Source organism: Actinomycetospora sp., assembly GCF_036497245.1.
In the GTDB taxonomy this organism is placed as follows: domain Bacteria; phylum Actinomycetota; class Actinomycetes; order Mycobacteriales; family Pseudonocardiaceae; genus Actinomycetospora.
In genome coordinates, this window is record NZ_DASXJS010000015.1 from 1 (window position 1) to 55,342 (window position 55,342).

Here is a 55,342-nt window from a genome sequence, read left to right on the forward strand (position 1 = left end):
AGTGCGCACCATCCGCACCGCCGCGGCCTTCTCCTGCTCGCTATAACGGCGCGTGGTCGGCTTGCCCGCCGACTGCTCCTGGGGCATGGCTCCATCCTCGTTTCCAAGCTCAGGAGCCTCCACCGCACCCAGGGCGGTTCAGAGATCGACCAGGTCTGTCTTCCTTGGCGCACCTCCACCTTGCGCCCCAGACCGAGCGCCCACCGAGACTGGAAAGGGACGAGATGCCGCATCGAGCACCCGCCGCGGCCCCCTTACCTTCTTGATCAAGCCCGAGTAGGGCTTGCAGGCCGCCGGCCACGGCATGACTGACTGCCCCTGTTGTCCATGATCTGGGGGATGTTGTCACCGTGGCCGGAGGGCGCCAACGACCGCTGATAGAGACCTGACCCGCTTGCGCGGTCTGCTCGCAGGCGTGGCTGCCCGCTGTCAGGAGGCCTGGCTCAACCGTTCACAAGCCTCTGACCTGCGTGGGCGCGGCAGGATTCGAACCTGCGACCGACGGCTTGTAAGCACAATCGGGCTCGCAGCTGTGCTCACCAGCGAAAAGGCAGGTCACGGCAAGCGCCGCGCACTGTTATCCAGTCACTGAACGCTCACTTCCGACCATGCTCGAAGCCCCGAGCCGCTCAGAGCGATGCTGGGCACCTTCGGAACCTCGCACCGCGAGTCTAGGACCCCGTCCGACGAGCTCGACTGTCTCGACCGCCGGGGTACGGTCGAGCCATGTCACGGCTCGGCCGGATCACCACCGACCCCGAGGTCTGCCACGGGCAGCCCACAGTACGCGGCCTGCGCTACCCGGTCGCCATGCTGCTCGAGCTGCTCGCGTCCGGGATGACGGTCGACGAAGTGCTCGCGGACTATCCCGACCTCGAGCGCGACGACCTGTTCGCAGCCCTGGAGTACGGCGCGCTCACCGCGGGCCGCAGCAGGACGGTTCCGCTCGGCGCGGCGTGAAGTTCCTTGTTGACGCCCAGCTACCGGCCAAACTGGCCGGCGCCCTGGCTGCTGCCGGCCACGACGCCCTGCACACCACCGAGCTGCCCGGCGGCAACCGAACCACCGACGCGCAGATCGCTTCACATGCTGACGCCGAGGGCCGCGTCGTCGTCACCAAGGACGCCGACTTTCGCGACGGCCACCACATCACCGGCTCACCCCGACGTCTCCTGGTCGTCGCCACCGGCAACATCAGCAACACCGCACTACTCGCGCTGTTCGAACGGCACCTTGACAACGTCGTTGCGGCACTGACCGACGCGGACTTCGTCGAGCTTCGCTCCGCCGAGCTGGTCGTCCACCGACGGCCTGACGATTGACAGGCCACCGTCCTCCTGCAAGCGGCCGTCGGCTATCTACTCGAAGTAGTTTTCGTCGAGCTTCACAACTGAGTACGTTTGCACGACCTGCACGCCCACCCTGCGGTCGATCATCAGGTGAGCGAGCCGTTCACCATCGATGAGGATGATGCTCGCGGCCACTGAGCGCGCATAGTCGACAGCCTCCCGCGTGAAGCTGCTCGTGGTGATGAATACGCCCTGGTTCGCTTGCTGACCGTGCAGCGCTCCCAGGAATCCCTGAACCTGCGGTCTACCGACAATGTTGTCGTGTCCGTACTTCTTGGCTTGCACATCGATGTGGGCCAGACCGAGAGGGTCCTGGTCGATGACGCCGTCTACGCCGCCGTCGCCGCTGCCGCCGATACGGCGGGCGCGTTGCTCTACCCCGCCGTAACCCATAGCCACGAGAACATCGAGCACGGCTTGCTCGAGGAAGCTCGGCGACGCGGCCCGCAATCGCATCAGTAGCTCGGACGCAACATCAGCTCTCAAACGGGAGATGCCGGCGTCGATCTGCTCGACCGGATCGAGTACGTCCTCTTCGTAGCCGGCGCGCCCACATCGGGGCCGCCGACGGCGACGCCGCGCTTGGTCGGTACGTGGTCGCGGCAGGCCGGTATCTGACGCAGATGAACCTCGTCGAGGCGTTGAGGATGCTCCGCGAGCAGCCGGCGACCGAGCTCGGTGATCGTGTAGGCACCGCGACGCGGACGTTCGAGCGCCGTCGCTCGAGTCAGAGATGAGACTGCCCCACGACCCGGTTGCGGAAGCGAGGCTGACCAGAGTCAAGCACTTCCGCACACTGCTCGACCGTCAACCCGACGTGGTCAGCGACTCGGTCCTGAACCTCGCGGGCGCGCAGCGTCTCACCGGACTTGAGGACCTCGAGGACTGTCACCAGGAAGCCATTCCAGGTCGGCATCTCGCTCACGACCCCTGACCCTCCACAACTCCGGAGGCTATCGAGGGTCGCAGCGCAGGCTGCTCACCCCCCGGGCTGTCGCCGTACCAGTGGGGGCCGCACGTCGGGCGACGCGACGAGCGCTGTGCCCCTGCAGGAACGGCACTTGCATAAGGCGCAGGACCTCTGCCGAGCCGCGCGACCACAAAGAAGATCTACGTACGCGTCGACGGAGGGGTCTTCCGATTGACGACCGCCGCTCGCGCCCCAACACTGTTATCCAGTCGACGTGCGCTGTGCGTTCGACAAACCCCGTAACAGGCCTCAGCAGCCGTCGCAGAGATCACTTCATTCACGGCCTCAACCGCATTATCGCAGGTCAGAGTGCCTCGGTGGGCGCGGCAGGATTCGAACCTGCGACCGACGGCTTGTAAGGCCGGTGCTCTTCCGCTGAGCTACGCGCCCGAGCGTGCGTGTCCGCGCCGGAAGCGCGGAGACGCACGCACGAGAAGTCCGTCAGGCCGAGGCCTTGAGCTCCTCGATGGCGTCGCGCCACCCCTGCTGGTTGCGGGCGTCGCCGGGACCGTTGTGCTCAGCGAAGCGCACGATCCCGTCCTTGTCGACGAGGAAAGTCCCGCGGAAGGAGAAGCCGAGGTCCGAGGAGAACACTCCGTAGCTCTCGGCGACGGCACCGTGGGGCCAGAAGTCCGAGAGCAGCGGGAAGGTGTAACCCTCCTGGGTCGCCCAGGCCTTGAGGGACCAGGTGGTGTCCACCGAGATACCGAGGATCTGGATGTCGTCGTTCTGGAACGCCGACAGGTCGTCACGCGCCGAGCACAGCTCGCCGGTGCAGATGCCCGAGAAGGCGAACGGGTAGAAGACCAGGAGCACGGCCTGCTTACCGGCGAAGTCGGAGAGCGAGACCTCCGCGCCGTCCTGGTTCTTGAGCGTGAAGCCGGGGGCCTTCTGGCCGACCTCGACCGTCATGGGGTGCGTCTCCTTCGATGGGGACCGTGCGGGTCGGGCCTCACCCTAGCGATGAGCCCGCCCCGACCGTCCTCACCGGCGGGTGCGCCCCCCCGACTTCGGTGCGACGAGCCGGGTCCCGACCCAGCCGTCGGACACGTTCACGTTGGAGGTCTGGGAGAGACCCGCCGTCGGCGCCGCCTCGGCGATGTCCGAGGGCTCGACGTGCCCGTCGTAGCCGGTCTTGGGCGTCAGAACCCAGACAACACCGTTCTCGTCGAGGGGTGACCGGACATCCATCAGCGTGTCCACGAGGTCCCCGTCCCCGTCGCGCCACCAGAGCACGACGATGTCGACGACCTCCTGGGCGTCCTCGTCGAGGAGCGACTCACCGCTCCGCTCCTCGATCGCCTCGCGGACGCCATCGTCCACGTCCGAGTCCCAGCCGACTTCCTGGACGATCATCCCCGGCTCGACCCCGAGCTTGCCGGCCATATCGCTCCGGCTGCCGTCGGTGTCCCCCGCGGCCGCGACCACGTCTCTCGTCCCTCCTCGGTGCCGGGTGGGGGCGCCCGTCTGACGCCCGTCCGTCACGCACAGCGAACACTCCCGCGCGATCGCGCGCAACCAGCCACGCGGCGTAGGTCGTGACGTCCTCGTGACAAGGCTTCCCGGCCGGCGCCCGACACACACCGCGGCTACTCGCCGGTAGAGATGACGGCGAGGCCACGGGGGACGACGATGGACACACCTGCGGTGACCCCGCAGGCAGAATCGGTTCCGAACGCCCGCCGAACCGGGCAGGCCGGACCCCGACCGTCGGACCCACGCGACGAGGAGCAGCAGCAGTTGTCGACGCAGAACGACTCCGGGCAGAACCCACCCCGGGACTCCCGAGTCCATGTCATCCGTGACGGTCTCTCGACGCACCTCCCGGACATCGATCCGGACGAGACCGCCGAGTGGATCGAGTCGTTCGACCAGGTGCTCGACGGCGCGGGGCAGCAGCGCGCCCGGTACCTGATGCTGCAGCTGCTCCAGCGCGCCCGCGAGCGCCGCGTCGCGGTCCCGAGCCTGTTCTCGACCGACTACGTCAACACGATCCCGACCGACCAGGAGCCTTGGTTCCCGGGCGACGAGGACACCGAGCGCCGCTACCGTGCGTGGATCCGCTGGAACGCGGCGACGATGGTGCACCGCGCGCAGCGCCCCGGCGTCGGGGTCGGCGGGCACATCTCCACCTACGCCTCGGCGGCGAGCCTCTACGAGGTCGGGTTCAACTGGTTCTTCCGCGGCAAGGACCACCCGGGCGGCGGGGACCACGTCTACATCCAGGGCCACGCCTCCCCCGGCATCTACGCGCGCGCGTTCCTGGAAGGACGCCTGGGGGCCGAGCACCTCGACGGCTTCCGGCAGGAGCTCTCGCACGCGGGCCCGGGCGGCGGCCTGCCGTCGTACCCCCACCCCCGGCTGATGCCGTGGTTCTGGGAGCACCCGACGGTGTCGATGGGCCTCGGCCCGATCAACGCGATCTTCCAGGCGCGCTTCGACCGCTACCTGGCCAACCGCGGGATCAAGGACACCTCCCAGCAGCACACCTGGGCGTTCCTGGGTGACGGCGAGATGGACGAGCCGGAGTCCCGCGGCGCCATCCACGTCGCGGCGGCCGAGGGCCTGGACAACCTGACCTTCGTCGTCAACTGCAACCTGCAGCGCCTCGACGGGCCGGTGCACGGCAACGGCAAGGTCATCCAGGAGCTGGAGTCGTTCTTCCGCGGCGCGGGCTGGAACGTCATCAAGGTGATCTGGGGCCGCGAGTGGGATCGGCTGCTGCACGCCGACCGCGACGGCGCCCTGATCAACCTGATGAACACCACGCCCGACGGCGACTTCCAGACCTACAAGGCCAACGACGGCGCCTACGTCCGCGAGCACTTCTTCGGACGCGACCCGCGCACCAAGGACCTCGTCAAGGACCTCTCCGACGACGACGTCTGGAACCTCAAGCGCGGCGCGCACGACTACCGCAAGGTCTACGCGGCCTACCAGGCGGCGCTCGAGCACGAGGGCCGCCCGACGGTCATCCTCGCGAAGTCGATCAAGGGCTACACGCTCGGCCCGCACTTCGAGGGCCGCAACGCGACCCACCAGATGAAGAAGCTGACCCTCGACGACCTCAAGACCTTCCGCGACGAGGTCCGGGTGCCGATCAGCGACGCCGAGCTCGAGCGCGACCCGTACCTGCCGCCGTACTACCACCCGGGCAAGGACGCCCCGGAGATCGAGTACCTGCACGAGCGCCGTCGCCAGCTCGGCGGTGCGCTGCCCGAGCGCCGGCTGCGCAGCAAGCCGCTCGTGCTCCCCGGCGACAAGGTCTACGACGTCGTGCGCCGCGGCTCGGGCAAGCAGGAGATCGCGACGACGATGGCGTTCGTCCGCCTCGTCAAGGAGCTCACCCGCGACGACGAGATCGGCAAGCGCGTCATCCCGATCATCCCCGACGAGGCGCGCACGTTCGGGATGGACTCGTTCTTCTCGAACCTCAAGATCTACAACCCGCAGGGCCAGCTCTACACCTCGGTCGACGCCGACCAGCTGCTCGCCTACCGCGAGTCGGAGACCGGCCAGCTGCTGCACGAGGGCATCAACGAGGCCGGGTCGGTGGCCTCGTTCACCGCCGTCGGGACGTCCTACGCCACCCACGGCGAGACGATGATCCCGATCTACATCTTCTACTCGATGTTCGGCTTCCAGCGCACCGGCGACGGCATCTGGGCGGCCGCCGACCAGATGGCCCGGGGGTTCCTGCTCGGCGCGACGGCGGGGCGCACGACGCTCGTCGGCGAGGGCCTGCAGCACAACGACGGGCACTCGCTGCTGCTGGCGGCGACCAACCCCGGCGTCGTGGCGTACGACCCGGCGTTCGCGTTCGAGATCGGCCACATCGTGCGCGACGGGCTGGAGCGCATGTTCGGCGAGTCGAGCAACGGCGCGGCGGGCGAGGCGCCGGTCGAGGCCGGTCGCGACCCGAACGTCATGTACTACATGACCGTCTACAACGAGCCCTACCGCCAGCCCGCCGAGCCCGACGGCATCGACGTCGACGGTCTGCTGCACGGGCTCTACCGCTACGCGCAGGCACCGGGCGGCCCGGGGCCGCGGGCGCAGATCCTCGCCTCCGGCGTCGCGATGCCGTGGGCGCAGAAGGCGCAGGAGATGCTCGCGTCCCAGTGGGGCGTGCAGGCCGACCTGTGGTCGGCCACGTCCTACGGGGAGCTGCGCCGCGACGGGGTCGCCTGCGAGCAGCACAACCAGGCCCACCCCGACGACGAGCCGCGCACGCCCTTCGTGACGACGGCGCTCGCCGAGGCGGCCGGCCCGGTGGTCGCGGTCTCGGACTGGATGCGCGCGGTGCCCGACCTCATCCGCCCGTGGGTGCCCGGCGACTACACCACGCTGGGCACGGACGGTTTCGGCCTCTCCGACACCCGTCCGGCCACGCGGCGCCACTTCGGGGTCGACGCCGAGAACGTCGTCGTCGCCGTCCTCGCGGCCCTCGCGCGGCGGGGTGAGGTCGACCTGGCGACCGTGCGCGACGCGGCAGGCCGCTACCAGATCGACGACCCGCAGGCCGCCGGGCCGCAGGACTCGGACAGCGGCGTGGCGTGATCGTCCGGATCTCCCGTCGCGCGGCCCGGCACCCGTCCCGGGCGTGACTTCCCGGTGACTTTTCGGCGGTCGGGGCTGGTCTCAGCGACGGCGGATGCCGCTAGGCTGTCGCCGACCGCGCGGTCCACCTCGTAGCCAACGGGGGCGCCCGGCGGGTCCGGCGGTTGGAGTACATCGCTCCGGCGGCGGCTTGAAGGCCGAGGGTAGGAAGAAGCCCTCGGGACATCGGTATGAGGAGCAGGAATGGCAGAAGGCACCGTCAAGTGGTTCAACAGCGAGAAGGGCTTCGGCTTCCTCGCTCCCGACGGTGGTGGCGCTGACGTCTTCGTCCACTACTCGGCGATCCAGTCCCGCGGGTTCCGGACCCTGGACGAGGGGCAGCGCGTCTCGTTCGACGTCGAGCAGGGCCAGAAGGGCCTGCAGGCCGTTCAGGTCACGCCGCTGTAAGCAGCACACACACGTCACACAGGACGGGGCTCCGGTCGGTTCGACCGGGGCCCCGTTTCTCGTGTCCCGGCCGGGTGCGCGAGGCAGACTGGGCACGGCAGTGCGGCCGACGGGCGGAGGTGGGCTGATGGCGGGCAGCCGCGAGCGCCCGGTGTCCGAGGCGACGCTGCGCCGTCTCGAGCTCGACACCGGTGGGGTCGCCGGGGCGGGCGTCGCCGAGATGTCAGCCCGGCTGCCGTGGTTCTCCCGCCTGACCGCCGACCAGCGCGCGGGCGTCCTGATGGTCACCCAGCTCGGCGCGGCCAACTTCGTCACCTGGCTGCGCGACCCGGACGCCACTCCCCGCCTGACCGCCGAGGCCTTCCGCAGCGCCCCGCCCGACCTCGCCCGCCGGATGACCCTGCGCCAGACCGTCGAGCTCGTCCGCATCGCCACCGAGGTCTTCGAGGACCGCATCCCGGCCCTCGCCGGGAACCGCACCGAGCGCGCCGCCCTCGTCGCCGCCGTGCTGCGCTTCGGCCGCGAGATCGCCTTCGCCGCGGCCACCGTGTACGCCTCGGCCGCCGAGTCGCGCGGCGCCTGGGACGCGCGCCTCGAAGCCCTCGTCGTCGACGCCGTCGTCCGCGGCGACCGCGACTCCGACGGCGCCCTGCTCTCCCGCGCCTCGGCGCTGGGCTGGGACCCCGCGGTGCGCGCGGTGACCCTCGTCGGGGATCCACCCACCCCCGAGGATCCCACCCGCCCCGAGGGCCCGGACCCGCTGCACGGGGTGCGCCGCGCCGCCTACCGGGCGGGGGTCTCGGTGCTGCTCGGGGCCCACGGCTCCCACCTGGTCATGGTGATGTCCCTCGACGACGCCAGGCACGACACCGCAGGCCCGCACGACACCGCAGGCCCGCACGACGCCGACCCGACGGAGCCCGCGGAGCGCGACGACGAGCCGCCGCCCACGGCCCGCGTCGCCGACCTCACGCGCGGCGAGTCCAAGGCCGCCCTCGCCCTGGCCGACGCGTTCGGACCGGGACCCGTCGTCGCGGGTCCGGTCGTCCCCGGGCTGCTCGAGGCCCACCGCTCAGCGGCGAGCGCGCTGGCGGGGCACCGGGCGGTCGCCGCGTGGCCCGGGGCACCGCGTCCGGTATCCGCCGACGAGCTGCTGCCCGAGCGGGTGCTGGCCGGCGACTCCGCCGCCGTGGAGGTGCTCATCCGCGACGTGGCGCGCCCGTTGCGGGAGGCGGGCGGCTCGCTCATGGAGACCGTGGACGCCTACCTCGAGCACGCCGGTGTGCTCGAGGCCTGCGCGCGCTCGCTCTACGTGCACCCGAACACCGTCCGGTACCGGCTGCGTCGAGTGGCCGACCTCACCGGCGCGCACGCGTCCGATGCGCGCGGATCGCGGTTGTTGCACATGGCCATCGCGCTGGACCGGTTGCGCACGACTTCGAGCGGGACCCAATCCGCACCGAGGCGCTGACCTGCGGCGACGCGGTCATCTGCGGCCGGGCAGGGCCCCGATCGGAGTCTCGATCGATTCCGACGTCACTCGGCGTTCACCCGCCGAGTTGTAGGAACCCCACAACGATCCCCGACGAGGATTCGTCACCGCGACGTCTGCTGCGCGCAACCCTCGCGTGGTGGGGTACTGAGTGTGATCGCGATCCTCGCGCCCGGTCAGGGCGCCCAGAAGCCGGGCATGCTCGCGCCGTGGCTGGAGCGCCCCGGCAGCCGTGAGCGGCTGGCGGCGTTCTCCGAAGCCGCCGGGCTCGACCTCGAGCACCTGGGCACCGAGGCGGACGCGGACGCGATCGCCGACACCGCCGTCACCCAGCCCCTGCTGGTCGCCTCCGCGCTGCTCTCCGGCGAGGCGCTGCTCGGGGAGCTGGGCGGCAGGCTCGGCTCGGCGGACGCCCTGCCGGAGGGGACCACCGTGGGCGGGCACTCCGTCGGCGAGCTCGCGGCCGCGGCCATCGCGGGTGTGCTCAGCGCGGAGCAGGCGGTCGCCCTCGCCGCGGTCCGCGGCAAGGAGATGGCCGCGGCGTGCGCCGTCGAGCCGACGTCGATGGCCGCCCTGCTCGGCGGGGACGCCGACGTGGTGCTCGCCGCGCTCGCCCAGCACGACCTCGAGCCCGCCAACCGCAACGGCACCGGCCAGGTCGTCGCGGCCGGGCGCACCTCCGACATCGAGGCCCTCGCCGCCGAGCCGCCCGAGGGCGCGCGGGTCCGGCCCCTCGCCGTCGCGGGCGCCTTCCACACCCGTTTCATGGAGCCCGCCGAGAAGGCCCTGTCGGCGTGGGTGGGCGAGCACCGGGAGGAGCTGGCCCCGGCCGACCCCGTGCTGGCGCTGCTCTCCGACGCCGACGGCGCCGTCGTCACCTCGGGCTCCGACGTCCTCGACCGGCTCGTCGCCCAGGTGACGCTCTCGGTCCGCTGGGACGCCTGCATGGACACCCTGCGCGAGCGCGGCATCACCGGCGCCGTCGAGCTCACGCCGGCCGGAACGCTGACCGGGATGGTCAAGCGACAGATCAAGGGAACCGCCACCGTGAACGTGTCCACGCCGGAAGATCTCGCGGCGGCCGTCGACCTCGTCCGAGGTGGACAGGGATGAGCCTCCGTTCGGTCATCCGCCAGCCCGACCCCGTCGCCGGCGCCCGCCTCCTGGGCCTCGGCAGCTCGCAGCCCGACCGCATCGTCACCAACGACGAGCTCGCCCAGCGCGTCGAGACCAACGACGAGTGGATCCGCAGCCGGGTCGGGATCGCGGAGCGCCGCTTCGCCTCCGAGGCCGACAGCGTCGTCTCGATGGGCGTGGACGCGGGCTCGAAGGCCCTCGCCGATGCCGGCCTCTCCCCCACCGACCTCGACGCGGTCATCGTCGCCACCTGCACGATGCCGAATCCCATCCCCAACGCGGCCGCCCAACTGGCCGACCGGATCGGGGTCAACGGCATCGGCGCGATGGACGTCAACACCGCGTGCGCCGGCTTCTGCTACGGCACCGGCATGGCCGCGGACATGATCCGCTCGGGCACCGCGCGCCACGTCCTCGTCGTCGGCTCGGAGAAGCTCTCCGACTGGCTCGACATGGACGACCGGTCGACCTGCATCATCTTCGCCGACGCCGCGGGCGCGGCCGTGCTCGGTCCGGCCACCACGCCCGAGGAGGTCGGCGTCGGCCCGGTCGCCTGGGGCGCCGCGGGTGACCTGGTCTCCACGATCAAGATCGACGAGACGAACTCCCTGCGCCAGGAGGGCCAGGCGGTCTTCCGCTGGGCCACCACGAAGATCGCGCCGATCGCGATGGAGGCGTTGGAGAAGGCGGGCCTGACCCCGGCGGACATCGACGTCCTCGTCCCCCACCAGGCCAACCTGCGCATCGTCGAGGCGATCGCGAAGAAGCTGAAGTCGAACGGTGCACGCGACGATCTCGTCGTCGCCGACGACATCGTCCATTCCGGCAACACCTCGTCGGCGTCCATCCCGATGGCCATCGACCACATGCGCGGGGCAGGGCGGGTGCGCTCCGGAGACGTGGCGCTGCTCGTCGGTTTCGGAGCCGGCCTGTCGTACGGCGGCCAGGTCGTTGTCCTTCCCTGAGGGGTTGACCCCTTAGGTTTCCCGCACAGCACGTAGTCACCCAACCGAAAGGAACCACGTGGCGACCAAGGAAGAGATCCTCCCCGACCTCGCGAGCATCGTCGAGGAGGTGGCCGGCGTCGACGCCGCGGAGGTCACCCCCGAGAAGTCGTTCGTCGACGACCTCGACATCGACTCCCTCTCAATGGTGGAGATCGCAGTGCAGGCCGAGGACAAGTTCGGGGTGAAGATCCCGGACGACGAGCTGGCGAAGCTCAGCACCGTGTCCGACGCCGTCGACTACATCTCCTCGCACTCGTGAGCGCCGCCGGCCGGGGGGTCGTCGTCACCGGGATGGGCGCGACGACCCCGCTCGGCGGAGACGTGCAGTCCACCTGGGACGGCCTCCTGGCCGGCGCCAGCGGGACGCGGCCCCTGTCGGAGGACTACTCGCGCTTCGAGCTCCCCGTCGACTTCGCCTCCCAGCTCGCCGTCGAGCCCTCCGAGGTCCTCAAGCGCGTCGAGATGCGACGCCTCGACCGCTCCGAGCAGGTCGCGATCGTCGCGGCCCGCCAGGCGTGGGAGCACGCCGACCTCGGCGACTACCCGTCGACCGAGGACGGGTCGTCGAAGGTCGACGGGTTGCGGCTCGCCGTCGTCATCGGCACCGGGATCGGCGGCGCCACCACCCTGCTGAACCAGGACGACCTGCTCGAGAACGAGGGACTGCGCAAGGTCGCCGTCCTGACGATCCCGATGCTCATGCCGAACGGACCCGCGGCCCACGTCGGGCTGGAGCTCGGGGCCGCCGCGGGCATCCACGCCCCGGTGTCGGCGTGCGCGTCCGGCGCCGAGGCCATCGCCTGGGGCTGGCGCATGCTCCAGGCGGACGAGGTCGACGTCGTCGTCGCCGGCGGTGCCGAGGCGTGCATCGCGCCGATCACGCTCGCCGGGTTCTGCCAGGCCCGCACCATGGCCACCGGCTGGGAGGACCCGGCCCTGGCCTCCCGCCCCTTCGACGCGAAGCGCAACGGCTTCGTGCTCGGCGAGGGCTCGGGCATCGTCGTGATGGAGCGCGAGGAGTTCGCGAAGGCGCGCGGGGCCACCGTCCACGGGCGGATCGCGGGCATTGGGACCAGCGCCGACGCGTACCACATCACGGCGCCCGATCCCGAGGGCAACGGCCAGTCGCGGGCGATCGCGGCGGCCCTGCGCACCGCCGGGCTGGACCCGTCCGACGTCGGGCACGTCAACTGCCACGCGACCTCCACCCCGGTCGGTGACGTGGCCGAGACCGTGGCCGTCCGGAAGGCCGTCGGGGACCACCCCGTGCTCACCGCCCCGAAGGGCTCGCTCGGGCACCTGCTCGGCGCGGCCGGCGCCGTCGAGGCCATCGCCACGATCCTGGCGGTCCGCGAGGGACTCGTGCCGCCCACGGCGAACCTCACCGACCTCGACGACGACGTGGAGCTCGACGTCGTCGGCGGCGAGGCCCGCAAGGTCACGCTCGACGCCGCCATCAACGACTCCTTCGGCTTCGGAGGACACAACGTCGCGCTCGCCGTCACACCTGCCTGACCCGGTGCCGCCCCGCGGCACCACGAGGCCCCGTCCCCCCGACCAGGCCGCTCCCGGACGGTGCGGTCCGCCGACCCGTACCGCGCCGTCCACCCTGCCCACCGCCGTCCGCCCGACCGGCGGACGGCGGCCCGGAGAGGAGATCGCATGACCGCCCTCGACTCCCGTCCCCCCGCCAGTCCCGCCGCCGCCGACACCTCGCAGGCGCTGCCCGGCCCGACGTCCCTGCCCGCGACCGAAGAGCTGGACCCGCGCTCGCCGTACGTGCGAGGGGTCGCGTTGCTGGACGAGGGCACGTTCTCCCCGCTGCGCCCGCCGGACTCCTCGGGGGCGATGGCCGCCCACGGGCGGATCAACGGCTCCCGGGTCGTCGTCTACATCACCGACGGTTCGGTGATGGGCGGGGCGATGGGCTGGGACGGCTGCGGCCACATCGTGGAGGCCATCGACACGGCGCTGCGGCTGCGCTGCCCGGTGATCGGGCTGTGGCACTCCGGCGGCGCCCGGCTGGCCGAGGGGGTGCAGGCGCTCGACGCCGTCGGGCAGGTGTTCGCGGCGATGGTGCGGGCCTCCGGCAAGGTCCCGCAGATCTCGGTCGTGCTCGGCCCGGCCGCCGGTGGCGCCGCGTACGGGCCCGCGCTGACCGACGTCGTGATCATGGCCCCGCAGGGCCGGGTCTTCGTGACCGGTCCGGACGTGGTGCGCTCGGTGACCGGTGAGACCGTCGACGCCGAGGGCCTCGGCGGGCAGGACGCGCACGGCAAGCGTTCCGGCGTGGTCCACATCGTCGCCGACTCCGAGCCCGACGCCCTCGCGCGTGCCCGCCGGTTGACCGACCTGTTCTCGACGCCGGGCTCGTTCGACGTGCGCCAGACCCGGGCCTCGGACCTGCGCGCGCTGCTGCCCGAGGCGAAGAAGCGTGCCTACGACGTGCACCCGCTGCTGCGCGAGCTGCTCGACCCGGTGGCGGGTGGGGAGGACTCCGCCGAGTCGCCGTTCGAGGAGCTGCAGGCCCGGTACGCGCCGAACATCGTGACCGGGTTCGGCCGCCTGGGCGGTCGGTCGGTCGGGGTGATCGCGAACAACCCGCTGCGGTTGGGCGGCTGCCTGGACTCGCCGTCGGCGGAGAAGGCCGCGCGGTTCGTGCGGCTCTGCGACGCGTTCGGGATCCCGCTCGTGGTGATCGTCGACGTTCCCGGCTACCTGCCCGGCGTGGGCCAGGAGTGGGACGGCGTCGTCCGGCGCGGGGCGAAGCTGCTCCACGCGTTCGCCGAGGCCACCGTGCCGCGGGTGACCCTGGTGACCCGCAAGTCCTTCGGCGGCGCGTACATCGCGATGAACTCCCGCTCGCTGGGGGCGACCGCGGTCTTCGCGTGGCCCGAGGCCGAGGTCGCCGTGATGGGCGCCAAGGCCGCCGTCGGCATCCTCAACCGCAAGCAGCTCGCGGCCGCTCCCGAGGAGGAGCGCGAGGCCCTGCACACCGAGCTCGCCGAGGAGCACGAGCGCACCGCGGGCGGGGTCAACCGCGCCCTCGATATCGGCGTGGTCGACGAGATCATCGACCCCGCCCAGTCACGCGCCCGCCTGGTCGACGCCCTCGCAGGCGCCCCGGCCGGGCGGGGGCATCACGGGAACATCCCCTTGTAGGTGGCCTTCGGCCATGTGAGCACTTTCCGGGGTTATGGCCCCGGAAAGTGCTCACACGCATGCGCGGCACCTCTGGGCTCTCCCGGTCCAGCCGAGCTGGCGAAGTCGGGCCGCGACGCTGCGGGCGACCGCGCACGGGGTGTCGTGGACCTCCTCGTAGCCGAAGGTGAGCCGGGACCGACCCTCGAGCTCGGCGGCGTTGTCCCGAGCCCGGTCGACGCGGGCCGTCCGACGGTTCGCGTGCGTCCGCCAGCCGTCCAACCGGACGGTCAGCACACCGCCCGGCATCGCGTACTCGATGTCCTCCGCCCGGCGCCGCCCTTCCACCACTCTCGCGACCTGCCGCACGCCGACCGGGAGCCCGTGGGCCAGCTCGACGTCGTCGGCATAGGCGGCTTCCAGGACGGACTCGACCCCTTCGATCAAGAGCTTGGCCGCCGCCAGCAACGCCGTCCGGTATCGACGAGGACGCCGGACCGTGAGGGCCTCCAGGATGCGCTCCCCCGCGACGTGAGCCTGGGTCGCGCCCGCCGTCAGGACCCGCATCGCTTCCCGGGCGTCGGGCGAGGCGATCGCGAGGTCGACGAGGGTGTGCGCCTTCGTCGTCACCGGTGGGTCGGAGTTCTTCTGGACGATGTGGTCGAAGGCACGGCTGCGGTGCACGACGATGCCGTCGCATCCGCGGGCCGACGACCCGTACGGGACGGTCACGTGGATCGGCCCCTTCTCGTCCGCCCCCGGGAGGCCCAGGACGGCCGCGGCCGTGGCGTGGCTCAGCACAGCCGGCCCGCGGATGAACAGCAGCGCCGCGCGGCGCCACATCGCGGGTGTCGGCTCGCCGGTCACGAGGGCGTACACGCCGCGGAACAACGGGACCCACCGTCGCGCGGCCACGTTGGCCCGGATCGCGTCGCCCGTCATTCCCTGAGCGAGGGCCTGCTCGAGGCGCACGACATTCCCCTGGTCGCGCCGCAGCCGCTGCCATGCTTCGGGGTCTTCCACATGGGCTTGGACGCAGCAGGTGAGCCTTTGGCTCCCGTGAGCACTTTCCGGGGTTATGACCCCTGAAAGTGCTCACAAGGGCGAAGCCCACCTAGCACGGCGTCCGCAACGAACTGCCCGCCATCGGGTCGACGATGCGCAGTGTCCCGCGCTCGGTGACCACGGTCGTCGCGACCTGCCAGCACAGCCGGGGCACGGGCACGTCCCGCGGCGCGGCGGCCGGGTCCTGCGTGGTGATCATCCCCATCGGGACCACGTACTCGTCGTCACCCACCGGGTCGATCCGCCGGAGGATCACCGACCCGACCTTGACCGTGCGGTTGCGGTCGGCGAACTGCGCGGAGGACACCGACGCCGCCGAGGTCGCCGACGAGGTCGCGACCCAGCCCTCGTAGTTCCCCGAGTTCCGGGCGTCGACCTGGCGCTGCACGAGGTCGCGGATCTCGTTCGCCCGCGGGGACTGGGCTGCCGAGGGCGAGAGCGCCACGGTCGGCGGGCCTGCGGACCCGTCGTCGGGCAGTGCGACTCCGGCCAGTGCGGGCCCGGTGTCGCCGAGGGCGTCGCGCGCGGTTCCCGAGGCCCGGCCCGCGAGCCCCGCCGCAACGGCGCCGAGAACGACGAGCACCACGACGAGCACGATCGGGACGGTCACCGCAGGCCGGACGAGCCACGCCAGCCTGCCGCTCCTGGACCGCGTCACTCCGGGAGTCGGATCGACGCGTGTGACATGGGGATCACTCTGCCAGCCCGGGCCCGACCCGTGGTGTTCAGCCCACCCGGTGCAGCCAACCGACCGCCCCGCCGTCGCCGGCGTAGCGGTACGGCTCGAGGGCGTCGTCCCACCGACGGCCGAGGAGCTCGTCGAGACCGTGGTGCAGCGCGTCGCGACCGTCCCGGCGCGCCGCGGCCATGGCCGCGCGCACCTGGTCCTCCCCGAGCACGACGTCGCCGTTCGCGCTGGTGCGGCCGTGCCAGAGACCGAGGCCGGGGACGTGGCTGAAGCGCTCGCCGTCGGTGCCGGGGCTGGGCTCCTCGGTGACCTCGAAGCGCAGCATGCCCCAGGCACGCAGGGCGCTCGCCAGGCGCGCGCCGGTGCCGACCTGGCCGGTCCACGAACACTCGGCCCTCATCTGGCCCCGGGCCGCGTCCTGCGCGGTCCAGTCCAGTACGACACGGGCGTCCAGGACGCCCGAGATGGCCCACTCGACGTGCGGATTGACCGCAGGCGGCGACGAGTGGACGTAGACCACGCCACGGGTGCTCACTGCTGACCTCCGGTCGAGACGAGAAGCGTCTTCCCCAACGTCCTCATCACGCCCGTGGCCGACTGGTGAACCACCCACGTCCGCGGTCGCGGAGGAGTGTGCCCGGTGAGACCCCTGATGCGCCAGTGGTCCGCGTGTTCGGCGTGTCGCGCGCCGTGAATCCGTCGACCCCGCCGGGCCCGATCGCCTAACGTCATCGGACGATGGCGGAGAGCGACCGTGAGGAGGCGGAGGCCGGTCCCGACGACCGCCCCGCCTCCTTCCGCGACGCCCTCGCCGTCGGCCCCTTCCGGCGCCTCTGGGCCGGGCAGTTGCTGTCGATCGTCGGCGACCAGGTCGCCCGCGTCGCGCTGACCGTGCTGGTGTTCGACCGCACCGCGTCGGCCGCCCTCACCGCGCTGACCTACGCGTTGACCTTCCTGCCCGACCTCGTCGCCGGCCCGCTGCTCTCCGGGCTCGCGGACCGCTTCCCACGACGCGCCACGATGGTCGTCACCGACGTGGCCCGTGCCGTGCTCGTCGCGGTGATGGCCGTCCCCGGGATGCCGCTGCCCGCCCTGGCCACGCTGCTGGTCGCCGTCCAGATGCTCGCGGCCCCCTTCCTGGCCGCGCGCTCGGCGATCCTGCCGCACCTGCTCGACGGCGACCGCTACGTCGCAGGCGCCGCGCTCATCGGCACCACCTACCAGTCCGCGCAGGTGCTGGGCTTCGCCCTCGGAGGGCCTCTGGTGGCCGCCGTCGGGGTCTCCCCCGCGCTCGGCCTGGACGCGGCGAGCTTCCTGGTCTCGGCGGCGGTCCTGCGCCTCGGCGTGCCCGAGCAACGGGCCGAGGGCACGGCGGGTTCCACGACGGCGCGTTCCACGACGGCGGGCGCCGGGTTCCGCGCCTGGGCGGCGGCGGTGCGCGAGGCGGTGGCGCGCATCGGCCAGGGCGCGCGGATCGTGGGCCGCGACGCCCGGCTGCGCTCGCTGATCGCGCTCGCGTGCGTCTCGGCGTTCGTGGTCACCGTCGAGGGACTGGCCGCGCCCTACGCCGCCGAACTGGGCGCCGGGACGGTGGCGGTCGGGGTCCTGCTCGCGGCGAACCCCCTCGGGGCCGCCGTGGGGATCGTGGCGCTCACGCGCCTCGTCGCCCCGGAGGCCCGGGTACGGCTGCTCGGCCCGCTCGCGGTGGGCTCGTGCGTGCCGCTGGTCGCCTCCGCGCTGGACCCGCCGTTGGCCGCGGTGGTGGGCCTGTGGATGCTCTCCGGACTCTGCTGCGCCTACCAGGTCCCGGCCAACGCGGCGTTCGTCGCGGCCGTGCCCGACGCCCACCGGGGCCAGGCCTTCGGGCTGGCCGTGACGGCGTTGCGGGTCACGCAGGGGCTCGGGGTCCTCGTCTCGGGGCTCGTCGCCCAGCAGAGCTCGCCGTCGGTCGCGGTGGCGATCAGCGGCGCGCTCGGCGTCGTCGTCGCCCTCGGGGTCGCGCTCGCGTGGACCCGCGCCCGCGGAGCGCGCCCCGCAGGCGCCGGCCGTCAGGGCACGACGACGGGCACCTCCGACGCCGCGTGAGCAGGCGTGCGGAGGTGCCCGGTCGTCAGATGCCGGTCAGCGCCAGTTCGCGTCCCGCCAGTGCGCGTCGCGCACCCAGTTCGAGTCGTCGGCGACCGAGGGCGCGCCGCGCCGGACCCAGTTCGAGTCCCCGCGGACCCAGTTCGAATCGGAATCGGTGGTGCTCATCGGTGCTCCTTCGTGATCGCACCCCGTGACCGTGTGCGGCAGCACCCGTGCACGGCACGAGGTCCCCTTCGCAGGGAGAAATGTGACTCGGAGTGAGCGCGGCAGGCCCCGGTCGGACACCGGACCTGATCACGCTCTGCGGTCGGACGACTCCAGGGTGACTCCTGTGGCCCTCGGTCACTAGACGACGACCGGGCGTCAACCATCCAGGTGAGAAGCCACGAAAGGGTGATCCACACGTTCCGGCCACAGCAGCGCGCGGTACCGTTGACGTGACCAGGCAGGGCGTGAACGGCGGACGCGGGGGCTCCGGCCGAGGCGACCAGGGACATCGCCAGCGGCCGACTCGCGGCTTCGGAGGCAGCAGAACGTGACCGCTCCGCGCGCGCGGCCCCCGGGCCAGGACGCTCGGGAGCTCACGCGCCGCACGCGGTCCCCGGGGCTCCTCGCCCCGCTCTCCCCGGCCCGCTGGAGCCTCTGGTCGCTCCGTCCCCCCGCGCTCGGCTACGTGCTGGCCGTGGACGCGCTCGCCGTCGCCACGATCGTCGCCGGGTTCCTCTGGCGGCCGGTCAACGGCCAGGACTGGATCGTGGGCGGTCTGCTCTTCCTCGGCGCCGCCGTGCACGCCGAGGCGGCCCGGCACATCGAGCGCATCCGCATCTCACGCAACGACCGCCCGTTCATCGACCTCAAGTCGATGTGGACGTTCGCGGGCCTGCTGCTCATCCACCTCGGGCCGGCGCTCGTGCTGGTCACCGCGACGTTCGCGTACTGGTGGATCCGCAACGAGCAGCGCCCGCCGCCGCATCGCTGGATCTTCTCGTGGGCCACCGTGGTACTCGGTTCCGGTGCGGCCGCCCTCGTCCTGCTCGGTGTCGACCGGGGCACGCTGCTCGGGGCCGCGGCAGGCCCGGCGGGGCTCGTCCTCATCGCCCTGGCCGCCCTCGCCCGCTGGACGGTCAACCACGGGCTCGTCGTCGGGATCATCCTGCTGATCTCGCCGTCGTCGTCGGTGCGACGCCATCTGGCGAGCCCGGCAGACACGTTGCTCGGGCTCGGGGCGCTCGCCCTCGGTGCCGCGCTCGCCGTCCTGGCCGCCGCCTCGCCGTGGCTCGTCCCGATCCTGCTGGTCCCGGTGATCACGCTGCACCGCGGCGTCCTGGTGGACCAGTTCCGGCACGCCGCGCGGACCGACGCCAAGACCGGGCTCGCCAACGGGGCCGCTTGGGCCGAGATCGCCGCGAAGGAGCTCGAGCGCGCCCGCCGCGTCGGCACCGGGCTCGCGGTCCTCATGGTCGACCTGGACAACTTCAAGGCCGTCAACGACGCCCACGGCCACCTCGCCGGTGACGAGGTCCTGCGGGCCGTGGCCGCGACCCTCTCGGCCGAGGTCCGGGCCTACGACGCCGTCGGCCGGTTCGGGGGCGAGGAGTTCGTCGTCCTGCTCTCGGGCGTCGACTCCACTTCGGCGACCGGCACGGCCGAACGGCTGCGCAAGAGCATCGGCGCCATCGACGTCACCGTGCCCGGCCCGGGCGGCGCCTCACGCATCCGCGGACTCACCGCGTCGATCGGGTGTGTCGCCAGCCCGGGTGCGGCAGGCACGGTCGACGAGCTCGTGGGGGCCGCCGACAGCGCGCTCTACGAGGCCAAGCGTGCGGGGCGCGACCGCGTGTGCACCGCCCCGCCCGCCTGACCGCGGCGAACCCGGACCCGGCTCAGCGGAACGCGGCGAGGCCCGTCAGCGCCTGCCCGATCGAGAGCGCGTGCATCTCCTCGGTGCCCTCGTAGGTCAGCACCGTCTCGAGGTTGGTCATGTGCCGGAAGACCGGGTACTCGAGCGTGATCCCGTTGCCGCCGAGGATCGTCCGCGCCGTCCGGGCGACGTCGAGCGCCGCGCGGACGTTCGCCATCTTCCCGAAGCTGACCTGCGAGGGGTGCAGCTCGTGGGCGTCCTTGAGCCTGCCGATCCGCGCAGCCGTCAGGTTCGCCTGGTTCACGGCGACGACCATGTCCGCGAACTTGCGCTGGGTGAGCTGGAAACCGGCGATGGGCTTGTCGAACTGCTCGCGGTCCATCGCGTAGGACAGCGCCGACTCGAAGCAGGAGCGGGCCGCACCGACGGCACCCCACAGGATGCCGTAGCGGGCCTCGTTGAGACACGACAACGGCCCCTTGAGGCCGGCGACCTCGGGGAACATCGCGTCCGCGGGCAGCCGCACGCCTTCGAGCACGAGCTCGGCGGTCAGCGAGGCACGCAGCGAGAGCTTGTGCTTGACCTCGTTCGCGCTGAACCCGGGGGTGTCGGTGGGCACGACGAACCCGCGGATCCCCTGCGAGCCGGCGTCCGGGTCGGTCTGGGCCCACACGACGGCGACGTCGGCCAGCGTCCCGTTGGTGATCCACATCTTGGCGCCGTCGAGCACCCAGTCCGCACCGTCGCGGCGGGCGCGGGTCCGCATCGAGCCGGGGTCGGATCCGGCGTCGGGCTCGGTCAGCCCGAAGCACCCGAGCGCGTCGCCGGTGGCCATCCGGGGCAGCCACTGCTGCTTGTGCTCCTCGGTGCCCCAGCGGTGGATCGCGAACATCGCGAGCGAGCCCTGGACCGACACGAACGACCGGAGCCCCGAGTCGACCGCCTCCAGCTCGCGGCAGGCCAGCCCGTACGAGGTGGCGTTGGTCCCTGCGCAGCCGTAGCCCTCGAGGTGCATGCCGAGCAGACCGAGCGCACCCAGACCCTTCGCGATGTCGCGCGGGAGCGTGTTCGACTCGTACCAGTCGGCGATGCGGGGAGCGAGCTCGGCGTTCGCGTAGTCCCGCACGGCGTCGCGGATGTCGCGCTCCTCGGCGGACAGCTCGGCGTCGACCGCGAGGAAGTCAGCGGGATCCGGGCCCGGGCGAGCGGAGCGACGGGGGGAGGTCTCGGCCATGGCGGCCACGCTAGGCGTTCTCCCCGGCCGCGTCAGTGCGCCGGAGCGTGAGGTCCGCGCCAGAAGCCGGCGAACCCGGGGTGCAGATCGAGGTCGTCGACCTCGCCGAGTGGCACCCACCGCAGCTCGGTGGCCTCGCCGTCGGTGGGCTCGAGCGCCGGCGGCGGGACGGTCAGCCCAGCGTGCACCGTCGTGTAGGACCAGCCGCCGTGGTCGTCGACCGTCTCACCGCGCACGACGACGACCGCGGCGTCCAGGCCGGTCTCCTCCGCCGCCTCGCGCAGGGCCGCGTCGTGGGCGGTCTCGGCACCGTCGCGGGCTCCGCCGGGGATGCCCCAGGTGCCGCCGTGGTGGCTCCAGAACGCCCGGTGCGCGAGCAGCAGGCGTTCCTCGGCCGTGACGAGCAGGCCCGCCGCCCCGAACCGCCCCCAGTGCCGGTGGCCCTGCGCACAGTGCACCCAGCCGTCCCCGTTGGCACCCCGGTCCGCCTCGCGCGCAGCCACACCACGATGATCCCTGGTCGTGGAACCCGGTGCGCGCCGCCTCGGCGTCGAAGAGGAGATGCTGCTCGTCGACCCCGACGACGGGCGCCCGCTCGGTCTCTCGGGGGCGGTCCGCGACGCGGACGAGGCCGGCGACGAGCTCGACGGCGAGATGCGCACCGAGCAGGTCGAGACGGGGAGCACCCCGCACCACGAGGCGGACGCCCTGGCGGCGGACCTCCTCGCGCGCAGGCGGACGGCCGCCGACGCGGCGTCCTCCCAGGGCGCGGCGGTCGCCGCACTGGCCACCTCGCCCGTCGCCCCGGACCCGCTCGACCCGCCCCCCGGGCGATACGGCCGCATCCTCGAACGCTTCGGCCCGGTCGCCTCCGCCCAGCTGACCAACGGCCAGCACGTGCACGTGGAGATCGCCTCGCGGGAAGAGGGCGTCGGCGTGCTCGACCGGATCGGACCGTGGCTCCCGGTGTTGCGGGCCCTCTCGGCCAACTCGCCGTTCTGGCGCGGCGACGACACCGGCCACGCCAGCTACCGGTCCCTCGTGTGGGCCCGTTGGCCGTCCGCGGGACCCACGCCGGTGTTCGGGACCCCGGCCGCCTACGACGCCACCGTCGACGCCATGATCGCGACCGGGACGGTCCTCGACGAGGGGATGGTCTACTTCGACGCCCGCCTGGCCGCGTCCTTCCCGACGGTGGAGGTCCGGGTCGCCGACGTGGCGGGCGAGGTCGAGGAGGCCGTCGTCGTCGCCCTGCTGGCGCGGGCCCTGGTGGAGACCGCGGCACGCGCCTGGGCGGCCGGGGAACCGGCCCCGACGAGCACCGTCGAGGCGCTGCGGTTGGCGCACTGGCGCGCGGCGCGGTCGGGCTGCGTGCCGGGGCACGACGCCGAGGCCGGGGTCCTCGTGGACCCGCGCACCGGCCGGGCGTCCGGGGCGGACACGGTCGTCGAGGCGTTGCTCGAGCACGTGGACGCGGCGCTCGGGGCCGACGGCGAGCGGGCGCGGGCCGGGTGCGCGCGGGTGCTGGCCGGCGAGACCGGGGCCGCCCACCAGCGGCGGGTGTTCACCGACGGCGGCGGCCACGGCGGCGGTGGGCTGCGGGCGGTCGCCCTGGACGCGGCCCGGCGCTGCGCTCCGCGGTAGGTGGCCTGCGGCCTTGTGAGCACTTTCCGGTGTCATAGCACCGGAAAGTGCTCACAAGGCCGGAGGCCACCTACCCGGAGGCACCGACGATCCCGCGCGCCATCGAGGGGAACACCAGCGGCGCACCCAGTCGCAGCGCCGTGCCGTAGGCGACGCCCCCGAGCCCGGAGGGCCGGAACCCCACCTCGATCTCCAGCCGCGAGCCCTGGCCCTGGGGCACCACCGTGAAGCCCAGCCACAGCCGCCCGGGCACCCGCAGATCCGCGCGCAGGCGCAGCGTCCGCCCCGGCTCCAGCGCCTCCACCCGCCAGGCGTCGACCACGTCCCCGACGACGAGGTCCCGCCCGTGCGGGCGCCCGCGGTAGGCCCCGACGCCGCCGAGCAGCTGGTCCGCCCACCCGAGCGCGGTGAACACGCCCGGTGGCGTGTACCAGCCGGTGTCGCCCCCGAGACGCTGCAGCACGCTCCAGACCGCGCGCGCCGACGACCGGGAGTCGGCCTGCGTCGTCCACCGCCAGGTCGCCCCGCCGGACCCGGCCGGGTCGGTGGCCAGCGCGAGGGCCGCCGGGCGCGCGACCGCGTCGGCCCACGACGTCTCCGCCGCGTCGGGCGAGGTGGTCGTCCCGTCGTCGAGCGGGGACGCGCGTGACGGCGCCGGGTCCCGGTCCTCCGGGTCCGACCCGTCCCGGCGCCGGCCCAGCGCGGCGCGCACCGCGGCGTCGTAGGTCGTGGGCCCGTCGGGCGGCGGGCCCATCAGCGCGGTCGCCGCGGCGAAGGAGTCGCCGCACACCAGCTCGTGGCGCAGCGACTCCACCAGGGGTTCCACCAGGGTGCGCGGCAGCGGCGAGAGCAGCTCCAGGGCCGCCGCGGCCACCGTCGGCCCCCCGGGCGGGACGGGCACCGGGAGCGGCACCGCGATCCGCTGCGGCAGACCGGCGATCCGCGCGTAGCGCTGCACCAGGTCGAGGTAGGTGAGCACGTCGGGCCCACCGACGTCGAACGCCCGGTCCACCTCGGCGGGCAGGGTCGTGGCCGCCGTCAGGTAGTGCAGGACGTCGTCCACCGCGATCGGCTGGGTGCGGTGGTAGAGCCATCCGATGGCGGGCAGGACCGGCACCCGCTCGGCGAGATAGCGGATCATCTCGAAGCTCGCGGAGCCGGAGCCCACCACGATGGACGCCTCGAGCGCCGCGGTCGGGACCGGCGACGCCAGGAAGATGTCCGCCACCTCCGCACGCGAGGCCAGGTGCCGCGAGACGTCCTCGCCCGCCGGGCGCAGGCCGCCGAGGTAGACCAGCCGGCCGACGCCCGCCTCGGTGGCGGCGTCCGCCACGGCCCGGGCGGCGGCGCGGTCGAGCTCCGGGAAGTCCGAGCGCCCGAGCGCGTGCGCGAGGTGGATGACGACGTCGGCGCCCGCCACGAGCCGCGCGAGCGCCGCCGGCTCCCCGCCGAGCTCCCCCGGGACGACGTCGACCCGGTCCGCCCAGGCGCTGCGCGCGAGCTTGTCGGGCGAGCGGACGAGGACGGTGACCTCGTCCCCCCGAGCCAGCAGACGGGGAACGAGGCGGGTCCCGAGATAACCGGTCGACCCGATGACGGCGCAGCGCACCGGTCCATCCTGACGGCCGGGCCCGGGCCGCGCGCGTCACCCGCGCACGTTCGGCTTCCCCTCCTGGTCCGCCCAGCGCTGGTCGATCCCGATGATGCTCTTCCGCCCGCGCATGATGCGGGCGACCTGCCAGAGCCCGATGACGCCGAGCACCAGTCCGATGATCGGGTAGTGCAGGACGAACGCCACGAGGGCGCCCGCGCAGATCGCTCCGACGACGATGTCACGCAGTGCCAGCACGATCGCCTTCATGGGCACCCCCGCTCCCCCGTCGATGTCATGGGCGTCACCGGTCAGTGTGCCCCGCTGACCGGCCGGGCGCACGTACCGTGGTGGACCGAGGCGTTCACCCTCGGCGACATCGATCTGTGACAGGAATCACTGTTCACTCGAACGCCAAAGGCGATCACACTCGTTTGTTCTGAGCGTTGTCCGGATATTCTTCTGAGCCGGACCACGCCTCGGAGCGCTGTCCGGCACCGGAGTCCTTCGCGAGGGTGGGCAACCATCCCGGCGGGGAGCCGGAGAGGACCGCACGACGGCCAGGCCTGGAGGGCTCATCGCCCTCGTCGAGCCCTGCCGTCGGCGTCCTGACCAGGCAGTACCCACGACGACCGACCCGTCACGGCGTCACGCACGCCGGGCGCGCGAACGTGCGCGCCCACCAGAACGGCGCACCACCACGCACGACCACGCACGACCACGCACGCCACGGGCGCACCGGCCACCGGGCGCCCGACCAGGACACACACGAGCGAGGAAAGGACTGCAGGACCCATGGACTGGGAGCTCGCGGCTTGCCGCGACCACGACCCCGAACTCTTCTTCCCCATCGGCACCGAGGGCCCCGGGGCGGAGCAGGCGACCGCAGCGAAGTACATCTGCGGCACCTGCCCGATCAGCTCGGCGTGCTTGCGCTGGGCGCTCGACACCGGCCAGGAGGCCGGCGTCTGGGGCGGCACCTCGGAGGAGGACCGCCGCGACATGCGGCGCGACCGCCAGGCCGGAGGTTCGATCTCCGTCAACGCCTGACCGACAGACGAAGGGCCCGGTTCCTGATCCCAGGAGCCGGGCCCTTCGTCGTGCGCGAGGTCGTCGAGTGCGGAGCGGCGGCCTCAGCGGCGGCCGGTGACCTTCCGCGCCGCCTCGGCGAGCAGGTGTCCGCTGGTGGAGACCACCGCGCCGGTCACGCTGAACGTGGTGCGGACCGCGAAGCCCGCGACCTGACCCGCGATGCGCACCGGGTTGTAGGACGGTGCCGTGTGCTGGACCTGCCGGGAGGTCTCCTCCACGACGGCGTCGACCTTGCGGGCCTGCGCCTCCGTCACGCTGCTGATCTTGCCGGCCACGTCGTCGCCGACCGTGTTCAGCTCGCTGTCGACCCCGGAGCTGACCTTGTCGGCCCGCTCCGCGCCCGAGACGGCCGTGGCGCCTGCCTCGTCGGCGGCCGCCCCGACCGTCTGACCGGCGCGCTTGCCCGCGCCCGCGGTGTCCTTCGCGATGCGCTCGCCGGCGCGCCCCGTGGTCTCGGCGACCTGGGAGCCCGTGGTCCGCGCGATCGTCGCCGCGTCCTTGATGGCGGGCTTGGGCGCCTTGCCGTTGCGCGCGGCCTTCACCTCGCTCGCCACCCCGGACGCTCCGGCCTCGGCCTGCGCCACCGCCTTGTCGCCGGAGGTCTGGGCGCGCTCGGTGATCTTCTCGCCGGTCGCCTTGGCGTCGGAGGCGACGGTGTCGGCCGTCGCCTTGGCCTTGCCCGCGGCGGCCTGGCCGGTGGCGCGGGCGCCCGCGGCGGTGGCCTTGGCGGCGTTCTTGGCGGGCTCGGTCGAGGGGGCGCCCGACTTCACGGTCTGCGTCTCGCGGACCTTGCCGTCGGTGCCGTACACGACCACCTTGCCGCCGCCGTCCTTGGCGACGATCTCGGTGGCGCGCGCGACGGCCTCGGCCTGCGTCGGCGCCTTGGCGCTGGCGCGCTGGGCGCCCTTCTTCAGGACCTGCCAGCCGTCGTCGGTCGGCTTCACGTCACGGTCGGCCATGGCGGTGTCCACTACTCCCTGGTCTCGGATTCTGCATCCGTGTCGAGTCGGCGCGGTGCGCGGCCGACGGGTTCACGGACAGTGTTCCCCGCCCCCGACCTGCACAAACACGCCCCTGTGGCCATCGCCACTCACCCGGTGAGTGCGGCGGTCACCTTCTCCTGGAGGTCGAGGTAGCGCTGGGCGGTCTCGTCCCGGACCTCGCCGAGCCGTTCGAGCAGCGCCGCCGCCGCCGAACCCTCGGGGGCGAGGACGTCGCCGTAGCGGCGCAGCAGTTCCGGCCCGATGACCGAGCCCGCCGTCGCCACGACCGCCGAGCCCGCCGCCTGGCCCCACGCGATCGGGCCGAGCGGCGTGCAGCCGAAGAACTGGCTCACGCCGGGGGTCTGCACCACCGCGAACAGCGCACCAGCGCTGACGGCGCTCGCCCCGATCACCATCGGGCTGCGGTGCCCGCCGGCGACGACCGTCTGCCCCAGCTGGGTCCCGACGAGCGCGGCGAGCGCCACCGTGCGGGCCCGGGCCGGGCTGCCGTACGGCGTGGCCTGCGCCTGCGCCCACGCGAGGGTCGCGCCCCCGGCCGTGGCGACCGCCCGCAGGCCGATCTCCCGGTTGAGCGCGTCGCCCAGCGAGGCCTCGGGTCCCTCGGCGAGCAGCGACCGGGCGTCCGAGGCCGCCGGGGCCCGGACCGCCAGCGCCAGCGACGGCGCGAGGTCGGTGAGCAGGTTGACCAGCAGCAGCTGGCGGGCCGTCAGCGGCGAGGTCCCCGTCGTCGAGGCCCCCAGCACGGTGAACCCGATCTCGCCGAGGTTCCCGCCGACGAGCACACCCAGCGCCTCGCGGACCGACGCCCACATCGCCCGGCCCTCGACGAGCGCGGCGAGGATCGTCTCCAGCCGGTCGTCGGTGACGACGAGGTCGGCGGCGGCGCGGGCGGCCGGGGTGCCGCGGCGACCCAGCGCGATGCCCACGTCGGCGAGCCGGATCGCGGGCGCGTCGTTGGCGCCGTCCCCGGTCATCGCGACGGTGCGACCGAGTCGCTGGAACGCCTGGACCGCGCGGACCTTGTGCGCCGGGGTGCCGCGGGCGACGACGCGGACGGTCGGCAGCACGGCGTCGAGGGCGTCGTCGTCGAGCTCGTCCATCTCCTGGCCGGTGAGGACGGTGCCGTCGTCGCCGAGGACGTCGAGCTCGTCCGCGACCGCCTCGGCGGTGCTCGGGTGGTCACCGGTGATCATGACGACCTGCACGCCCGCGTCGCGCAGGTCGCGCACCGTGGCCTGCGACCCGGCGCGCACCGGGTCGGTGAAGCCCACGAAGCCGACGAAGTGCAGGTCGGCGACGTCGTCGTCGGTCACCTCGAGCGGCTCGTCCTCGTCGCCGCCGTCCCGGTTCCCGTGGCTGGGCCAGGGCTCGGAGCGTTCCGCGACCGCGAGCACGCGCATGCCCTGACCGGCGAGCAGCTCGGTGTGCTCGACGAGGCGCTGCCGGGCCTCGTCGTCGAGCGGGGTGCCGGCCCAGTCGGTGCACCGGGCGATGACGACCTCCGGCGCACCCTTGATCGAGTGGACCCGCTCGCGGCCCTCCTCGGTCCGGGCCTCGCCCAGCGTCGCGTGGTAGCCGCGGCTGGGGTCGAAGTCGAGTGAGGCGAGCGGCCACCAGCCGGGGCGCTTGTGCTCGGGGTCGACGTCGAAGGACTGGGCCCCGAAGACGACGGCGCGGTCGGTCAGGTGCGCGAGGCGCTCCCCCGCCTTGGGCCGCGGGGTGGCGCGCAGCGCGGCGGCGAGGACGCGTCGCTGGCGCTTGCGGAGCCGGTCGGTCGGGCGCAGCTTGACGCCGTCGGAGATCGCCGAGAGGGCGAGCTTGCCCTCGGTGAGGGTGCCGGTCTTGTCGAAGCAGAGCACGTCGACGCGGCCGACGGCCTCGATGGTCTTCGGGTTGCGCACCAGGGCGCCCTCGACCGACAGGCGCCGCGCGGACGCGAGCTGGGCCGCCGAGACGATGAACGGCAGCCCCTCGGGCACCGAGGCGACCGCCAGGCTCACGCCGGCGTGCAGGTTCTGCTGCATCGGCAGCCCGCGGATCGCGCCCGCGCCGACGACGGCGCCCGCCGACGCCAGCGCCAGCGGCGTGGTCACCTGGGTGATGCCCGAGAGGCGCTGGTCGACCCCGGCGACCGGGGCGTTCGCCCGCGCGGCGGCGGTGGAGCGCCCGACCTCGGTGGACGAGCCGGTGGCCACGACGACGGCGCGGCCGCGGCCGGTCGCGACGGTGGTGCCCTCGTAGAGCATCGAGCGGCGGTCGGCCACCGACCGGGCGATCACCGGCGACGGGTTCTTCCCCACCGGCAGCGACTCGCCGGTCAGCGAGGACTCGTCGACCTCCAGGGCGTCGGCGCGCAGCACGCGGCAGTCGGCGGGCACCACGTCGTCCGGGCCGAGCTCGACGACGTCGCCGACGACGACGTCGTCCGCGGTCACCGTCGTCGGTACTCCGTCGCGCAGCACGCGGGCCCGGGTCGACGAGCGCTCCAGCAGTCCGGCCACGGCGCGGTCGGTCACCACGCGCTGCACCCCGCCGATCAGCGCGGACGCGGCGGTGACCCCGACGACGATGGCCGCGTCGACCACGGCGCCGATCGCCGCGGACAGCACGGCGCCGCCGGCGAGCACCGGGGTCAGCGGGTTGTTCAGCTCGTCGAGGAAGGCCCGGCCCAGCGAGGGGGCCTCCTCGTCGTCCCCGGCCGGGTCCTCGTGGCGACGCCGGAGGACCTCGGCGGCGGACAGGCCGCGCTCGGTGGTGTCGAGCCGGATCAGGACGGTCTCGGCGGGCATGACGTGCCACGGGGTGCGCGAGACCCCGGGCACGAGGGTCTTGCGACCCAGCTCCGAGGCCGACCAGGCGCCGGCACCGAGGGCCACGCCCGCGGCGCCGTTGACGGCGAGACCGGCCAGCGAGGGCCCGCGGGGCGCGGTGCCCGCGGTCGCCATCGCGGCGCCGAGGACCGTGCCCGCCCGGGCGAGCGCGACCGCCCGGCCGGAGGTGGCCTTCGCGACCTTCACGCCCTCGATGAGCAGCGCCGCCGTCGTGAGGTCGTCGCCGATGAGCACATGTGCACCCCAGGCGGCGGTGCCGTCGGCGCGGGCGACGCCGACGCCGAGGTCGGCGGCCGCGAGCGCGCGGCGGTCCCGCGAGACGACGAGCACGCCCGCGCCCTCGCTCTGCAGCATGCGCACGGCCGCCGCCAGCCCCTCGCCCCCGGGGACCTCCCGGTCCACGGTGCGGCGGGTGGCGGGCACCGACGTGTCCGCTCCGGGCAGCGAGACGGGCTCGCCGGCGTCGTCACCGCTGCCGGTGCCGTCCTCGTCGGGCGCGCCCTCGACGACCGTCTCCGGGCGGCGCGGGGCGGGCACGGCCGTCGTCTCGTCGGTCCCGACGACGAGGGTGAGCCCGGCGCGGCGCGCGGCGGCACCGAGCGCCTCGGCGGCCGCGGCGGGCTCGGGCAGCGCGCCGACCACGGCCACCAGGTCGTCGGAGAACGAGAGCGCGAGCACGACGGTCGCGCCCTCGGTGCGCAGGGCGTCGACGGCGGCGGCGACCCCGGGCTCGTCCTCGCGGCCCTCGGTCAGCGGGGCGAGCGCCCAGCCCGTGTGGTGCTCCGCCCGCTGCGAGGCGTCGGACGGGTCGAACAGCTCGTGGACCAGCGGCGTGAGCGACTCGACGCCGACCGGGGAACCGTCGGGGGCGGTGAGGCCGCGCCAGTCCCTCCCCGGGCCACCGTCGACCAGGACCAGGTCGCCCAGCATCAGCGCGCCGGTGGTCAGGGCGGACGCGTCGAGGACGACGGTGTCGATGCGGTCCATGCGGCGCAGGACGGTCGGCTCGACGATGACCGCGCCGCGCTTGGAGACCACGCGGCCGAAGGTGGTCGCGAAGCCCTCGCGGCCCATGCGCCCGGCCTTGGGCAGGGTCGAGAGTGCGACGCCGATCGCGCGGCGCGGCCCGCCCAGGGCCATCGTCGCGCCGAATCCGGCGACGGCCGCCGCCCCGACCTGGTCGCCGTGGCGCTCGATCGGACCGTCGGGGAAGGGCACCGGGCGCGCGTCGAGGGTGAGCGCGTCCTCGGCGTCCGCGGTCACCTGGTCGGGGCTGCCCATCAGCCGCGGCTCGGCGCGGGCGAACGCGTCGTCGGCGGCCCGGGCCTCCGCCACCTGCATCGCGCGGTAGGCGGCATCGACGAGGAGTCCCGTCGCGCCCTGCCCGAGGCCCTGGCCCGCGGCGTTGGTGAGCGCGAGCAGCACGTCGGCGCGCTGCCGCCCCATCGCGCGCTCGACCGCCGCGCGCAGCCGCGGCTGGTGGTCGATGAAGGACGCCGCGGAGGCGTACTCCACCGGCAGCGGCGTCCGGCGCAGCACGGAGCCGACGCCGGCGAAGCCGAGCCCCGCCAGGTCGGCCGCGAACGCGGTCAGGGACCGGGAGACCGCCGTGCTCGAGTGACCGCCCGCCGGGTGGCGGATCCCGGCCTCGTCGAGCTCCTCCTGCTCCTCGAGGAGCTCCACGAGGTCGATCAGGTCGTCGGTGATCTCGTCCGGGTCGGTGCGCCCGGTCGCCGGGTCCACGTCGAACCCGCCGTCGCCCTCGCCGTCGGCGAACGCGACCACGACGACGCCGAGGGTGGCGTTCACCGAGGCCCAGTCGACCGCCGGGTGGGCCGTGAGCGCCTTCTCGATCGCCCGGAGCAGCTCGGCTCCCGACTGCCGGGCCGTGGCGGGGACCCCGAGGTGCAGCCGCCCGTCACCACGCCACACACGACGCCCGCGGTACCGCGAGGGGTCGAGCGCATCCACGGCGGCCCGGGCGATGCCGAACGGATCGGCGATCCGGGACAGCAGCGAGCGCCGGGAGCGGGGGGACTCGGGATCGGGCCTCATGGGTGGCGGGACTCGTCCTTTCGGAGCAGCAGCGCGGTCGACCGGACGGCGGGGCGCCGCGACGTCGAGCCGACCCGTGCGCGGGCGACCACACGACGACGTCCGGTGGACGACGCTCGGTGTCTGCCCGCAGCGTTCAGATGGCCCAGCGTAGTCGGTGCCCTGTATCCCCGATCGAGTGCCAGTTTACGGAGCGATGCGTCGTCCCGGCCCGGACGATGCGGTGACCGTCCGGTGAACGTCCTCCCGAGGAACCCGTTCCGGCCGACCGGTACGCGTGGACCGACGGCCCGCGGTGCGCAGCAGGCCCGCTGCCCACGGCTGCGAGGCGACCCGCAGCGCGGCCTGGCGCAGGGCGGTGACCACGCGGTTCCCCGGCAGGAAGAAGTGCCGGGCCCGGCGGGCGGCGGTCCGTGCCACGTCGGTCGCGGGCCGCCGCTCGGCCTCCCACGCGGCGAGCGCGGAGGGCACGTCCGGGGCGGTGTCGCCGGTGACCCGGAGATGGCTCCCGAGGCTCTCGCCGCCGGCCAGGGCGAGCGCGGACCCGTGACCGGAGTACAGCGTCGGGCACCACGCCGAGTCGCCGAGCAGCACCACGCGACCGCGGCTCCAGCTCTCGAGATGGATCTGGCCCACCGTGTCGGCGTGCGTCGCGCCCGCGCGGGCGACGAGGTCGAGGACCTCGGGCATGAGCCCGTCGAAGCCGCCGTAGACCGCGCGCAGCGCCTCCACGGGCCGGGTGGTGGGCGCGGTGCCGTGCGCCTGCGGCAGGTCGGTGCGATAGGTGAAGAACACGACCGGGTCGTGGCCGGCCATCGCCATCAGGTGGGCGCTGCGGCCCGGCTCGACCATGACCACGTAGTCGCCCTCCACGAGCTCGCCGGGCAGCCGCGGGAGGACCGCGGACACCACGACGTGGTCGAAGTCGTGCCGGAACTCCCCCTCCGGCCCGAAGACGAGATCCCGCACCGTGGAGCGCACGCCGTCGGCCCCGACGACGAGGTCCCACCGCTCGGTGCTCTCGACGCCGTCGTGCTCCAGGGTCACCGCCCCGTGGGCGGGTGACACGGCGCGCGGCCTCGTCCCGAAGCGCACCTCGACCTCGCGGGGCAGGCCCTCCCACAGCGCGGCCTCGAGGTCGCCGCGGACCAGGGCCAGGCTGACCCCGTCCTCGACGAGCGCGGCCTCGACCCGCGACGTCGTCCGCCCGCGACCGTCGACCCCGGTGATCAGGCCGTCGACCGGGAGCCTGGTCCGCAGCGACTCCTCGACGCCGAGGCGCGTGGCCGCCTCGACGCCCTCGGCGGCCAGGCGGACGAAGTACCCGCCCGTGCGTCGGGCCGGGGCGCGCTCGCACACCAGGACCCGCCACCCGGCCCGGTGCAGCGACGTCGCCGCCGCCAGACCGGCGATCCCGGCACCGACGACGAGGGCCCGGGGCCCGACCGCGGGAGCGATGGACGTCCGCTTTCGACCGGTCCGTGCCGGTTCGTCCACCGTGGTCACGATGACGAGGGTAGGCGCGCCGCCGTCGGGCCGCCGTCGGGCCGCCGTCGGGCCGCCGTCGGCGGCTGGGAGCGTCACGGGTTCCGGCCCCGGACGTGCGACGACCCCCGGGCGCAGGGCGCACGGGGGCCGGAGCGGTCGAGCCTCGCCGTCAGATGGTGGCGGGCTCCCAGCGGGCGAAGGAGCGACAGTCGCACTGCGCGCAGTCCTGGGCCGAGGTGTAGTGCTCGTGCGACTCACGCGGGTGCTTGCAGGTGCACAGGTCGACGAGCGGGATCCGGGCGAGCGACGGCGGCATGGGCCGGCGCCCGACGGCCGGGCGGTGGGTGCGGGAAGGGTCGATGAGCTTCATGGGTGAGTGACGTCCGTGGGGGTCGCAGGGGTGGTCGACGACCATGCGGTGGCCGGGAGGCTCCCGGTCGCACGGTGGAGCCCGGACGCGCGGTGGGCACGGTCGGGCGAACCGGTCCGAGCGATCGACTCGGGCCGGGTCTTCACTGCCTCGGCCGCCTCGCGGCGCGCCCCGTCCAGTTCACGACGGGTGCGCTCGAGTTCGGCCCGGGCGAGGTCCCGCTCGCGCGCGACCTCGTCCACCCGGTCCTCGAGGGAGACGACCTTCCAGGCTGCGGTGAGGGTCAGCCCCTCGTCGAAGAGCGCACGCACTCTGGTGGCGAGGGCCAGCTGACGGCGCGTCCAGCGCCGATGTCCACCCGCCGATCTCAGCGGGCGCAGCATCCGGCCCGCGTCCAGACTGCGGAGGAAGGCCGGTTGAACCCCGATGACATCCGCTGCCTGACCAGTGGTCAGGGCGGGTATGTCCTCGTCATCGAGGCCCTCGGCGCCCACGGCTCCGTCGCGTCCTTGCGGTCGTTCCCGGGAGACCCGGGACTGCTTCAGGTGTTGCAGACCGCACGCGACCCATCGTCGGGCGGCCCGTCCGAAAGTTCTACTCGCGGCTGCAAGTTCTGTCAACGATTCAGAGGCTGGTTCACCTGAGCCGAGCAGGGCGGCGATCCGAATCACATCTTCGAGCGAACTCCGCGTGTGAATGCGCCGGACGGGGGAATCCCCTGCGACGATGCCCAGGCGCTAGGGCTGGAGGTTGACCCGGGATGACTACGGTAGGCATCCCGATGCTGCCGGAACGCCTCGCCGAGCGGTACGAGGTCGGTCCGGTCATCGGTCGCGGGGTCGGATCCTCGGTGTTCCGTGCGCACGACACCCTCCTGGGGCGCGACGCGGCGGTGAAGACGTTCCGCGTCGAGGCCGACCCGCGCGCCGGCCGCGAACTGCGCCTCCTCGCGAGGATGGACCACCCCGGGCTCGTGCCGGTCTACGACGTCGAGGAGCACGACGGCCGCGCGTTCGTCGTGATGGCGCTGCTGGACGGCGGTTCGCTCGCCTCGCGCCTGGCCGAGCACGGCGAGGCGCCCGAGGGGCTGGCGCTCGCCGATGCGCTCCGCACCGGAGGCACCGTCGCCGGGGCGCTCGACCACGTCCACCGCGCCGGCGTGCTCCACCGCGCGGTCGCCCCGGGCAACGTCCTCTACGACGACGACGGGCGCGCGCACCTCGCCGACTTCGGCGTCGCCTTCGTCGCGGATGCCCCACGGATCACCGACACCGGCCTCACCGTCGGCACCGCGCCCTACCTGGCCCCGGAGCAGGTCCGCGGTGAGCGCTCCGGCTCCCGGGCGGACGTCTACGCCCTCGGCCTGGTGCTCATCGAGGCGCTCACCGGGCGGCGCGCGTTCCCGGGCGATCCGCTGTCCTCGGCACAGGCGCGGCTCGACCGGGACCCGACGGTCCCCGACGGCCTGCCGACCGACCTCGCCCGCCTGCTCGCCGCGATGACCGCGGGCGACGCCGACCGCCGCCCCGACGCCGCGGGCGCGTCGGTGGCACTGCGCCGAGCGCTGGTCCAGGCGGAGCCGGCGACGATGCCGTCGGTGATCGTGGGGCCCTCGGTGTCCGCGGGCCCGTCGATGCTCGGGGGCCTGGCCCTCACCTCCGGTCCCGCCGTGACCCCCCGGGGCTCGGCGGCCCGGTGGGCCTCGACGCGCGCCCGCCTCTCCTCGCGAGGTGCCCGCGGCACCCCACGCGCGACCGGCACGCGGGGCATCCTCGTGATCGCCGGGTTGGCCGCGAGCGCGGTCCTCGCGGGCACCGTCGCGCTCGCCGGGACCGGTCCGGTCGCCGAGATCACCGCCGACTCCGCCCGCCCCGCGGCGATCGTGCCCGGTGGGGCCACCGTCGGCGTGCCGGACCCGAACGCCCTTGCCCTTCCCCCGGCGCCGGCCGCGCCGCCGTCGAACAGCCCGGAACCGTCGGAGGACGCCGACGCGGCGCCGGTCGCGACGCACGCGCCACGGACCGAGGAGGCCCCGGCCCGCAAGGCCGCCGCCCCGGCCCGCGGGACGACGACGCCGTCGCACACCACCAAGTCGACGTCCACGCACTCCCGGCCGACCAGCACGACCACCCCGGACGAGGACGACGGGTCGGACGACACACCGACGAAGCGCCCCCGGCCGGAGGGTCCAGTGGGTGGCGTCCTCAAGGGAGTCGGCGGGCTCGTCGACGGGGTCCTCGGCGGAGGCCGCTGACCCGGGCTGCGCCGCGCGACGTCGTCCAGGGACAGGCCGAGCCGCTCAGGTCCCGGCGGGCAGCGGACTGCCGGGTGTCGCGTTGCACGGAGCGCCCCACACTCCCCGGTCGGCGTCGGCGGCCTCGGACTGCTCCCGGGCGAAGACCGACGCGTACCAGAGCTTGCGGCTCGTGTCGGCCATGACGACGCCCGCCTGCAGCGCCGCGTCGGTGTAGTTGAGCTGGGTGGGGAGGACGACGTAGGCCAGCCGTCTGCCCTGCCCGTCGGCCTCGGGCACCGTCGGGTCCGGGACGAGCGTGACGGTCTGGCCGGAGAGGCGCTCGTCGGCGAAGGTCAGGGCCGCCTTGGCGCCGCACTCCGCGGTCGTTCGCTCGGGCCCCGTCAGGCGGGGGGCCGTGATCCCGAGGACGGAGACCGTCTGCTCCTGTCCGTCGACCCGCACCACGATCTCGTCCCCGGAGTCCACGCGCACGACCTCGCCGAACATCGTCGGGTGCGACACCGCCGGGGCGCCGGACACCGGGCTCGCGCTGGCCGCGGGGGCGGCGACCGTGATCTCGGTCGGGCCGGGCGCGGTCATCCGGCCGGCGACGACGCCGACCACCAGGACGACCAGGGCGCCCAGCACGGCCAGCAGCACCGGCAGGCGCGACCTCCCCCGTCCGGCGCGGACGGCATGGTGCGCGCCGGTGGCGGGGCCGGTGGGTCGGGCACCGGTGTCCGGGCCGGCCGCCCGTCCACCTCCGTGGTTGCCCATCACTCTCCTCGCATCACCCGTCCGGGGACGGTGTAGTCCCCCTTCTCCGCGCGCGCCAGTCCTACGGTTCGCCAGCGCTCGGGTGATCTTCCGACCGTGAACGGGTGAACCGACTCGCACGCCGTGTCACGCCACGGACACCGACCGTCCGGGAAACGTGCACCGTCACCGCGGTCAGACCCCGCGGGCGAGGCTGCGGACGTCGAGGCGACGGAGGACCCGGTCGGCCACCTCGGGGTCGATGCCCGGTTCGGAGCGGGCGGCCACGACCTCGCGCCGCGCGGCGGCGAGTGCCACGGCCTGGAGGCGCGTCCACTGCTCGCGGCGGTGCTTCAGGCGGGCGAGCCGCTCGCGGTAGTCGTCGTCGCGGTCGCCGTCGGGATCGTCCGGTCGCGGCACGTCGTCGCCGGACAGGGCCGCGCCGACCCGGGCGAACCGGGTGCGCAGCTCGTCGAGCACCTGCTCGCCCTGCTCGTCGTCGACGCCGAGGGCCTCGCGGTCCACCGTGGCCAGCTCGTCGAGGGCGGCGCGCCGGGCCCGCGCCGCCATCTGACGTTCGGCCTCCCCCGCCACGTCGGCGTCCTCGCGGAGCCCGAGGGCCCGGACCAGCACCGGCAGCGTCAGACCAGGACCGACCAGCGTCACGACGAGCACGGAGCAGGCGATGATCACCAGCTCGGCCCGGTCGGGGAACGGTGCCCCGGTGTCCAGGGTCGTCGGCAGGGCGAGGGCGAGCGCGAGGGTGGCCAGCCCCCGCATCCCGGCCCAGGCGAGCACCAGTGCCTCACCCGGCGTCGAGGGCACGGCCCGCTCGGCGGGGGTCGGCGGGCCGCTGCGGATGCTGACCAGGGCGAGCATCATCCACACCAGCCGCACCCCGATCACGACGCCGCAGACGATCCCGGCGTGGGCGAGGATCGTGCCGAGCGAACGGTCGGCCTGGGCGAGCACGGCGCGCAGCTCCAGCCCGATCAGCGCGAAGGCCACCCCGGTCACCAGCATCTCCACGACGTTCCAGAACGCGGAGCCGGTGAGCCGCGCCTCGGACGCGTCGGCGTCGGAGTGCTGGCGCAGCTGCAGGGCCGCGACGACGACCGCGATCACGCCGGAGGCGCCCAGGGCGTCCGCGGCGAGGTAGACCGCGAACGGCAGCACGAGCGTCAGGCCGTTGCTGGCGACGACGTCGGTGAGCCGGTCGAGCGCCCGGCGCGCGAGCCATGACGCGACCAGGCCGATCGCCACGGCCATCGCGGCGCCGTAGACGAAGCGGAGCGCGAGCTCGACTCCCCCGAGGTCGCCGCCCGCACTCGCCGCCAGGACGGCGGTCTGGAAGATCACCAGCGCCGTGGCGTCGTTGAACAGGCCCTCGCTCTGCAGCGTCGCCACGAGCCGGCGCGGCACCCGGAGCGGCCCGGCCACCGCCTCCACCGCGACGGGGTCGGGGGGCGCGACGGCCGCGCTGAGCGCGAGCGCCGCGGCGACACCGACCCCGGTGAGCGCGACCAGGGTCCCGGCCACGGCCGCGACGGTGGCGACCACCAGCCCGATCGCGAGGAACGCGATGGTGCGCCAGCGCAGCCGGAAGAGCGCCCAGGACGTGCGCTGCGCGGTCGCGTAGAGCAGCGGCGGCAGGAACAGCGGGAGGATCAGCTCCGGCTCGATGTCCGGCGCCTCGATGCCGGGCACGAACGCCGCGGCCGCGCCGAGGAGGAGCAGCAGGACCGGCCAGGGCAGCCGCAGCCGGTCACCCGCCCCGGCGAGCAGGACCGCGACCAGCATGGCGCCGACGACCACCAGGAGCACGGCCACCGGGCGACCCTGCCAGACGCGGTCCGCCCGCGCCGGGCCCGTGGCGGTGTCCGGGCCGGTGCGGACCTCTTCACGTCGGCACCCGCCCCACGACGGCGTCGCCCGCCCGGGGCCGCGGCGGACGGCGCCCCCCGGCACGGCATGCTGGGCCCGTGGCGAATTTCGCGGACCTGGTGAATCGAGCGGTGCGGGTCGGGCTGGACCTGCTGAGCTCGTCGAGCGACAAGGACGGCGGGCGCAGGAAGTCCGCGGGCCCGACTCCCCCGCGGCCCGGCCAGGAGCAGCGCGGCGGTGTGCGGACGGTGCCGTCGTCCGAGCGTGCCCGCGAGGTCGCCTACGCCCCCGACATGGACGGCGCCGCCGACCCGGGCGAGATCGTGTGGACCTGGGTGCCCTTCGAGGAGGACGCCTCGCAGGGCAAGGACCGGCCGGTGCTCGTCGTCGCGCGCGCCGGCGAGGCAGGCGAACTGCTCGGGCTGATGCTCTCGTCGCAGGGCCACCGGGCCGACGACCGGAACTGGGTGCCGATCGGCTCCGGCCCCTGGGACCGCGAGGGCCGCGACTCCTACGTCCGACTGGACCGCGTGCTGGAGGTGCCCGAGCACGGTATCCGCCGCGAGGGCGCGATCATGCCGCGCGACCGGTTCGACCTCGTCGCGAACGAGCTCCGCGGGTCGTACGGCTGGCACTAGGTGCCTCCGGCCGCGTCAGAAAAGTCTCGTTGCAGACACTGGACGTCCGGAAAGCGTCGTTGATCAAGAGGGACGGGCCGCGCTCCGTGAAAGGACGTTTTCGGACGCTCAACGTCTGCAACGAGACTTTTCTGGCACTCAGGAGAGCGAGAACCAGGCCAGGCAAGCCGCCCCGGCGGCGATGCAGTAGACGCCGAACGGGCGCATCGAGCGGTGCTCGAAGTAGCGGGTGAGGTAGCGCACCGACACGTAGGCGCCGACGCCGGAGAGCACGCTGCCGAGGAGCACCTGGCCGCGGATCCCGTCGCCGGCCGGGCCGACCAGGTCGCCGAGCTTGAGCACCCCGGCCGCGAGGATGACCGGCGTCGCGAGGAGGAACGCGAACCGGGCGGCGTCCTCGTGGGAGAGCTTGGCGAGCAGCCCGGAACCGATCGTGGCGCCGGAGCGGCTGATCCCGGGCAGCAGCGCGAGGATCTGCGTGGCGCCGATGAGCACGGCGGTGAGCAGCGGGAGCTTCGCGACCCGGGCGTCCGACTCCTCCTCGGCGGTCGGCGCCGTCGCCACCCCGACGCCGCCGGACCCGCCCCGGATCACCTGGGTCGGCGCGTCGGGCCGGGCGTCGAGGCGCACCGTGGGCGCCTCGAGTGCGGCAGCCGCGCCCCCTGGCCCGGTGTGCGCCCCGCCCGCCGCCCGCCGACGGGTCAGCTCCTCCACCGCGATGAGCAGCACCCCGTTGACGACGAGGAACACCGCGGTCGGCACCGGCTTGGCCAGCAGGGTGCGGAAGAGGTGGTCCAGGACCAGCCCGGCGAGCCCGACCGGGATCGTCGCGACCACCAGGAGCCACGCGAGGCGCTGGTCCGCGGTCTCGACCCGCCGCTCGCGGACGCTGGTGACCAGCCCGCGCAGGATCCGGATCCAGTCCCGCCAGAAGTAGATGATCATCGCGATGGCGGTGGCGACGTGCAGACCGACGATGAACGCGAGGTACGGCGAGTCCGGCGCGGACACGTCGAGGTCCCGTGCCCAGGACCCGCCGATCACCGCGGGCAACAGGATGGAATGTCCCAGACTGGACACCGGGAACAATTCGGCGACGCCCTGAAGCGCGCCGATCACGGCCGCCTCGAGCCAACTCAGATGTGCCGACACCGCTGGGTCCTCTCCGTCCGCGAATCGTCCCCCACGAATCGCGCCCCACGCTAACCAGCCATTCGCGGCCTCCTCGGCACCCGGGTGGGCCGGGACGTCTGCACTGGTCGCCGGCGTCACGGCGGGTCGAGCGGGAGGCAAAGAAGGGGTCAAACGTGGAGATCCGCCGAGGAAAACGGGGCGGGTCGCCGGAGGGCCCCGCGCAAATGGTTGCTAATGTGCGCCAGTCGGATCACGACCCGGTCACGCTCCCCAGCTCCCTCGACCGGGCCGCCGGAGAAGAAGGTGACCCCGCACCATGACCGCTGCTGCGCTGCGCCCTGCCGGTCCCTCGGTCCCCCGAGGCGTCAACGTGCTGGCCGCGAACCCCGTGACGACCGTGCTGAGCCTGGCCGCCGGTGCGGTCGGAGCCGCCCTCGTCGGGGGCCAGGCCGCCCAGGGCTCGCTGCCCGACCTCCCGTCGGCCTCGACGGTGACCGCCGACCTGCACCTCACCGCGGGCGCGAGCCCGGCGAGCGGCTCGTCGGCGCGCACGGCCATGGCGCCGCTGTCCGCCGAGCCCACGTCCGCCGCCGCCACCGTGCCGGAGCTGACCAAGGCCGCGGGCATGCAGCACCAGGCGCAGAAGATCGACTCGGCAGTCGACCGCTTCGAGTCCAAGATCGGGTCGACGCAGTACGAGAACTACTGCGAGCGCGCCGTCGAGAACGCCTACGGAACCCAGCACCACTACGCCAGCGCGATCGAGGACTGGCACTCCCAGCAGCAGCACTCGGACTGGCAGCACGCTCCCAAGGGCGCCATGGTCTTCTACGACACCTCGTCCGACGGCCACGTCGCGCTCTCGCTCGGCGACGGCCGCGTGGTGTCCTCGAGCGCCCACCACCAGGTCGGGATCGTGCCGGTCGGCTACTTCCAGCACCCCCTCGGCTGGGCGTACGCCCCGTACTGATCCACGGACACCGTCGGACCCACCCGTTATCGTGATCGTCACCACGACGGAGGGGGCGACGGTGACGACCAGTGCTCCCGCGCGCCCGGCCGGCGCGGACCCGGAGTCCGGGTCGCCGCCCTGGCGCGCCCGGGTCGCCGAGGTCCGTGACCTCGGGCGGGCCACCCGGCTCCGCGACGCCGATCTGCTCCGGTTCGTGAACGGTGTGCCCGACCGGCTCGAGGCCGACGGGACGTGGGCGTCGATCGCCGCCGGCACGTTCGGCGGCACACCGGCCGCCCCGCCGGCGGGTCAGTACGCGGGATGAGCGCCGTGACCACTCCCGACCGCGCCACCCTCGACGCCGAGCTGGTGGCCGCCGAGCACGCGGTCTCCCGGGCGTCCGCCTCCCTCGTCGAGCTCGAGAGCCACCCCGGGTACGGCCTGCTGCTCCCCGGCGGGTTCACCGGTGTCTCGGCCCAGCGACGCCAGGAGACGCTGACGACGGTCGCCGAGCTGCACCGCGACCTCGCGCTCTACCGCCGGGCGGTCGACGCCGCCCGCGAGGCGCGGGGCACCCGGGCGAAGCCGTCGGCCGGTGAGCTCACGGCCGCACAGGAGGCCCTGCACGGCGAGTCGGTGACGGTCGCGGAGGAGGCGGTGCCGCTGCAGCGGCGCGGACTGCTCGGGTCGACCTCGGAGGTGACCCGGACCAGCGCGGACACCCTGCTCGCGCGGATGACGGCGGCCTTCGACGCCGCCACCCGCGTGGCGGCCGAGGTCGCCGGGGTGTGGGACGCGGTCGCGGCGCAGCTCGGCCCGGCCGACCGGACGCTGGACGCGCTGCGGGCCGAGGCGTCGGCCCTGCCCGACGCCGGGGTGGACGTCGAGGCCTGGTCGGACCGGTTGGAGGGCCTGCGCGCGGCGGTGCTCGCCGACCCGATCGCGCACGCGGGCACGGCGGCCCCGGTGGACGCGGCCGCGCTGGCCGAGATCGGGAGAGGACTGGCTGACGCCCGCGACGACCTGGCCGAGGCGCGCTCGCTGCGCGTGGACCTCGACGGGCGGATCGCCGCGCTCACCGCCCGCGTCGACGACCTCGCCACGCGCGAGTCGGCCGCCGAGGCGGTGGCCGCCGAGGTCGCGCGACTGGTCGTCACGGTGCCCGGGCTACCGGTCCCGCAGCGGCGCGCGCCCGAGCTGCGGGCCGCAGTCCGGGAGGCCCACGCCCACGCGCACGCGGGCCGCTGGGACGCGGCGTCAGCCGGGTTCGCGGCCGCGTCGTCCGGGCTCGAGGCGGCGGTGGCCGACGCCGAGTCCGGCCGGGACGTGCTGGGCGGGCTGCTCGACCGACGGGCCGAGTTGCGGGGTCGTCTGGGGGCACTGCGGGCCAAGGCGGGGGCGCGCGGCCGGGCCGAGGACCTCGCCCTCGACGCGCTGCACACCCGCGCGCGGGAGCTGCTGTGGAGCGCACCCTGTGACCTCGCGGCGGCCACCGTCGCGGTGCGGGCCTACCAACGGGCGCTGGAGGAGGGGACGTGACCCAGGCGTGTACCCGCCCCGACTGCGACGGGGAGATCGAGGACGACGGCTTCTGCGACACCTGTGGTCGGGCCCCGGAGGCCGTCGGGGCACCGGCGAGCGCGCCCGCGAGCGCGCCCGCGACCGGGCCGGCGACCGCAGCCGGTGGGCCCCCGACGGCGGGCGGGCCGGCGACGGCCGCGGGCGGGCCGGCGACCGCCGCCGGGGGCACCGGCTCCGGGCCCACCCCGTCCGGACGCAGTGCCTCGGCGCGCACCGCGTCCGGGCGCACCCGGTCGGGGTCGAGCAAGAGGCGCATCGGGGCCGGCCTGGTCGAGATCGCCCCGGAGCCCGCGGCCGACCCCGCGGACGCCGTCATGGCCGAAGCCGTGGTGCCGGAGTCGAGCCGGTACTGCGGCACGTGCGACGCCCCCGTCGGGCGCGGACGCGACGACCGACCGGGGCGCACCGAGGGGTTCTGCCCGCAGTGCGGCACCCGGTTCTCGTTCACGCCCGCGCTGGGCGCCGGAGAGCTCGTCGCCGGTCAGTACGAGATCCTCGGTGCGCTCGCCCACGGTGGGCTGGGCTGGGTGTACCTGGCGCGCGACAGGAAGGTCCGCGACCGCTGGGTGGTGCTCAAGGGGCTGCTGAACACCGGCGACGCCGCCGCGCTGGCCGCCGCGGACGCGGAGCAGAACTTCCTCGCCCAGCTCGTGCACCCGCGCATCGTGCGGATCTACAACGTGGTGTCGGGCGAGGACGGCGCGACCTACATCGTCATGGAGTACCTCGGGGGCCGCTCCCTCAAGGCGATGCGGGACCCGCGCGCACCGATGGCCCCCGACCACGCGCTGGCCTATGTGCTGGAGGTCCTCCCCGCGCTGAGCCATATGCACGAGCGGGGCCTGCTCTACTGCGACTTCAAGCCCGACAACGTGGTGCAGACCGGCACCGAGGTCACGCTCATCGACCTGGGCGCGGTGCGGCGCATCGACGACCCGGGCGGCGACGTCTGGGGCACCGTCGGCTACCAGGCACCCGAGATCTCCCCGGACGGCGTGGGCCCGTCGGTGGCCTCCGACGTCTACACGGTCGGCCGGACGCTCGCCGTCCTGGTCGCCACCTTCGACTTCCACCGCTCCCTGCGCGAGCGCCTGCCCGATCCCCACGACGCGCCCGCGCTCGCCCACGGGCCGCTGCGCAGGCTGCTCACCCGCGCCACCCACCGCGACCCGTCGCACCGGTTCGACTCGATCGACGAGATGGCCGACCAGATGGTCGGGGTGCTGCGGCGGATCACCGCGGTGCAGAGCACGCCTCCGCCGCGGCTCTCGACGATGTTCGCCGCGCCCCCGGCGGCGGTCGGGGTCGACGCGCCCGCGACCCCGGAGGAGCTCGCGGCCGCCATGCCTGCCCCGCTGCCCGAACCGGACGACCCGGCGACGCCGGAGCTGGTCGCCGCCGCCGCGCAGGGCCCGCTCGCCGTGCTCGCCGCCGTCTCCGCCGAGGACGCCCCCGACACCGACCAGGCCCGCCTGTCCGCGGTCATCGCCCATCTCGACGCGGGCGACACCGACACCGCGGGCCGGGCCCTCGCCGCGCACGCCCTGCCCGGGGAGTGGACGTGGACGTGGTTGCGCGCGCGGCACGCGGCCGCCACCGGGGACGCGGACACCGCCGCAGCGCTGGTGGACGAGGTCGCCGACGCCCTGCCGGGCGAGCTGGCCCCGGAGTTCGCGCTCGCGGCCCTCGGTGAGCACCGGGCCGTCCGCGACGGCGGGCCCGCCGGTCCCCTGGTCGCCGACCGCTTCGCCGACATCTGGCGCACCGACCGCACCTGGACGGGGGCGGCGTTCGCCCTCGCCCGGCTGCGGGCGGCCGCCGACGACCGGGCCGGCGCGGTGGCGGTGCTCGACGAGGTCCCCGCGAGCTCGGTGCACGCCGCGGACGCCCGGGTGGCGGCCGTGCGGGTCCTGCTCGACTCGCGCTCCGACGGACGTCTGCCACGCTCGACGGTCATGGAGGCGGGAGCGCGGGCCGAGGCGATCGACCTCGACCCGGTGCGCGCCGCGGAACTGCAGACCGAGGTCCTCGAGGCCGCGCGGGGCCTCGACGACACCGACGGCGCCGCCGGGGCCACCCTGTTCGACTGCCCGCTCGACGACCGCGGGCTCGGTCTCGGCATCGAGGAGCGCTACCGCCTGCGGGCCCGGTTCGCCGGCGCGCCGCCCGCGCGGTTCGCGCTGGTCGACGCCGCGAACGACGCACGACCCTGGACCGCGCGATGAGTCCGGAGACGACGACCGACGGCGCGGTCTGCGCGACCTGCGGGGAGCTCGGAGAGCCGGGCGACCGGTTCTGCGAGGGGTGCGGTGCGGCACTGCCCGCCACCGAGGGCCCGCCTCCCGCCGAGCGGGAGGACACCCGCGCCCGTCCCGTCACCGCGCGCGCGTCCTCGCCCGCGGGACCCGGCGCGAGCGGCCCGCAGGGAACCGACGATCATGACCCCGGGCACGCCGCGGTGGGACGGCCGTGCGCGGCCTGCGGGGAGGGCACGATCGCCGACGACGGTTTCTGTGACGACTGCGGGCGCCCGGCGACGCCTGCCCCCGGACCGGACGGTGCCGACGACGGGCCACCGACGACGGGGCAGGACCTCGGCGACCGCTCCGGCTCCCCGGACGCCGACGCCGAGGGGCTCGGCTACGACCCCGACGACCGCGACCACGCCGAGCGGGCGGTCGCGGGCGCGGCGGCGATCACCGACGTCGGCCGGGTGCGCGCCGCCAACGAGGACGCCTTCGGTCTGGTCCGGCTGCCGCTCGACGAGGACGGCACCGAGCTCGTGGTCGGCGTCGTCTGCGACGGGGTCGCCTCGGTGCCCGGCAGTGCGGCGGCGTCGGCGGTCGCGTGCGCGACGGTGCTGGCCACCGCCCGCGACGCCGTCGCCCATCCCGACCCGGCCGACCCGGGGCTCGCGGACACCGGCGGCGTCGACCTCACCGAGCTGGCGTACGTCTGCGCGGACGCCGCCGTCGACGCCGTCTCCGCCCTGGCCCACCCCGGGCGGGACTCCCCCGCCTGCACCTACGTCTCGGCGATGGTCGTGGGTGACGTCCTCGTCGTCGGGTGGATCGGCGACAGCCGGGCCTACTGGCTGGTGCCCGACGAGCCCGAGACGTCGTGTGTGCTCACCACCGACGACTCCTGGGCGGCCGAGGCCGTCGCGGTCGGCCTGCTCGAGCCCGAGGCCGCCTACGCCGACCGGCGCGCGCACGCCATCACCCGCTGGGTCGCCGCCGACGGCCCGCCCGGCCCGGCCCATGTCGTCGCCCACGCCGCCGACCGGCCCGGGGTGCTGCTGATCTGCAGCGACGGGCTCTGGAACCACATCCCCGACCCCGCCGACCTCGCCCGGCTGGTCGACGACGACGGGCTCCCCGCGACGGCAGACGCCATGCTGGACGCGGCGATGCGCGACGGGGGCACGGACAACACCACGCTCGTCGTCGTGGACGTCGTCCCCCAGGGGAGCCCCGCATGAGCACGCCCGCGCCGTCGTTCACCGTCGAGGCGTTCCACAACGAGTACCTGCCCGAGGGCGGCGGCGAGGTCGACGCGATCGTGTCGATCACCGCGGCGGGTCTGGGCGCCGCGACGACGAGCACCGACGCGGCCGAGGTCGTCGTCATCGACTGCTCGGGGTCCATGGGCGACCCGTCCACGAAGATCGCCGCGGCCCGGCGAGCGACGAAGGCCGCGATCGACGCCCTGCCCGACGGTGTGCTGGTCGCGGTGGTCGCCGGCCGCCACGACGCCCGGATGGTCTTCCCGACCTCGGAGCGCATGGTGGTGCTCGACCGCATCACCCGCAGGCAGGTGCACGCGGCGATCGACCACCTCACGCCCAGCGGCGGCACCGCGATCGGCACGTGGCTCCGGCTCGCCGAGCGGCTGCTGTCCCCGCACCCGCGCCGGCTGCGGCACGCGATCCTGCTCACCGACGGCCGCGACGAGCACGAGACGCCCGAGGACCTCGCGGCGGCGCTCGACGCGTGCGATGGCGCGTTCACCTGCGACGCCCGCGGGATCGGCACCGACTGGGTGGTCGACGAGGTGCGCGGGATCGCCTCGCGCCTGCTCGGGACCGCCGACATCGTCGCCGAGCCCGAGCACCTCGCCGCCGACTTCGAGGGCATCGTCGGGCGGGCCATGGGCAAGGGGGCGGGGGACGTCGCGCTGCGGGTCTGGACCCCGCGCGGCGCGACGGTGCGCGCGGTCAAGCAGGTCTCCCCCGCCGTCGAGGACCTCACCGGGCGTCGGACGCCCGACCCGGCGAAGCCCCTCATCGGGCTCTACCCGACCGGCGCATGGGGCGACGAGACCCGCGAGTACCACGTCCGCGTGACCCTGGACCCGCTCGGCAGCGGCGAGGAGATCCTCGCCGCGAGGGTCGGGATCGCGGCGCCCTCGCTGTCCGACGCGCCGCTCGGCGAGACGCGGGTCCGGGTCAGCTGGACCGGCGACTCGGCGCTCTCCACCCGCCTCAACCGCCGGGTCGCGCACTACACCGGGCAGGCGGAGCTCGCGGAGGCCATCCAGGAGGGTCTCGACGCCCGGCGCAGCGGCGACGTCGACACCGCCACCGCGCGGCTGGGACGGGCCGTCGCGCTCGCGACGGAGTCGGGCAACGCCGAGACCTCGGCGCTGCTCGAGAAGGTCGTGGAGGTCGAGGACCCCGCGACCGGACGCGTGCGCCTGCGCCGCGAGGTCACCGCGGCCGACGAGATGACCCTGGACATGCGCTCGACGCGGACCGCGCGGGTCAGGGAGGGCTGATGGCGGCCCCGGGGACGCAGCGATCAGGGGAGCACGCCGATCCGGGTGCTCGACCATGACGGTCCGCTGCCGCCACGGGCACGAGTCGGAGACCCCGGACTTCTGCGACGAGTGCGGGGCGCCGATCAACGGCGCTCCCCCGGGCTCGGGCGCCGCACCCGCCCCGGCCCCGCCCGCCGCCACCCCGGCTCCGGCTTCCGTCCCGGCGCCCGCCGAGCACGCCGGCGAGGTCTGCCCGCTGTGCGGCACCCCGCGTGCCGGGCGGTTCTGCGAGGAGGACGGGCACGACTTCGTCGTCTCCGGCGCCGCGCCCGCCCCGTCGGCCCCGCCCCCCGCGGCGGCGGCCGCCCCCACAGCTGCGCCGACCCCCGCACCGCCGGCGCCGACCCCCGCACCGGCGCCGCCCCCCGCCCCGGCGACCGGGGGCGGCCCGATCCCGCAGCCGCCCGACGCTGCGGCGCCCGGAGAGACCGGGTGGGTGGTGACCGTCGGGGCCGACCGCCGCTACTACGACTCGGTCCTCGCCCGGGAGGGCCCGGACATCGGCGAGGTCAGCTTCCCGAACTACTACCCGCGCGCGGAGGTCCACCTCGCCGGTGTCGAGGTCCGCGTGGGACGGCGCCGCGTCCACGGCTCGACGCCCGCGCCGCAGGTCGACCTGGCCGGCCCGCCCCTGGATCCGGGGGTCTCGCACCTCCACGCGGTCCTCCTGCCGCTCCCGGAGGCCGACGGCGCGGACGGCTGGTCGGTCCTGGACCCGGGCTCCACGAACGGCACCACGATCAACTACTCCGACGAGCCGATCCCCCTCGACACCGTGATCCCGCTGCGCGACGGCGACCGGGTGCACGTGGGGGCGTTCACGACGCTGCTGCTCGAGCGTCGCTGAGGCACCCGCCCACGTGGACCACCCTGTCCGAGAAACCTGGCCCACCAGGTCGGAGGGGATTACCGTGCAGGGCGGACACTGCGGCGTCGTCCTGGTCCCCGCCGACCCGCCCGTGCAGTTCCGAGGCGTTCCGGGGGGACCCTTGCCGCACTCACAGGCAGATTCCGACCATTCGAACGGGCACTCGGGGCCCGGTGGGTCCGCGCCCAGCTTCATCGGCTCGGCGTTCGAGGGGGCCCACCAGGGGCGGATCACGCTGCGGGGCTTCCTGGACGCGGACGCGGTGGATCGCCTGGCGACGCACCTGCAGGGATTCCTCGAGGCGGGCGTCCGGTTCGTCATCCTCGACGCCCACGACGTGATCCGGGCGGATCCCGCCCTGGTCCCCCTGCTCGGGCAGGTCCAGCGCCGCCTCACCCGCCGCCACGGCCTCCTGACCCTGACGGGGCTGCACCCGAGCGTGCTCCCCGCCGACGACGCGCCCGTGCCCGCGCCGGTGGGCCGTCGGGGGAAGGTCGGCGAGCCCGCCACCGCACCGCGACCCGTGGCCCCGGTGCCGGGCGGGCGCCGCTGACCGGGGTGTCCACCGGCCGACCCGCTACCGGCCGACCCGCCGCCCGGGCCGACCGGTCAGCTCGTGGCGGCCTGCCACTGCGACCAGGGCAGCGCCCAGTCGCCCCAACGGTCCCAGACCGGCAGGGCGGGCCCACCGGAATTGCTGACCTCGACGACGTCGCCGACGCCGAAGTGGTCGAAGAACCACTGGGCGTCGGCCGGGCTGAGGTTGACGCAACCGTGGGAGACGTTGTCGCTGCCCTGCTGGCCGACCGACCAGGGTGCGGCGTGCACGAACTCGCCGTCGTTGGAGATGCGCTCGTCGAGCAGCACGGTCTCCTTGTAGTAGCCCGGCTGGCCCGGCATCACGCCGTAGGTCGCGGAGTCCATGACGACGCTGGGCTGCTTGTCGGAGACGACGTGCGTGCCGGTGTGCGTCGGGAACTGCGGCGAGCCGAGGCTGATCTTCATCGTCTTGACCAGCGCGCCGTTGTCGAAGATCTGCATCTGCTCGGCGGCGCCGTCGGCCTTGGCGACGACGGCGTCGTGCACGTGGAAGGTCTCGTGGATGTCCTTCGCGCCGTACGCGCCGCCGCCGAGGGCCGCGCCGAGCAGCTTGCCCTGGAGGGTCACCGAGGTGCCCGGCTTCCAGTAGGCCTGGGGCCGGTAGTCCACCTGGGTCGAGGAGATCCAGTGCCAGGCGCCGGGCTGCGGCGGGTTCGACGTCACCGACAGCGCCTTGACCGCGGCGTCCTTGTCCGACACCGCATGGGAGAACGTCACCGCCAGCGGCTGGCCGACCCCGACGTTCGTGCTGCCGGGGTCCACGGCGGCACTGTCGGTCTGCTTGGGCGCGAGCGTGGCCACCGTCGACTGCAGGTGGGTCGGGGCGCCCTGCGCCGACACCGCGTCCGCGACCACGGTGTAGGTGCGCGAGTAGGCGAGCGGCTCGCTCGTCGTCCAGGTGGCGCCGTCGGCCGAGGTCGTGCCCGTGACGGCGTCGCCCGCGGGGTTGGTCATGCGCACCGAGGTGAGCCGGCCGCCGTCGGTGTGGACGTGCACCGGGGCCGCCGGGTTGACCTCGGCCGCCGGGTCGATCGTGACGCGGGGGCCCGGCGGGGGGAGCGCCGAGGTCGGGGACGCCGCCGAGGCGGCGGGCGAGGTCGACGTCCCGGGCGCGCTCGTGCTGCCGGAGCACGCCGCCGCGCCGAGCACGAGCGCGGCCGCCGCACCGAGCACCGCCGCGACGCGCCAGGTCTGCCCCGGGCCGTGCCGGTCCGTCCCCCGACGCCCCGAACGAGACTTCACCACGCCACGTCCTCGCTCCCCGGCACCGAGTGGCGCCACCGCTGACGGTCGCACACCGACCGCCGCGGGCCCGTGATCGGGGCGGCGCGTTTTCGCAGGTAGAACGCCTGATTCGTGCCCTGCTGGGTGCAGGCCGACCGGTTCGTGCGGTCCTGCGCGGCCTACAGCGGGCGCCGCATGCGCAGGTGCGCGGGCGTCGAGGTGAGGGCGACCACGATGTCGAAGACGTCGCTGTACTCCCGGTCCGGTATCTGGTCGATCTTGGTGCGGGTCACCGCATCGACCCCGAAGTCCTCGGCGGCGGCCGCGATCTGCCACGGCCGCACGGGGAACTCGACCCCGTCCAGGACGGCGGCGACCGCGGAAGCCCTCACGCCATCAACTGGTACCGGCGGTAACAGGTACCCGTCAACGTGATCGTTCCGGTGTGTGACGCACGTCGACGCCGTGCAACCCGGGCTTGCCTTCGAGCGCACTCGAAGGCCTACGGTCGAGTCCATGACGGCAGTGAGCACTCCGCCGGAGGCCTTCCCCGGCGACCTGCAGGTCCACCCGGCGGCGCGCCTGCGCTCGATCCTGGACGCGGTCGCCGCGGAGGACGGCTCGCTGCCCCCGCTGAACGACGAGCTGATCCGCGCGCTCCGACTGCCCGACGACCTCCCCGAGACCCTCGGGATCAGCGAGGTCGCCGAGATCACCGGGATCACCGCCCACACGTTGCGCTACTACGAGCGGATCGGCCTGGTCGACACCGGTCGCGACGCCTCCGGCCGCCGGGTCTACGACCGGGAGGCCCTCGGCCGCATCGCCTTCGTCACCTGGCTGCGCCTGTCCGGGATGCCGATCGCCGCGGTGAGCCGCTACCTCGAGCTGGCGAAGGCCGGTCCGCACACCCAGGACGAGCGGCTCGGGCTCCTGCTCGACCAGCGCGCGGCGATCGTCGCCCAGCTCCGCGACCTGCAGGGCGCGCTCGCCGTCGTGGACTACAAGATCACCACGTACGGCGGGAGCTGCGGGAGCTGACGGCGCAGCTGCCCGCTCACGAACGGTGCACCGCAGCGATCGCACCGAGTAACCTCCACCCCCGCAGGTCGGGTCCGGGGAACGGGGTGGCGTGAAGGCGGAAGTGGGGGTCGGCGCCACCATCGGGCGCTACCGTCTCGACGGACATCTCGGCCGCGGCGGGATGGGCGAGGTCTACCGGGCCTTCGACACCGGGCGGGAACGGTCGGTCGCCCTCAAGCTGCTGCTGCGCGAGCTGGCGCTCGACGACGAGTTCGTCGCCCGTTTCCGTCGTGAGGCCCGGGTCGCCGCGCGGTTGTCCGAACCGCACATCCTGCCCATCCACGACTTCGGCGAGATCGACGGCCGCCTCTACATCGACATGCGTCTGGTGGACGGGCCCGATCTCGCGGCCGTGCTGGCGCACGGGGCGGTCGCGCCGGACCGGACCGCGGCGATCATCTCCCAGGTCTCGAGCGGCCTCGACTCCGCGCACCGGGAGGGGCTGGTCCACCGCGACGTCAAGCCCGGCAACGTCCTGCTCGCGACCGACGACCCCGTCTTCGCCTACCTCACCGACTTCGGGGTCGCCGCCGAGCAGGACCGTTCGGAGAACCTCACCAGCACGGGCACGGTCATCGGCACGGTCGCGTACCTGGCGCCGGAGATGTTCGAGGGGATCCGTCCCGGGCCCTCGTCGGACATCTACGCGCTGGGCTGCGTCCTCGCGGAGATGCTCCTGGGCCACCGGCCCTTCCGGACGTCGTCGGTCGCCGAGGCCATGCACGCGCACCTCACCCAGGCGCCCCCGCGGCCCTCACGGGAGCGGCCCGGGGTGCCCGCGGCGTTCGACGACATCGTGGCCCGCGCGATGGCCAAGGACCCGCGGCAGCGCTACACGACGGCGGGCGAGATGGGCGCCGCGGTCCTGGCCGCGGTGCGGAGCGACCCGGGCGCGCCCGCGTCCACGGCGCTCATCACCCGGCCCGCCACCCCGGCCCCGACCGGCTCGGAGCGCTCCCCCGACACGGCCTGGAGCGCCGCCCCCGGCCCGGACACCGCCGCGGGCAGCGGGCCCGTCCGGACGACGGTCACCGGCTCCCCGCCTGCCCGCCCGTTCGAGGTCGCCCCGCCCCGGGTGGGGCGTATCCCCGTGCGCCCGGACTACCGCAGGACCTCCGAGCCCCTCCGCTACCCGGCCGTGATCCCCTTCCTCGGCAACCAGCGGTTCGTGGATCTCGTCCGGCAGCGCATCCGGTACTCGCCCGGCGGCTCGCTGCTGCTGACCGGTCTCGACGGCGCCGGGAAGACCACCGTCGTGGCTCGGGCCCTCGACGAGCTGCACACCGAACTGGTGTCGACGGAGCCCGAACCGACCCCGCTCGCCGTCGTGTGGGAGTCCGTCGCCCGCCCGACCTCGCCCACCGAGCTGATCGTGCGGATCCTCCGGGGACTGGCCGAGGCCCTCGATCGCAACCAGATCCTCCCGCGGCTGCCCGAGGAGCTCGTCGAGCTGATCGACCTCGCGCACCGCCGGACCACGACGACCCTGTGGGGAGCTCAGGCCGGCGCGGCCGAGCAGACCACGACGACCGGGCGCAAGCGGGGCCGCTCGACGGGCGGCGAGCAGGCCGCCCTCCCCTACGGCGTCGCCGAGGCCGAGTACGACCTCCTGCGCATCGTGGCGGCGCTCGCCGCGGGGGCGGGCGGCGAGGACACGCCGTCGCGACGCTGGTTCCGGAAGGACGCGGCGCCGGCGTGGGCGGGCCGCGTCGTGGTGGTCATCGACGAGCTGGACCAGCTCACCCGGGACCCGGCGGGGACCGCGTCGATCGAGGAGCTGCTGCGGGTACTCAAGAACACGCTCACCGCCAGCTCGGCGCACTTCGTGTTCGTCGCAGGCGCCGACGTCGTCGACCTCGCGCGCCGGAGCCAGGCGCGCGGGACCAACATCTGGGCCGCGGTGTTCGGTCGCCCCCTCTACCTCAACTGCCTTCCCCCGAGCGCGCCCGGCGAGCTCCTCGCCGGCCTCCTGACGGTCGGGGGCGCGGGCGTCCACCCCGAGCTCCCCGACTACCTCGAGTACCGCTCGCGCGGGCTCCCCGCACTGCTGCTCCACGAGCTCGACGAGCTCGTCGAGTGGCACCCGGACGGCCCCCACGTCGTGATCGACCAGGCGACGGCGCTCCTGGTCTCGTTCTACGCCTCCCTGGAGCGCCGGCTCGGCCCGCTCTGGGCGCAGGCCCGGCCCCGCGGCGTGCTCACCGACCCCGTCGACGTCGACGGCAGGCGCAGCGCCACCTACCTCGTCGTCGACTGGATCCTCGAGCGACGCGGGACGACGTTCACCGCCTCGGACTTCATGGCCGACCGTGCCGCGGGCGTGACCCGCCGGGACCTCACCTCCGACGAGGAGTGCCTCGGGCTCCTCCGCGAGCTCGCGACCGTCGGGATCCTCGACGCTCGCGAGCCCGACTCCGCCCGGGCCACGTCCGTGGGCCGGTCCGGGCGCACCGAGACGGTGTACCGGCTCGCGCGGTCGGTGGCCGAGGCCGTGGCGCAGGTCGCGCCGGCGTCACGGGAGCTCGGGCGGGTGGCCGAGGGCCGCTACGTGCTCGTCGAGGAGCTCGGGCGGGGCGCGCTCGGGCGGACCTACCGGGCGCGCGACGCCTTCCTCGGCCGGGACGTGGCGGTCCGGATGCTCGACGTCCGGGAGCAGCACGACGAGGTCGCGCGCGAACGCTTCCGCCGCGAGGTCGACCTCGCCCGCCGCCTCGAGCACCCGCTGCTGGCCGCGACGATCGCCGTCGTCGACGACGGTGCCCGCCCGGGGCTGGTGTCGGACTTCGTGGTCGGGCTCTCCCTCGACGACCTCATCGCCCGGGGTCCGCTCCGGGCGCCCGTGGCCGTCGACCTCGCCCTGGGGCTGGTCGACCTGCTGCGCTACCTCGACGACCAGGGGGTCGTGCGTCTCGACCTCAAGCCGTCCCACGTCGTCATCACCGCGGACGGCCGGCCGGTGGTGGTCGAGCTGGGTCCGGCCCGCCGCGACGAGGACGACCAGCCGCGGCTGACCGGCGCGGGCATCGTCGTCGGGACCCCGCTCTACCTGTCCCCGGAGCAGCTGGCCGGACGCCCGGTCGACGTCCGCTCGGACCTCTACTCCCTCGGGTTGATCCTCGTCGAGATGCTCCTCGGGCACCCGGCCCGCGGCGGCTCCGTGGCGACGATCGTCGCGCAGGCGGCCACCCACCGGCCCGACCTGAGCGGGCTGACCGGCTCGGCGGAGCTGCGTGACGTGATCACGCAGCTCCTCGACCCCGACCCCGAGAACCGCCACGACGACCCCGCCGAGCTCGCGGCCGCGCTCGAGGCGCTGCCGGAGCGCCGGGAAGACTAGGTGGCGTAGCCACCTACTCCCCCTCGGCCTCGCCCTCCGCCTCGAGGAACGCCTCGCGCAGCGACTCGACCATCGCCGGGTCGGGGTTCTCCCACAGCCCGCGGTCGACCGCCTCGAGCAGCCGCTCCGCCATCCCGTGCAGCGCCCAGGGGTTCGCGTCGCGGAGGAACGCCCGGTTCTGCTCGTCGAGCACGTAGTTCTCGGTGAGCGAGCCGTACATCCAGTCGCTGACGGTGCCCGCCGTCGCGTCCCAGCCGAAGAGGTAGTCGACGGTCGCGGCCATCTCGAACGCGCCCTTGTAGCCGTGGCGGCGCATCGCGGCCATCCAGCGCGGGTTCACGACGCGGCTGCGGAAGACCCGGGCCGTCTCCTCCACGAGCGACCGGGTGCGTACCGCTTCCGGCCGCGTCGAGTCCCCGACGTAGGCCGCGGGCGCGGCCCCGGTCAGCGCGCGCACCGTCGCGATCATGCCGCCGTGGTACTGGTAGTAGTCGTCGGAGTCGGCGATGTCGTGCTCGCGGGTGTCGATGTTCTTCGCCGCGACCGCGATCCGCCGGTAGGCCGACCGCATCTCCTCGACCGCGGACTCGCCGTTGCGGTCGCGCCCGTACGCGTGCCCGCCCCAGGTCGTGTAGATCTCCGCGAGGTCGGCGTCGCCGCGCCACTCCCGCGAGTCCATCGCCTGCAGCAGGCCCGCCCCGTACGCACCGGGCGGCGAGCCGAAGATCCTCGTCGTGGCCTGCTGCCAGCTGCTGCCGCCCGCCTCGTCCGCGCGGGCGTGGGCGGCGACGAAGTTGTCCTCGTCGGCCTCATCGAGACCCGCCACCAACTGCACCGCGTCGTCCATCGTCGCCACGACGTGCGGGAACGCGTCGCGGAAGAAGCCGCTGATCCGCAGCACGACGTCGACGCGGGGCCGGCCGAGCTCCTCGGCGGCGGTGACCTCCAGGCCCGTGACCCGCCGCGACGCCTCGTCCCACACCGGCCGCACACCCATCAGCGCGAGGGCCTCGGCGATGTCGTCGCCGCTGGTGCGCATCGCCGCCGTCCCCCAGAGCGAGAGCCCGACGCTGGTGGGCCACTCGCCGTCGTGGTCCTCGCGGTACCGCTCGAGCAG

General features: G+C 74.3%; 49 protein-coding genes and 1 tRNA gene. 26 read left to right on the forward strand and 24 right to left on the reverse strand.

Translation table 11 applies throughout. From position 1 onward, the window contains the following. The first annotated feature begins 726 nt into the window (after positions 1-726). Together VGI02_RS02280 and VGI02_RS02285 are read left to right on the forward strand one after the other, a co-directional pair. Positions 727-960 carry a DUF433 domain-containing protein gene (locus VGI02_RS02280; protein ID WP_331625621.1) on the forward strand — a complete coding sequence of 78 codons (234 nt, stop codon included), beginning with the start codon at positions 727-729 and terminating at the stop codon, positions 958-960. Continuing rightward, a complete protein-coding gene (locus VGI02_RS02285) occupies positions 957-1,322 on the forward strand; it encodes a DUF5615 family PIN-like protein (protein WP_331625622.1) in 366 nt (121 codons plus the stop codon). The genes VGI02_RS02280 and VGI02_RS02285 overlap by 4 nt, the downstream gene beginning before the upstream one ends. Before the next feature lie 36 nt (positions 1,323-1,358). Here the strand turns inward: VGI02_RS02285 and VGI02_RS02290 are convergent, their stop codons facing one another. The 5 genes from VGI02_RS02290 to VGI02_RS02310 form a co-directional block, all read right to left on the reverse strand. Continuing rightward, positions 1,359-1,805 carry a restriction endonuclease gene (locus VGI02_RS02290; RefSeq protein WP_527249118.1) on the reverse strand — a complete coding sequence of 149 codons (447 nt, stop codon included), beginning with the start codon at positions 1,803-1,805 and terminating at the stop codon, positions 1,359-1,361. A 271-nt stretch (positions 1,806-2,076) separates the two neighbouring features. Beyond that, positions 2,077-2,265 carry a winged helix-turn-helix domain-containing protein gene (locus VGI02_RS02295; protein ID WP_331625672.1) on the reverse strand — a complete coding sequence of 63 codons (189 nt, stop codon included), beginning with the start codon at positions 2,263-2,265 and terminating at the stop codon, positions 2,077-2,079. 372 nt (positions 2,266-2,637) lie between these two features. Then, a tRNA-Val gene (locus VGI02_RS02300) sits at positions 2,638-2,709 on the reverse strand. 51 nt (positions 2,710-2,760) lie between these two features. Further along, positions 2,761-3,231 carry a peroxiredoxin gene (locus VGI02_RS02305; protein WP_331625624.1) on the reverse strand — a complete coding sequence of 157 codons (471 nt, stop codon included), beginning with the start codon at positions 3,229-3,231 and terminating at the stop codon, positions 2,761-2,763. Positions 3,232-3,303: 72 nt separating this feature from the next. Continuing rightward, entirely contained in the window at positions 3,304-3,705 is a 402-nt protein-coding gene (locus VGI02_RS02310; RefSeq protein ID WP_331625673.1) for a DUF3052 domain-containing protein, read from the reverse strand. A 354-nt stretch (positions 3,706-4,059) separates the two neighbouring features. On the opposite strand from VGI02_RS02310, the gene aceE reads away from it, so the two are divergent. From aceE to VGI02_RS02350, 8 genes are all read left to right on the forward strand, one after another. Beyond that, positions 4,060-6,879 (forward strand): pyruvate dehydrogenase (acetyl-transferring), homodimeric type, encoded by a 2,820-nt coding sequence (aceE, locus tag VGI02_RS02315; RefSeq protein ID WP_331625625.1) that lies wholly within the window; start codon positions 4,060-4,062, stop codon positions 6,877-6,879. A gap of 243 nt (positions 6,880-7,122) precedes the next feature. Next, the gene (locus tag VGI02_RS02320) at positions 7,123-7,326 is read left to right on the forward strand and encodes a cold-shock protein (protein WP_018331418.1); all 204 of its coding nucleotides are present in this window, start codon (positions 7,123-7,125) and stop codon (positions 7,324-7,326) included. Between the two features lie 127 nt (positions 7,327-7,453). After that, the gene (locus VGI02_RS02325) at positions 7,454-8,797 is read left to right on the forward strand and encodes a PucR family transcriptional regulator (protein ID WP_331625626.1); all 1,344 of its coding nucleotides are present in this window, start codon (positions 7,454-7,456) and stop codon (positions 8,795-8,797) included. 174 nt (positions 8,798-8,971) lie between these two features. Next, entirely contained in the window at positions 8,972-9,931 is a 960-nt protein-coding gene (locus VGI02_RS02330; RefSeq protein ID WP_331625627.1) for an ACP S-malonyltransferase, read from the forward strand. Beyond that, the gene (locus tag VGI02_RS02335; RefSeq protein ID WP_331625628.1) at positions 9,928-10,920 is read left to right on the forward strand and encodes a beta-ketoacyl-ACP synthase III; all 993 of its coding nucleotides are present in this window, start codon (positions 9,928-9,930) and stop codon (positions 10,918-10,920) included. Before VGI02_RS02330 ends, VGI02_RS02335 begins: the two co-directional genes overlap by 4 nt. A gap of 58 nt (positions 10,921-10,978) precedes the next feature. Next, positions 10,979-11,221, forward strand: coding sequence for an acyl carrier protein (locus VGI02_RS02340; RefSeq protein WP_331625629.1), 243 nt, complete (start codon positions 10,979-10,981; stop codon positions 11,219-11,221). Beyond that, entirely contained in the window at positions 11,218-12,477 is a 1,260-nt protein-coding gene (locus VGI02_RS02345; protein WP_331625630.1) for a beta-ketoacyl-[acyl-carrier-protein] synthase family protein, read from the forward strand. Before VGI02_RS02340 ends, VGI02_RS02345 begins: the two co-directional genes overlap by 4 nt. Before the next feature lie 147 nt (positions 12,478-12,624). Then, the gene (locus VGI02_RS02350) at positions 12,625-14,124 is read left to right on the forward strand and encodes an acyl-CoA carboxylase subunit beta (protein WP_331625631.1); all 1,500 of its coding nucleotides are present in this window, start codon (positions 12,625-12,627) and stop codon (positions 14,122-14,124) included. Positions 14,125-14,175: 51 nt separating this feature from the next. Here the strand turns inward: VGI02_RS02350 and VGI02_RS02355 are convergent, their stop codons facing one another. From VGI02_RS02355 to VGI02_RS02365, 3 genes are all read right to left on the reverse strand, one after another. After that, positions 14,176-15,075 (reverse strand): hypothetical protein, encoded by a 900-nt coding sequence (locus tag VGI02_RS02355; RefSeq protein ID WP_331625632.1) that lies wholly within the window; start codon positions 15,073-15,075, stop codon positions 14,176-14,178. A gap of 142 nt (positions 15,076-15,217) precedes the next feature. Further along, on the reverse strand, positions 15,218-15,778 hold the full coding sequence (locus VGI02_RS02360) for a hypothetical protein (RefSeq protein ID WP_331625633.1): 561 nt from the start codon (positions 15,776-15,778) through the stop codon (positions 15,218-15,220). Between the two features lie 115 nt (positions 15,779-15,893). Beyond that, positions 15,894-16,391, reverse strand: a complete 498-nt coding sequence (locus tag VGI02_RS02365; protein WP_331625634.1) for a DUF3145 domain-containing protein — start codon at positions 16,389-16,391, stop codon at positions 15,894-15,896. A 203-nt stretch (positions 16,392-16,594) separates the two neighbouring features. Between VGI02_RS02365 and VGI02_RS02370 the strand changes: the two genes are divergently transcribed. Next, a complete protein-coding gene (locus VGI02_RS02370) occupies positions 16,595-17,941 on the forward strand; it encodes an MFS transporter (RefSeq protein WP_331625636.1) in 1,347 nt (448 codons plus the stop codon). 36 nt (positions 17,942-17,977) lie between these two features. Here VGI02_RS02370 and VGI02_RS02375 read toward each other — a convergent pair whose 3' ends face one another. Further along, on the reverse strand, positions 17,978-18,109 hold the full coding sequence (locus VGI02_RS02375) for a hypothetical protein (RefSeq protein WP_331625637.1): 132 nt from the start codon (positions 18,107-18,109) through the stop codon (positions 17,978-17,980). Positions 18,110-18,479: 370 nt separating this feature from the next. On the opposite strand from VGI02_RS02375, the gene VGI02_RS02380 reads away from it, so the two are divergent. After that, complete coding sequence (locus tag VGI02_RS02380; protein ID WP_331625638.1) at positions 18,480-19,805, forward strand: sensor domain-containing diguanylate cyclase; 1,326 nt, start codon at positions 18,480-18,482, stop codon at positions 19,803-19,805. 22 nt (positions 19,806-19,827) lie between these two features. Here the strand turns inward: VGI02_RS02380 and VGI02_RS02385 are convergent, their stop codons facing one another. Continuing rightward, positions 19,828-21,039, reverse strand: coding sequence for an acyl-CoA dehydrogenase family protein (locus VGI02_RS02385; RefSeq protein ID WP_331625639.1), 1,212 nt, complete (start codon positions 21,037-21,039; stop codon positions 19,828-19,830). A 32-nt stretch (positions 21,040-21,071) separates the two neighbouring features. Further along, positions 21,072-21,542: an NUDIX domain-containing protein gene (locus tag VGI02_RS02390; RefSeq protein WP_331625640.1), complete on the reverse strand. Its 471-nt coding sequence runs from the start codon at positions 21,540-21,542 to the stop codon at positions 21,072-21,074. A 19-nt stretch (positions 21,543-21,561) separates the two neighbouring features. Here VGI02_RS02390 and VGI02_RS02395 point away from each other — a divergent pair, with 19 nt between their 5' ends. Then, the gene (locus tag VGI02_RS02395; protein ID WP_331625641.1) at positions 21,562-22,683 is read left to right on the forward strand and encodes a carboxylate-amine ligase; all 1,122 of its coding nucleotides are present in this window, start codon (positions 21,562-21,564) and stop codon (positions 22,681-22,683) included. Positions 22,684-22,753: 70 nt separating this feature from the next. Here the strand turns inward: VGI02_RS02395 and VGI02_RS02400 are convergent, their stop codons facing one another. Both VGI02_RS02400 and VGI02_RS02405 read right to left on the reverse strand, forming a co-directional pair. Further along, positions 22,754-24,292 carry a DUF2867 domain-containing protein gene (locus VGI02_RS02400; protein ID WP_331625642.1) on the reverse strand — a complete coding sequence of 513 codons (1,539 nt, stop codon included), beginning with the start codon at positions 24,290-24,292 and terminating at the stop codon, positions 22,754-22,756. A 36-nt stretch (positions 24,293-24,328) separates the two neighbouring features. Then, complete coding sequence (locus tag VGI02_RS02405; RefSeq protein ID WP_331625644.1) at positions 24,329-24,544, reverse strand: hypothetical protein; 216 nt, start codon at positions 24,542-24,544, stop codon at positions 24,329-24,331. 525 nt (positions 24,545-25,069) lie between these two features. On the opposite strand from VGI02_RS02405, the gene VGI02_RS02410 reads away from it, so the two are divergent. Next, entirely contained in the window at positions 25,070-25,324 is a 255-nt protein-coding gene (locus tag VGI02_RS02410; protein WP_331625645.1) for a WhiB family transcriptional regulator, read from the forward strand. A gap of 83 nt (positions 25,325-25,407) precedes the next feature. Here VGI02_RS02410 and VGI02_RS02415 read toward each other — a convergent pair whose 3' ends face one another. The 5 genes from VGI02_RS02415 to VGI02_RS02435 all read right to left on the reverse strand — a co-directional run bounded on the left by VGI02_RS02415 (position 25,408) and on the right by VGI02_RS02435 (position 33,608). Continuing rightward, complete coding sequence (locus tag VGI02_RS02415; RefSeq protein WP_331625646.1) at positions 25,408-26,325, reverse strand: DUF2188 domain-containing protein; 918 nt, start codon at positions 26,323-26,325, stop codon at positions 25,408-25,410. A gap of 131 nt (positions 26,326-26,456) precedes the next feature. Next, positions 26,457-31,256, reverse strand: a complete 4,800-nt coding sequence (locus VGI02_RS02420) for a cation-translocating P-type ATPase (protein ID WP_331625647.1) — start codon at positions 31,254-31,256, stop codon at positions 26,457-26,459. A gap of 186 nt (positions 31,257-31,442) precedes the next feature. After that, the gene (locus VGI02_RS02425; protein ID WP_331625648.1) at positions 31,443-32,762 is read right to left on the reverse strand and encodes an FAD-dependent monooxygenase; all 1,320 of its coding nucleotides are present in this window, start codon (positions 32,760-32,762) and stop codon (positions 31,443-31,445) included. Positions 32,763-32,913: 151 nt separating this feature from the next. After that, complete coding sequence (locus VGI02_RS02430; protein WP_331625649.1) at positions 32,914-33,114, reverse strand: hypothetical protein; 201 nt, start codon at positions 33,112-33,114, stop codon at positions 32,914-32,916. Then, entirely contained in the window at positions 33,111-33,608 is a 498-nt protein-coding gene (locus VGI02_RS02435) for a MerR family transcriptional regulator (protein ID WP_331625650.1), read from the reverse strand. The genes VGI02_RS02430 and VGI02_RS02435 overlap by 4 nt, the downstream gene beginning before the upstream one ends. A 266-nt stretch (positions 33,609-33,874) precedes the next feature. Between VGI02_RS02435 and VGI02_RS02440 the strand changes: the two genes are divergently transcribed. Continuing rightward, on the forward strand, positions 33,875-35,368 hold the full coding sequence (locus tag VGI02_RS02440; protein WP_331625651.1) for a serine/threonine-protein kinase: 1,494 nt from the start codon (positions 33,875-33,877) through the stop codon (positions 35,366-35,368). A gap of 45 nt (positions 35,369-35,413) precedes the next feature. On the opposite strand, the gene VGI02_RS02445 is transcribed toward VGI02_RS02440, so the two are convergent. Together VGI02_RS02445 and VGI02_RS02450 are read right to left on the reverse strand one after the other, a co-directional pair. Then, on the reverse strand, positions 35,414-36,127 hold the full coding sequence (locus tag VGI02_RS02445; protein ID WP_331625652.1) for a thermonuclease family protein: 714 nt from the start codon (positions 36,125-36,127) through the stop codon (positions 35,414-35,416). A gap of 174 nt (positions 36,128-36,301) precedes the next feature. Further along, positions 36,302-37,936, reverse strand: a complete 1,635-nt coding sequence (locus VGI02_RS02450; protein WP_331625653.1) for a Na+/H+ antiporter — start codon at positions 37,934-37,936, stop codon at positions 36,302-36,304. 152 nt (positions 37,937-38,088) lie between these two features. On the opposite strand from VGI02_RS02450, the gene VGI02_RS02455 reads away from it, so the two are divergent. After that, positions 38,089-38,628: a type II toxin-antitoxin system PemK/MazF family toxin gene (locus VGI02_RS02455; protein ID WP_331625654.1), complete on the forward strand. Its 540-nt coding sequence runs from the start codon at positions 38,089-38,091 to the stop codon at positions 38,626-38,628. Positions 38,629-38,766: 138 nt separating this feature from the next. On the opposite strand, the gene VGI02_RS02460 is transcribed toward VGI02_RS02455, so the two are convergent. Beyond that, complete coding sequence (locus tag VGI02_RS02460) at positions 38,767-39,780, reverse strand: undecaprenyl-diphosphate phosphatase (protein WP_331625655.1); 1,014 nt, start codon at positions 39,778-39,780, stop codon at positions 38,767-38,769. Between the two features lie 298 nt (positions 39,781-40,078). Here VGI02_RS02460 and VGI02_RS02465 point away from each other — a divergent pair, with 298 nt between their 5' ends. From VGI02_RS02465 to VGI02_RS02500, 8 genes are all read left to right on the forward strand, one after another. Beyond that, the gene (locus VGI02_RS02465) at positions 40,079-40,732 is read left to right on the forward strand and encodes a C40 family peptidase (RefSeq protein WP_331625656.1); all 654 of its coding nucleotides are present in this window, start codon (positions 40,079-40,081) and stop codon (positions 40,730-40,732) included. A gap of 61 nt (positions 40,733-40,793) precedes the next feature. Continuing rightward, positions 40,794-41,039: a hypothetical protein gene (locus VGI02_RS02470; RefSeq protein ID WP_331625657.1), complete on the forward strand. Its 246-nt coding sequence runs from the start codon at positions 40,794-40,796 to the stop codon at positions 41,037-41,039. A 5-nt stretch (positions 41,040-41,044) separates the two neighbouring features. After that, positions 41,045-42,253, forward strand: coding sequence for a hypothetical protein (locus VGI02_RS02475; RefSeq protein ID WP_331625658.1), 1,209 nt, complete (start codon positions 41,045-41,047; stop codon positions 42,251-42,253). Next, the gene (locus VGI02_RS02480) at positions 42,250-44,520 is read left to right on the forward strand and encodes a tetratricopeptide repeat protein (RefSeq protein WP_331625659.1); all 2,271 of its coding nucleotides are present in this window, start codon (positions 42,250-42,252) and stop codon (positions 44,518-44,520) included. The genes VGI02_RS02475 and VGI02_RS02480 overlap by 4 nt, the downstream gene beginning before the upstream one ends. Further along, complete coding sequence (locus VGI02_RS02485; RefSeq protein ID WP_331625661.1) at positions 44,517-45,776, forward strand: protein phosphatase 2C domain-containing protein; 1,260 nt, start codon at positions 44,517-44,519, stop codon at positions 45,774-45,776. Before VGI02_RS02480 ends, VGI02_RS02485 begins: the two co-directional genes overlap by 4 nt. Beyond that, positions 45,773-47,071, forward strand: a complete 1,299-nt coding sequence (locus VGI02_RS02490; RefSeq protein ID WP_331625662.1) for a vWA domain-containing protein — start codon at positions 45,773-45,775, stop codon at positions 47,069-47,071. The genes VGI02_RS02485 and VGI02_RS02490 overlap by 4 nt, the downstream gene beginning before the upstream one ends. Positions 47,072-47,126: 55 nt before the next feature. Continuing rightward, positions 47,127-47,960 (forward strand): FHA domain-containing protein, encoded by an 834-nt coding sequence (locus VGI02_RS02495; RefSeq protein WP_331625664.1) that lies wholly within the window; start codon positions 47,127-47,129, stop codon positions 47,958-47,960. 142 nt (positions 47,961-48,102) lie between these two features. Next, the gene (locus VGI02_RS02500) at positions 48,103-48,534 is read left to right on the forward strand and encodes an STAS domain-containing protein (RefSeq protein WP_331625665.1); all 432 of its coding nucleotides are present in this window, start codon (positions 48,103-48,105) and stop codon (positions 48,532-48,534) included. A gap of 56 nt (positions 48,535-48,590) precedes the next feature. On the opposite strand, the gene VGI02_RS02505 is transcribed toward VGI02_RS02500, so the two are convergent. Together VGI02_RS02505 and VGI02_RS02510 are read right to left on the reverse strand one after the other, a co-directional pair. Further along, the gene (locus tag VGI02_RS02505) at positions 48,591-49,826 is read right to left on the reverse strand and encodes a L,D-transpeptidase (protein WP_331625666.1); all 1,236 of its coding nucleotides are present in this window, start codon (positions 49,824-49,826) and stop codon (positions 48,591-48,593) included. A gap of 158 nt (positions 49,827-49,984) precedes the next feature. Further along, the gene (locus tag VGI02_RS02510; protein ID WP_331625667.1) at positions 49,985-50,197 is read right to left on the reverse strand and encodes a DUF2795 domain-containing protein; all 213 of its coding nucleotides are present in this window, start codon (positions 50,195-50,197) and stop codon (positions 49,985-49,987) included. A 124-nt stretch (positions 50,198-50,321) separates the two neighbouring features. Here VGI02_RS02510 and VGI02_RS02515 point away from each other — a divergent pair, with 124 nt between their 5' ends. Both VGI02_RS02515 and VGI02_RS02520 read left to right on the forward strand, forming a co-directional pair. Further along, on the forward strand, positions 50,322-50,846 hold the full coding sequence (locus VGI02_RS02515; protein ID WP_331625668.1) for a MerR family transcriptional regulator: 525 nt from the start codon (positions 50,322-50,324) through the stop codon (positions 50,844-50,846). A 91-nt stretch (positions 50,847-50,937) separates the two neighbouring features. Continuing rightward, complete coding sequence (locus VGI02_RS02520; protein ID WP_331625669.1) at positions 50,938-54,225, forward strand: protein kinase domain-containing protein; 3,288 nt, start codon at positions 50,938-50,940, stop codon at positions 54,223-54,225. A gap of 13 nt (positions 54,226-54,238) precedes the next feature. Here VGI02_RS02520 and VGI02_RS02525 read toward each other — a convergent pair. Further along, positions 54,239-55,342, reverse strand: a 1,104-nt coding sequence (locus VGI02_RS02525) for a cobaltochelatase subunit CobN (RefSeq protein WP_331625671.1), incomplete at its 5' end; no start/stop codon positions are given.

Bases quoted from the DNA above. Each gene is read 5' to 3' on its own strand.
- VGI02_RS02385 (WP_331625639.1), bottom strand. From the start codon at position 21,039: ATGGCCGAGACCTCCCCCCGTCGCTCCGCTCGCCCGGGCCCGGATCCC.
- VGI02_RS02405 (WP_331625644.1), bottom strand. From the start codon at position 24,544: ATGAAGGCGATCGTGCTGGCACTGCGTGACATCGTCGTCGGAGCGATC.
- VGI02_RS02335 (WP_331625628.1), top strand. From the start codon at position 9,928: ATGAGCCTCCGTTCGGTCATCCGCCAGCCCGACCCCGTCGCCGGCGCC.
- VGI02_RS02280 (WP_331625621.1), top strand. From the start codon at position 727: ATGTCACGGCTCGGCCGGATCACCACCGACCCCGAGGTCTGCCACGGG.
- VGI02_RS02465 (WP_331625656.1), top strand. From the start codon at position 40,079: ATGACCGCTGCTGCGCTGCGCCCTGCCGGTCCCTCGGTCCCCCGAGGC.
- VGI02_RS02495 (WP_331625664.1), top strand. From the start codon at position 47,127: ATGACGGTCCGCTGCCGCCACGGGCACGAGTCGGAGACCCCGGACTTC.
- VGI02_RS02415 (WP_331625646.1), bottom strand. From the start codon at position 26,325: ATGGCCGACCGTGACGTGAAGCCGACCGACGACGGCTGGCAGGTCCTG.
- VGI02_RS02370 (WP_331625636.1), top strand. From the start codon at position 16,595: ATGGCGGAGAGCGACCGTGAGGAGGCGGAGGCCGGTCCCGACGACCGC.
- VGI02_RS02430 (WP_331625649.1), bottom strand. From the start codon at position 33,114: ATGAAGCTCATCGACCCTTCCCGCACCCACCGCCCGGCCGTCGGGCGC.
- VGI02_RS02305 (WP_331625624.1), bottom strand. From the start codon at position 3,231: ATGACGGTCGAGGTCGGCCAGAAGGCCCCCGGCTTCACGCTCAAGAAC.
- VGI02_RS02325 (WP_331625626.1), top strand. From the start codon at position 7,454: ATGGCGGGCAGCCGCGAGCGCCCGGTGTCCGAGGCGACGCTGCGCCGT.
- VGI02_RS02440 (WP_331625651.1), top strand. From the start codon at position 33,875: ATGACTACGGTAGGCATCCCGATGCTGCCGGAACGCCTCGCCGAGCGG.
- VGI02_RS02420 (WP_331625647.1), bottom strand. From the start codon at position 31,256: ATGAGGCCCGATCCCGAGTCCCCCCGCTCCCGGCGCTCGCTGCTGTCC.
- VGI02_RS02290 (WP_527249118.1), bottom strand. From the start codon at position 1,805: ATGCGATTGCGGGCCGCGTCGCCGAGCTTCCTCGAGCAAGCCGTGCTC.
- VGI02_RS02310 (WP_331625673.1), bottom strand. From the start codon at position 3,705: ATGGCCGGCAAGCTCGGGGTCGAGCCGGGGATGATCGTCCAGGAAGTC.
- VGI02_RS02490 (WP_331625662.1), top strand. From the start codon at position 45,773: ATGAGCACGCCCGCGCCGTCGTTCACCGTCGAGGCGTTCCACAACGAG.
- VGI02_RS02485 (WP_331625661.1), top strand. From the start codon at position 44,517: ATGAGTCCGGAGACGACGACCGACGGCGCGGTCTGCGCGACCTGCGGG.
- VGI02_RS02350 (WP_331625631.1), top strand. From the start codon at position 12,625: ATGACCGCCCTCGACTCCCGTCCCCCCGCCAGTCCCGCCGCCGCCGAC.
- VGI02_RS02375 (WP_331625637.1), bottom strand. From the start codon at position 18,109: ATGAGCACCACCGATTCCGATTCGAACTGGGTCCGCGGGGACTCGAAC.
- VGI02_RS02445 (WP_331625652.1), bottom strand. From the start codon at position 36,127: ATGGGCAACCACGGAGGTGGACGGGCGGCCGGCCCGGACACCGGTGCC.
- VGI02_RS02410 (WP_331625645.1), top strand. From the start codon at position 25,070: ATGGACTGGGAGCTCGCGGCTTGCCGCGACCACGACCCCGAACTCTTC.
- VGI02_RS02320 (WP_018331418.1), top strand. From the start codon at position 7,123: ATGGCAGAAGGCACCGTCAAGTGGTTCAACAGCGAGAAGGGCTTCGGC.
- VGI02_RS02515 (WP_331625668.1), top strand. From the start codon at position 50,322: ATGACGGCAGTGAGCACTCCGCCGGAGGCCTTCCCCGGCGACCTGCAG.
- VGI02_RS02295 (WP_331625672.1), bottom strand. From the start codon at position 2,265: ATGCCGACCTGGAATGGCTTCCTGGTGACAGTCCTCGAGGTCCTCAAG.